Source organism: Streptosporangium sp. NPDC049644, from assembly GCF_040675205.1.
Lineage (GTDB): Bacteria > Actinomycetota > Actinomycetes > Streptosporangiales > Streptosporangiaceae > Streptosporangium > Streptosporangium fukuiense.
Genome location: NZ_JBFAOJ010000004.1, coordinates 83,300 through 140,970 on the forward strand (window position 1 = coordinate 83,300; position 57,671 = coordinate 140,970).

The 57,671-nt window shown below is 69.7% G+C and carries 55 protein-coding genes (1 of these 55 cut by a window edge); 12 read left to right on the top strand and 43 right to left on the bottom strand.

Translation table 11 applies throughout. The annotated features are described in order from the left end of the window. Positions 1-192: 192 nt before the first annotated feature. The 4 genes from pyrH to AB0J58_RS03355 all read right to left on the bottom strand — a co-directional run bounded on the left by pyrH (position 193) and on the right by AB0J58_RS03355 (position 3,692). Positions 193-888 carry a UMP kinase gene (gene pyrH, locus AB0J58_RS03340; protein WP_245651402.1) on the bottom strand — a complete coding sequence of 232 codons (696 nt, stop codon included), beginning with the start codon at positions 886-888 and terminating at the stop codon, positions 193-195. Between the two features lie 122 nt (positions 889-1,010). Further along, a complete protein-coding gene (gene tsf / locus AB0J58_RS03345; protein WP_343971777.1) occupies positions 1,011-1,844 on the bottom strand; it encodes a translation elongation factor Ts in 834 nt (277 codons plus the stop codon). 108 nt (positions 1,845-1,952) lie between these two features. Further along, positions 1,953-2,855 (bottom strand): 30S ribosomal protein S2, encoded by a 903-nt coding sequence (gene rpsB / locus AB0J58_RS03350; RefSeq protein ID WP_364209592.1) that lies wholly within the window; start codon positions 2,853-2,855, stop codon positions 1,953-1,955. 228 nt (positions 2,856-3,083) lie between these two features. Beyond that, entirely contained in the window at positions 3,084-3,692 is a 609-nt protein-coding gene (locus AB0J58_RS03355) for a helix-turn-helix domain-containing protein (protein ID WP_364209595.1), read from the bottom strand. 68 nt (positions 3,693-3,760) lie between these two features. Here AB0J58_RS03355 and AB0J58_RS03360 point away from each other — a divergent pair, with 68 nt between their 5' ends. Next, on the top strand, positions 3,761-5,035 hold the full coding sequence (locus tag AB0J58_RS03360) for an MFS transporter (RefSeq protein WP_364209598.1): 1,275 nt from the start codon (positions 3,761-3,763) through the stop codon (positions 5,033-5,035). 22 nt (positions 5,036-5,057) lie between these two features. Here the strand turns inward: AB0J58_RS03360 and AB0J58_RS03365 are convergent, their stop codons facing one another. Continuing rightward, the gene (locus AB0J58_RS03365; RefSeq protein WP_364209601.1) at positions 5,058-6,419 is read right to left on the bottom strand and encodes a CoA transferase; all 1,362 of its coding nucleotides are present in this window, start codon (positions 6,417-6,419) and stop codon (positions 5,058-5,060) included. Positions 6,420-6,505: 86 nt separating this feature from the next. Between AB0J58_RS03365 and AB0J58_RS03370 the strand changes: the two genes are divergently transcribed. Beyond that, positions 6,506-7,114, top strand: a complete 609-nt coding sequence (locus AB0J58_RS03370; protein ID WP_364209604.1) for a M23 family metallopeptidase — start codon at positions 6,506-6,508, stop codon at positions 7,112-7,114. Positions 7,115-7,191: 77 nt separating this feature from the next. Here AB0J58_RS03370 and dprA read toward each other — a convergent pair whose 3' ends face one another. The 12 genes from dprA to rpsP form a co-directional block, all read right to left on the bottom strand. Next, entirely contained in the window at positions 7,192-8,505 is a 1,314-nt protein-coding gene (gene dprA, locus AB0J58_RS03375; RefSeq protein WP_364209607.1) for a DNA-processing protein DprA, read from the bottom strand. Continuing rightward, positions 8,502-10,118, bottom strand: coding sequence for a YifB family Mg chelatase-like AAA ATPase (locus tag AB0J58_RS03380; protein ID WP_364209610.1), 1,617 nt, complete (start codon positions 10,116-10,118; stop codon positions 8,502-8,504). The genes dprA and AB0J58_RS03380 overlap by 4 nt, the downstream gene beginning before the upstream one ends. A gap of 62 nt (positions 10,119-10,180) precedes the next feature. Then, entirely contained in the window at positions 10,181-10,534 is a 354-nt protein-coding gene (locus tag AB0J58_RS03385) for a YraN family protein (protein ID WP_364209613.1), read from the bottom strand. 148 nt (positions 10,535-10,682) lie between these two features. After that, on the bottom strand, positions 10,683-11,006 hold the full coding sequence (locus tag AB0J58_RS03390; protein WP_030511723.1) for a DUF2469 domain-containing protein: 324 nt from the start codon (positions 11,004-11,006) through the stop codon (positions 10,683-10,685). A gap of 39 nt (positions 11,007-11,045) precedes the next feature. After that, positions 11,046-11,732, bottom strand: coding sequence for a ribonuclease HII (locus tag AB0J58_RS03395; protein ID WP_364209616.1), 687 nt, complete (start codon positions 11,730-11,732; stop codon positions 11,046-11,048). A gap of 64 nt (positions 11,733-11,796) precedes the next feature. Continuing rightward, a complete protein-coding gene (gene lepB / locus AB0J58_RS03400) occupies positions 11,797-12,390 on the bottom strand; it encodes a signal peptidase I (RefSeq protein WP_364209619.1) in 594 nt (197 codons plus the stop codon). A gap of 9 nt (positions 12,391-12,399) precedes the next feature. Further along, a complete protein-coding gene (gene lepB / locus AB0J58_RS03405; protein ID WP_343971910.1) occupies positions 12,400-13,266 on the bottom strand; it encodes a signal peptidase I in 867 nt (288 codons plus the stop codon). Between the two features lie 155 nt (positions 13,267-13,421). Further along, entirely contained in the window at positions 13,422-13,775 is a 354-nt protein-coding gene (rplS, locus tag AB0J58_RS03410; RefSeq protein ID WP_350924003.1) for a 50S ribosomal protein L19, read from the bottom strand. A 231-nt stretch (positions 13,776-14,006) separates the two neighbouring features. Further along, on the bottom strand, positions 14,007-14,816 hold the full coding sequence (trmD, locus tag AB0J58_RS03415) for a tRNA (guanosine(37)-N1)-methyltransferase TrmD (protein ID WP_364209623.1): 810 nt from the start codon (positions 14,814-14,816) through the stop codon (positions 14,007-14,009). Between the two features lies 1 nt (position 14,817). Beyond that, positions 14,818-15,333: a ribosome maturation factor RimM gene (rimM, locus tag AB0J58_RS03420; protein ID WP_343971919.1), complete on the bottom strand. Its 516-nt coding sequence runs from the start codon at positions 15,331-15,333 to the stop codon at positions 14,818-14,820. Between the two features lie 93 nt (positions 15,334-15,426). After that, positions 15,427-15,669, bottom strand: a complete 243-nt coding sequence (locus AB0J58_RS03425; RefSeq protein ID WP_030906210.1) for an RNA-binding protein — start codon at positions 15,667-15,669, stop codon at positions 15,427-15,429. A gap of 1 nt (position 15,670) precedes the next feature. Beyond that, complete coding sequence (gene rpsP, locus AB0J58_RS03430) at positions 15,671-16,138, bottom strand: 30S ribosomal protein S16 (protein ID WP_364209626.1); 468 nt, start codon at positions 16,136-16,138, stop codon at positions 15,671-15,673. A 258-nt stretch (positions 16,139-16,396) separates the two neighbouring features. Between rpsP and AB0J58_RS03435 the strand changes: the two genes are divergently transcribed. Continuing rightward, positions 16,397-16,924: a hypothetical protein gene (locus AB0J58_RS03435; protein ID WP_364209629.1), complete on the top strand. Its 528-nt coding sequence runs from the start codon at positions 16,397-16,399 to the stop codon at positions 16,922-16,924. Here the strand turns inward: AB0J58_RS03435 and ffh are convergent. The 5 genes from ffh to AB0J58_RS03460 form a co-directional block, all read right to left on the bottom strand. Further along, positions 16,902-18,461 (bottom strand): signal recognition particle protein, encoded by a 1,560-nt coding sequence (gene ffh, locus AB0J58_RS03440; RefSeq protein ID WP_343971929.1) that lies wholly within the window; start codon positions 18,459-18,461, stop codon positions 16,902-16,904. The genes AB0J58_RS03435 and ffh overlap by 23 nt on opposite strands. An 85-nt stretch (positions 18,462-18,546) precedes the next feature. Further along, on the bottom strand, positions 18,547-19,107 hold the full coding sequence (locus AB0J58_RS03445; RefSeq protein WP_343972073.1) for an ATP/GTP-binding protein: 561 nt from the start codon (positions 19,105-19,107) through the stop codon (positions 18,547-18,549). Positions 19,108-19,120: 13 nt separating this feature from the next. Then, positions 19,121-19,477, bottom strand: coding sequence for a DUF742 domain-containing protein (locus tag AB0J58_RS03450; RefSeq protein WP_343972076.1), 357 nt, complete (start codon positions 19,475-19,477; stop codon positions 19,121-19,123). 126 nt (positions 19,478-19,603) lie between these two features. Continuing rightward, the gene (locus tag AB0J58_RS03455) at positions 19,604-20,017 is read right to left on the bottom strand and encodes a roadblock/LC7 domain-containing protein (protein ID WP_326646986.1); all 414 of its coding nucleotides are present in this window, start codon (positions 20,015-20,017) and stop codon (positions 19,604-19,606) included. 43 nt (positions 20,018-20,060) lie between these two features. Beyond that, positions 20,061-23,243 (bottom strand): nitrate- and nitrite sensing domain-containing protein, encoded by a 3,183-nt coding sequence (locus AB0J58_RS03460; RefSeq protein ID WP_364209632.1) that lies wholly within the window; start codon positions 23,241-23,243, stop codon positions 20,061-20,063. A 509-nt stretch (positions 23,244-23,752) separates the two neighbouring features. On the opposite strand from AB0J58_RS03460, the gene AB0J58_RS03465 reads away from it, so the two are divergent. The 5 genes from AB0J58_RS03465 (at position 23,753) to AB0J58_RS03485 (ending at position 28,183) form a co-directional block, all read left to right on the top strand. Continuing rightward, positions 23,753-24,739 carry an ABC transporter substrate-binding protein gene (locus AB0J58_RS03465; protein WP_364209635.1) on the top strand — a complete coding sequence of 329 codons (987 nt, stop codon included), beginning with the start codon at positions 23,753-23,755 and terminating at the stop codon, positions 24,737-24,739. After that, on the top strand, positions 24,736-25,524 hold the full coding sequence (locus AB0J58_RS03470) for an ABC transporter permease (protein WP_364209638.1): 789 nt from the start codon (positions 24,736-24,738) through the stop codon (positions 25,522-25,524). Before AB0J58_RS03465 ends, AB0J58_RS03470 begins: the two co-directional genes overlap by 4 nt. Then, positions 25,524-26,315 carry an ABC transporter permease gene (locus tag AB0J58_RS03475; protein WP_343971941.1) on the top strand — a complete coding sequence of 264 codons (792 nt, stop codon included), beginning with the start codon at positions 25,524-25,526 and terminating at the stop codon, positions 26,313-26,315. Before AB0J58_RS03470 ends, AB0J58_RS03475 begins: the two co-directional genes overlap by 1 nt. A 9-nt stretch (positions 26,316-26,324) precedes the next feature. Beyond that, on the top strand, positions 26,325-27,107 hold the full coding sequence (locus AB0J58_RS03480; RefSeq protein ID WP_364209641.1) for an ABC transporter ATP-binding protein: 783 nt from the start codon (positions 26,325-26,327) through the stop codon (positions 27,105-27,107). 71 nt (positions 27,108-27,178) lie between these two features. Then, positions 27,179-28,183, top strand: a complete 1,005-nt coding sequence (locus AB0J58_RS03485) for a methyltransferase (RefSeq protein ID WP_364209644.1) — start codon at positions 27,179-27,181, stop codon at positions 28,181-28,183. 537 nt (positions 28,184-28,720) lie between these two features. On the opposite strand, the gene AB0J58_RS03490 is transcribed toward AB0J58_RS03485, so the two are convergent. The 6 genes from AB0J58_RS03490 to AB0J58_RS03515 form a co-directional block, all read right to left on the bottom strand. After that, positions 28,721-29,260, bottom strand: coding sequence for an ATP/GTP-binding protein (locus AB0J58_RS03490; RefSeq protein ID WP_343971950.1), 540 nt, complete (start codon positions 29,258-29,260; stop codon positions 28,721-28,723). Between the two features lie 7 nt (positions 29,261-29,267). Beyond that, complete coding sequence (locus AB0J58_RS03495) at positions 29,268-29,669, bottom strand: DUF742 domain-containing protein (RefSeq protein WP_084195143.1); 402 nt, start codon at positions 29,667-29,669, stop codon at positions 29,268-29,270. 9 nt (positions 29,670-29,678) lie between these two features. After that, positions 29,679-30,101: a roadblock/LC7 domain-containing protein gene (locus AB0J58_RS03500; RefSeq protein ID WP_030906232.1), complete on the bottom strand. Its 423-nt coding sequence runs from the start codon at positions 30,099-30,101 to the stop codon at positions 29,679-29,681. Next, a complete protein-coding gene (locus AB0J58_RS03505) occupies positions 30,098-33,001 on the bottom strand; it encodes a nitrate- and nitrite sensing domain-containing protein (RefSeq protein WP_364209647.1) in 2,904 nt (967 codons plus the stop codon). Before AB0J58_RS03505 ends, AB0J58_RS03500 begins: the two co-directional genes overlap by 4 nt. 197 nt (positions 33,002-33,198) lie before the next feature. Next, entirely contained in the window at positions 33,199-34,605 is a 1,407-nt protein-coding gene (locus AB0J58_RS03510; protein ID WP_364209650.1) for an aminobutyraldehyde dehydrogenase, read from the bottom strand. A 34-nt stretch (positions 34,606-34,639) separates the two neighbouring features. After that, entirely contained in the window at positions 34,640-35,911 is a 1,272-nt protein-coding gene (locus AB0J58_RS03515; RefSeq protein ID WP_364209653.1) for a glycosyltransferase, read from the bottom strand. 125 nt (positions 35,912-36,036) lie between these two features. Between AB0J58_RS03515 and AB0J58_RS03520 the strand changes: the two genes are divergently transcribed. Then, positions 36,037-36,645 carry a TetR family transcriptional regulator gene (locus tag AB0J58_RS03520; protein WP_364209656.1) on the top strand — a complete coding sequence of 203 codons (609 nt, stop codon included), beginning with the start codon at positions 36,037-36,039 and terminating at the stop codon, positions 36,643-36,645. Here the strand turns inward: AB0J58_RS03520 and AB0J58_RS03525 are convergent. From AB0J58_RS03525 to AB0J58_RS03540, 4 genes are read right to left on the bottom strand one after another with little or no spacing between them, the layout of a single operon-like run. After that, positions 36,639-37,670, bottom strand: a complete 1,032-nt coding sequence (locus AB0J58_RS03525; protein ID WP_364209659.1) for an ABC transporter ATP-binding protein — start codon at positions 37,668-37,670, stop codon at positions 36,639-36,641. The two genes, AB0J58_RS03520 and AB0J58_RS03525, sit on opposite strands and share 7 nt — an antisense overlap. Beyond that, positions 37,670-38,443 (bottom strand): ABC transporter permease, encoded by a 774-nt coding sequence (locus tag AB0J58_RS03530; protein WP_364209662.1) that lies wholly within the window; start codon positions 38,441-38,443, stop codon positions 37,670-37,672. The genes AB0J58_RS03525 and AB0J58_RS03530 overlap by 1 nt, the downstream gene beginning before the upstream one ends. Continuing rightward, a complete protein-coding gene (locus AB0J58_RS03535; protein WP_364209665.1) occupies positions 38,436-39,287 on the bottom strand; it encodes an ABC transporter permease in 852 nt (283 codons plus the stop codon). Before AB0J58_RS03535 ends, AB0J58_RS03530 begins: the two co-directional genes overlap by 8 nt. A gap of 26 nt (positions 39,288-39,313) precedes the next feature. Continuing rightward, complete coding sequence (locus tag AB0J58_RS03540; RefSeq protein WP_364209668.1) at positions 39,314-40,438, bottom strand: spermidine/putrescine ABC transporter substrate-binding protein; 1,125 nt, start codon at positions 40,436-40,438, stop codon at positions 39,314-39,316. Positions 40,439-40,751: 313 nt separating this feature from the next. Between AB0J58_RS03540 and AB0J58_RS03545 the strand changes: the two genes are divergently transcribed. Next, entirely contained in the window at positions 40,752-41,717 is a 966-nt protein-coding gene (locus AB0J58_RS03545; RefSeq protein WP_364209671.1) for a hypothetical protein, read from the top strand. Between the two features lie 26 nt (positions 41,718-41,743). Beyond that, complete coding sequence (locus AB0J58_RS03550) at positions 41,744-42,703, top strand: SIS domain-containing protein (RefSeq protein ID WP_364209673.1); 960 nt, start codon at positions 41,744-41,746, stop codon at positions 42,701-42,703. Between the two features lie 12 nt (positions 42,704-42,715). Here the strand turns inward: AB0J58_RS03550 and AB0J58_RS03555 are convergent, their stop codons facing one another. Beyond that, positions 42,716-43,126 (bottom strand): DUF742 domain-containing protein, encoded by a 411-nt coding sequence (locus tag AB0J58_RS03555; RefSeq protein WP_364209676.1) that lies wholly within the window; start codon positions 43,124-43,126, stop codon positions 42,716-42,718. Positions 43,127-43,128: 2 nt separating this feature from the next. Next, positions 43,129-45,756, bottom strand: coding sequence for a nitrate- and nitrite sensing domain-containing protein (locus AB0J58_RS03560; RefSeq protein ID WP_364209679.1), 2,628 nt, complete (start codon positions 45,754-45,756; stop codon positions 43,129-43,131). A 442-nt stretch (positions 45,757-46,198) separates the two neighbouring features. On the opposite strand from AB0J58_RS03560, the gene AB0J58_RS03565 reads away from it, so the two are divergent. Then, the gene (locus AB0J58_RS03565; protein ID WP_364209682.1) at positions 46,199-47,221 is read left to right on the top strand and encodes an ABC transporter substrate-binding protein; all 1,023 of its coding nucleotides are present in this window, start codon (positions 46,199-46,201) and stop codon (positions 47,219-47,221) included. Positions 47,222-47,269: 48 nt separating this feature from the next. Here AB0J58_RS03565 and AB0J58_RS03570 read toward each other — a convergent pair whose 3' ends face one another. The 9 genes from AB0J58_RS03570 to hutI all read right to left on the bottom strand — a co-directional run. Next, complete coding sequence (locus AB0J58_RS03570) at positions 47,270-47,827, bottom strand: ATP/GTP-binding protein (RefSeq protein WP_343972082.1); 558 nt, start codon at positions 47,825-47,827, stop codon at positions 47,270-47,272. A gap of 10 nt (positions 47,828-47,837) precedes the next feature. Next, positions 47,838-48,200, bottom strand: a complete 363-nt coding sequence (locus AB0J58_RS03575; RefSeq protein ID WP_364209685.1) for a DUF742 domain-containing protein — start codon at positions 48,198-48,200, stop codon at positions 47,838-47,840. Between the two features lie 36 nt (positions 48,201-48,236). Further along, positions 48,237-48,653 carry a roadblock/LC7 domain-containing protein gene (locus tag AB0J58_RS03580; RefSeq protein ID WP_364209828.1) on the bottom strand — a complete coding sequence of 139 codons (417 nt, stop codon included), beginning with the start codon at positions 48,651-48,653 and terminating at the stop codon, positions 48,237-48,239. A gap of 5 nt (positions 48,654-48,658) precedes the next feature. Next, a complete protein-coding gene (locus tag AB0J58_RS03585; protein ID WP_364209688.1) occupies positions 48,659-51,607 on the bottom strand; it encodes a nitrate- and nitrite sensing domain-containing protein in 2,949 nt (982 codons plus the stop codon). 127 nt (positions 51,608-51,734) lie between these two features. Next, on the bottom strand, positions 51,735-54,011 hold the full coding sequence (locus AB0J58_RS03590) for a [protein-PII] uridylyltransferase (protein WP_364209691.1): 2,277 nt from the start codon (positions 54,009-54,011) through the stop codon (positions 51,735-51,737). Positions 54,012-54,014: 3 nt separating this feature from the next. Further along, entirely contained in the window at positions 54,015-54,353 is a 339-nt protein-coding gene (locus tag AB0J58_RS03595) for a P-II family nitrogen regulator (protein WP_030906290.1), read from the bottom strand. Further along, on the bottom strand, positions 54,350-55,669 hold the full coding sequence (locus AB0J58_RS03600; RefSeq protein ID WP_343972011.1) for an ammonium transporter: 1,320 nt from the start codon (positions 55,667-55,669) through the stop codon (positions 54,350-54,352). The genes AB0J58_RS03595 and AB0J58_RS03600 overlap by 4 nt, the downstream gene beginning before the upstream one ends. A gap of 488 nt (positions 55,670-56,157) precedes the next feature. Beyond that, entirely contained in the window at positions 56,158-57,096 is a 939-nt protein-coding gene (locus tag AB0J58_RS03605) for a sigma-70 family RNA polymerase sigma factor (protein ID WP_343972014.1), read from the bottom strand. Between the two features lie 210 nt (positions 57,097-57,306). Next, positions 57,307-57,671 carry the 3' portion of an imidazolonepropionase gene (hutI, locus tag AB0J58_RS03610; protein WP_364209694.1) on the bottom strand. Its footprint extends 808 nt past the window's final position, so the window shows 365 of its 1,173 coding nt (coding positions 809-1,173); the start codon falls outside the window, past its right edge; its stop codon occupies positions 57,307-57,309.

The window sequence follows — 57,671 nt, forward strand, 5'->3', positions numbered from 1 at the left end:
GTCGGGCTCGCTCCCTGTCTCCTGGTCGCTCCCCACTCCTCACTCACTTCGCGGCACGCTCCTACCTCACGTACCACTCCGCTCGCTACGTCGGGCTCGCTCCCTGTCTCCTGGTCGCTCCCCACTCCTCACTCACTTCGCGGCACGCTCCTACCTCACGTACCACTCCGCTCGCTACGTCGGGGGTGCTCCCTAACGTGCCGGACTTACCAGCGTGCCGATCTTCTCACCGCGCACGGCCCGCAGGATGTTGCCCTCACCCATGAGGTCGAAGACCACGATGGGAAGATTGTTGTCCATGCACAGGCTGATGGCGGTGGCGTCCATGACCCCCAGGCCGCGGGTCAGCACCTCACCATATTCGAGATGGTCGAACCGGACGGCATCGGGGTTCTTACGAGGGTCGGCGTCGTAGACGCCGTCCACCTGGGTGCCCTTGAGTAGAGCCTCGGCACCGATCTCCAGCGCTCGCTGCGCGGCGCAGGTGTCGGTGGAGAAGAACGGCGAACCGAGCCCCGCACCGAAGATGACCACTCGCCCCTTCTCCAGGTGGCGGATGGCGCGGCGGGGCAGGAACGGCTCGGCGACCTGCTGCATGGTGATGGCGGTCTGGACGCGGGTGTCGACACCCCGCTTCTCCAGGAAGTCCTGGAGGGCCAGGCAGTTGATGACCGTACCGAGCATGCCCATGTAGTCGGCCCTCGCCCGGTCCATACCGCGCTCGGAGAGGGCGGCACCCCGGAACATGTTGCCGCCGCCCACGACCACCGAGACCTGGACACCACCTCGGACGGCCTCGGTGATCGAGTCCGCGAGGTGACCCACGACCGCCGGGTCGATGCCCAGCGGCTCGCCGCCGGCGAACGCCTCACCGGACAGCTTCAACATCACCCGCTTCCAGCGAAGCGGATCCGAGTACGAAGAAACCGCCGGCGTGGCGGGTCCTGGATTCTCCTGCACGGCGGCGGCCTCCTCGTTTGGTGCTCTGCGCAAAGAGCGGATGTCTGGAATTAGGCCTGGCCAACCTTGAAGCGGACGAAGGCCTGGACCTTGACACCATTCTCGTCCGCGAACTTCGCGACGGACTTCTTGTTGTCCTTGACGAAGGACTGCTCAAGAAGGGTGAAGTCCTTGTACCAGCCGTTGATGCGGCCGTCGACGATCTTGCCGATGGCCGCCTCGGGCTTGCCCTCCTCGCGGGTCATCTCCTCGAAGAGCGCGCGCTCCTTCTCGATGACGTCGGCCGGCACCTCGGCGGGGCTGAGGTACTTCGGGGCCATCGCGGCGGCGTGCTGCGCGATGTCCTTGGCGACACCGGCGTTCGGGGTGTCGAGCTGCACGAGCACGCCGACCGCCGGGGGAAGCTGGGGGTCGGTCTTGTGCATGTAGGAGCCGATGAAACCGCCCTCGAGCACGGCGAACCGGCGGATCTCGATCTTCTCGCCGAGCGCGGCGTTGGCCTCGTCGAGGTGCGTCTTGACGCTCTTGCCGTCGAGCTCGGACTCGAGCAGCGAGGGCACATCGGTCGGCCTGGAAGCCAGGACGTGCTTGACCACCTGGGCCGCGAGCTCCTGGAAACGCTCGCCCTTGGCGACGAAGTCGGTCTCGCAGTTGAGCTCCAGCAGCGCGGCGGCGGAGTCGCCGTCCTGCTCCAGGGCGACCAGGCCGTTGGAGGCGGTGCGAGCCTCACGCTTGCCGACGTCCTTGGCGCCCTTGAGACGGAGGAGCTCGACCGCGCGGTCGAAGTCGCCCTCGGACTCCTCAAGAGCCTTCTTGCAGTCCATCATGCCGGCGGCGGTCAGCTCACGAAGCCGCTTGACGTCGGCCATGTTCACGGAAGCCATTGTCTTTTCCTCGTGGGAATCGTCGTGGATCGGGTGGGTGCCCCCGACTGAGCGGCACCCACCCGGAAGGGTCTTGCGGGTCGTACGGCCAGGCCGTACGGAGATGACCTAGGCCTGCTTCTCGGCGGTCTCGGCCTCGGCGGCGGGAGCCTCCGCGGTCTCGGCCTCGGTCTCGGTCTCGGCAGCGGCCTCCACGACCTCGGCCTCGGCGGCCGGGGCGCTCTCGGCGCTACCGGCCAGCAGCTCCTGCTCCCACTCGGCCAGCGGCTCGGCGCCACCGGCGACGGCCGGCTTGTCGTCGCCACGGCCCGCACCGGCGCGGGCCATCAGGCCGGCGGCGACGGCGTCGGCGACGACGCGGGTCAGCAGGCCGACGGCGCGGATGGCGTCGTCGTTACCCGGGATCGGGTAGTCGACCTCGTCGGGGTCGCAGTTGGTGTCGAGGATGGCCACGACCGGGATGTGAAGCTTGCGAGCCTCGCTGATCCCGATGTGCTCCTTCTTGGTGTCGACGACCCACACCGCGCTGGGAATCCGGGACATGTCCCGGATGCCGCCGAGGGTGCGCTCAAGCTTCTCCTTCTCGCGACGGCGCATGAGGAGCTCCTTCTTCGTGAGCCCCGAGGCGGCCACGTTGTCGAAGTCGAGCTCCTCCAGCTCCTTCAGGCGCTGGAGCCTCTTGTGCACGGTGGAGAAGTTGGTGAGCATGCCGCCCAGCCAGCGCTGGTTGACATACGGCATGCCGACGCGGGCGGCCTGCTCGGCGATGGCCTCCTGGGCCTGCTTCTTCGTGCCGATGAACATGATCGTGCCGCCGTGCGCGACGGTCTCCTTGACGAAGTCGTAGGCCCTGTCGATGAAGGCCAGCGACTTCTGAAGGTCGATGATGTAGATGCCGTTGCGCTCGGTGAAGATGAAGCGCTTCATCTTCGGGTTCCAGCGACGGGTCTGGTGGCCGAAGTGCACGCCGCTTTCCAGCAGCTGTCGCATGGTGACGACGGGGGTGGACATTGATTGTCCTCCAGATCGGGGCGCCCATCTCTGGGCGCTGTTCTCGGTTGGCCGCGACAACCTGCGGCTGTCGCCCTGATGCCCCGAACCGGATCCAGCCGGGCTCTCACCCGGACCGAGGGATCTCGGCTCTTGACGGGGCACGCGAAGTCGGCCCATGACGAATGGACCACCAAAAATTGTACCCGTAACCGGGCCTCTCCCTGACCTTCGGTCGTCAAGCGCCCCTTACGCGTCACCGGGGAGGCCGTGCGGCCGGCGTCGAGCCCGGGGAAAGAGATTGATCTGCGCCTCGGCGATCCGGGCTCCGGGCGGAGCGTCCGCCCGGTCCCTGACGGTGGTCCTGTAGGGGGCGAGCAGCTCGTCGATCCGCTCGTTCAGCCGCTTCAGCTCATCGGCGTCGACCAGCAGGACGGCGCGGTTGAACAGCGCGGCCTCGCGCCACTCCGGGGACTCCCGCTCCATGTTCTCCATGGCCCGGGTCACCTCGTCCGCGGCCTGGTCCCGCAGGGCCTTGATCAGGAACTCCTTGGCGCTGCGCACGTCCGGGCCGTCGTCCGGATCGGGAGCGACGCTCAGGCCCACGGAACTGGAGCGCCACAGCCGCTCCCTGCCGTCGCCGCGCGCGGGCGCGTCCTCGACGAAGCCGTACTTGGCGAGCATGCGCAGGTGATAGCTGGCCGCGCTCGGTGTGACCCCGATGACCTCCGCGACCTCGGTCGCCGTGCAGGGCCCCTCGGCCTGGAGCCGGTTCAGGATCGCGAGCCGCGCGGGGTGGGCCAGCGCGCGCATCGCCGTGGGATCGGTGAGGGACCTGTGCTTCCGTACCTCGGTCATGTGCAGACCGTACCCAGTCCAAATCTGAAGTATTGCCTTCATAGTTATGAAGGGTTAGCTTCATAACTATGAAGCATTCCCTTCAGGCTTCCTCCGACGCCGCCGCCCCCCAACCGGTCCCGCTCAGGAGACAGCGCGACTACCGGCTGCTGCTCTCCGCCCGTGCCGTCACCGAGACCGGCGCCGAGGTCTCCCGGCTGGCGGTGCCGCTCACCGCCGCCGTCCTGCTCGGCGCCTCCCCCACCCAGATGGGCCTGCTCACCGCCGCGACCTCGCTGCCCTACCTGCTGATCGGGCTCCAGGCGGGTGCCCTCGCCGACCGGCTGAGACGGCACCGGCCGGTCATGGTCGCCTGCGACCTGGTAGCGGCCGTCGCCATGACCACCATCCCGGTGGCCTGGATCACCGGGACGCTGACCGTGCCCTGGCTGATCGCGATGGCGTTCGTGGTCGGCACCTGCTCAGTGATCTTCAGGGCGGTCAACTTCCCGCACCTGGCCACCGTGGTCCACGAGAGCCAGCGAACCGAGGCGCTCGCGGGCTTCCAGTCGGCCTTCGCCGTGGCGAGCGTCAGCGGCCCCGGCCTCGCCGGACTGCTCGTCCAGTTGATCACCGCGCCGTTCGCGATCCTGGTCGACGCCCTGTCCTTCCTGCTCTCGGCGCTTCTGATCCGGAGGGTCACCGCGTCGGAAACCCACACCCCCGCTCCCCCGCGCGGCATGTGGACCGAGATCCGCGAGGGCCTGGGCACCGTGGTCCGGCACCCGGTGCTCCGCGCGCTCTGCGGCAGCGGAACGACGATCAACTTCTTCGGCGGCGTCTACATGGCGCTGTTCGTGATCTACGCGCTCAACGTGCTCGACCTGCCCGGGGGCCTGGTCGGCGCGATCACCGCCTGCTTCGGCATCGGCGGCCTGCTCGGCGCCGCCGTGGTACCACGCCTGACCAGACGATTCGGTGAGAACCGGGTGCTGGTCTGCGCCACCCTGCTCTTTCCCGTCGACTACACGGTCGCGGCGCTCGCCGGCGGCCCGGCGTGGCGCAGCCTCCTGCTCATGTCCACCACCGCGGTGACCTCCGGCATGGCCATCGTGGCCTTCTCCGTCTGCATGGGCGCCATCACCCTGCGCGAGACCCCCACCGAACTGCGCGGCCGGGTCAACGCCACGATGTCCTTCACGACCCAGGGCGTCCTCACCCTCGGCAGTCTGGCCGGTGGCCTGCTCGGCGAGCTGCTGGGGCTCCGCCCGGTGCTGTGGATCTCCGCGGCCGGGGTGCTGACCACACTCGTGTGGATCGGCCTCTCCCCCCTCCGCCACTCCTCCAGCGCTTCCACACGGTGACCGGATGCCCCACGCGGCCGCCTCACCACCAGGCGGGCGGGTGCTCGCCGTTCTCCGGAGGCGGGCTCGCCCAGTACGGCGAGATGCCGCCGACGGTGCCGGGGGGCCGGAGGTAGGTCAGGCGGCCGAAGACGCTGTCCGTCTCCTCGATCAGGTCGGCGACGTCCGGCTCCGGGGTGGCCGCGCCGTCGACCCGGCCGAGACCGTCCAGCCATCGCGCGGTCCCCGCCAGGGAGAGCTCGACCCTCCAGGAACCTCCCTCGGCGGAACGGCGGAGCAGGGCGGCCATCGCCCCGAAAGCGGCCAGGTAGCCGGTGGCGTGGTCGAGGACCTGGGCGGGAAGCGGGTGTGGCCGTGACCCGTCGCCCCCCTCGTGCGCGATGCCGCAGGCCATCTGCACCAGGCTGTCGAACCCGCGCCGGAGCGCCCACGGCCCGTGCCCCCCGTACGCCGAGACGTCCACGCAGACGATCCCCGGCCTGATCGCCGCCAGTTCCCCGGGGCCGAACCCCAGCGACCGGAGGGCCCCCGGCCGGTAGGACTGCACGAACACGTCCGCCCCGGCCACCAGGTCGCGCAGCGCGGCACTCCCGGCCGCCGTCCTCAGGTCGAGGTGACAGGACCGCTTGCCGAACGCGGTGCCGATCACCAGCCCCGGCACCTCGGGAAGGTGCCCGGCGCCCACCCTGAGCACCTGGGCGCCGTGGGCCGCCAGCGTGCGTGTCGCCACCGGCCCCGCGATCACCCTGGTCAGGTCGAGCACCCGCACCCCGTCCAGCGGCCGCCTTCCTCCCCTCCTCGGGGCCCGCACACCGCCGGGGTCGCCGAGCCGGGTCTCACCGAGCCGGGTCAGGCCGACGAGCGGCGCCGCGGTGACCCCCCGGGCCTGGGGGTGCTCGCGCCATTCGGCACGGCTGCGCATGGCCGCGGCGCATCCTCCCGCGGCCGTCACCGACTCCTCGACCTCGACGGCGGCACGGCCGGCGCAGGCGCGCGCGACGGCGTCCCTGCCCGCGTCCGGGGGGAGTCCCAGCGCCGCGAGAGCCGCGTCACGGTGGTGGTCGAAGTTGCAGTGCAACCGGACCCAGCCGTCGGCCGCGCGGTAGTCCCCCGAGAGAGGTGCCCACAGCTCCCCGGCGACTCCGTCGATCCTGAAGTGACGCTCGTCCCTGAAGGCCGCCGCCGCCTCCCGTACGTCCACCGCCACCTCACGCCCGCCTCCCCCGAGCGCCGCGGCCGCCGCGGTGGCGGCTCCGACGGCGACGGCGGCGGCGCCGCCCACCCGGAAGACGGAAGGCAGCACCGGATCATCCCCGGTCACCCGTACCGGCGGCAGCTCGACCCCCACCTCGGCCGCCAGCTCGCGAATACGTTCTTCGACCACGTGATCCCTCCACAGTCTCGGCCGCCTATCCACAGAATCCAGTTCGGCCCATATCCGCCACACCGCTGGTCCGCATGCTCGCAGGCATGAGACCCTTCCCCGCCATGGGGCTGCGAGCCGTGCTCTGCTCGCTGATCCTGGCCATTCCGGCAGCCGGAGCCCACCACGCGACCGCCCTCGCGTCCCCCGGCGGAGAAACCGGCGGAGAAACCGGCCGCGGGGCCGCACTCGGCATGGCCGGGTCGACGCGTCCGCTCTGGGGATGGCCGCTCGCCGGGCGGCCACGGGTGCTCAGGGAGTTCGCGCCACCGGCGCAGCCGTGGCTGGCCGGCCACAGGGGCGCCGACCTCGCCGCGTCACCCGGAGCCGAGGTACGCGCCGCAGGAGCCGGAACGGTCGGCTACGCGGGCCCGCTCGCAGACCGTGGAGTGGTGACCGTGCTCCACTCCGACGGCCTGCGGACGACCTATCTGCCCGTCCGGCCCTCGGTGGGACGCGGTCGGGCGGTGGCCGTCGGCGAGGTGATCGGCGTCCTCCAGGACGTCCCCGGGCACTGCCCCACCGCCTGCCTGCACTGGGGCCTGCTCCGCGACCGCGCCTATCTCGACCCCCTGCTCCTTCTCGGTCACGGCCAGGTCCGCCTGCTCCCCCTGTGGCCCGGCCGGGATCTCGCCGGCCATCCCGCACAGCGGTGATCACCGATGGGCGGGCCGGATGCCAAGGCGGCCACCTCCGGAACCGGGCGGGTGTGTCCGCCCGGCCCGGGAGGTGGCTATCCGCCGAAAGGGCGATCGGCGCGGAGACGCCAGCCCTGGGAGACGCGCTCGACGTAGCCCGCGGCGGCCAGGCCGCCGAGGCAGGAGAGCACGGTCTCCAGGTCGACGCCCGCGGCGACGGCTATCGTCGCCGGCCCCATGCCGATCCGGGTGGGCATGGCCTCGACGACCTTCCTGCTCTCCGGGTCGAGCCGGTCACGGGGGAGCACCGGCCCGCGCGCTTCGGGGGCCAGGTCGATGCCCATCGTTCCGGCGAGCTCGATCACCTCCTCGGCACCGGTGACGCAGACGGCTTTGCCCTGGCGGATCAGCCGATGGCACCCTGCCGAAGCATCCGAGGTCACCGGGCCCGGCACCGCGGCCAGCTGCCGGTTGAGCACGACCGCGTGCCCGGCGGTGTTGAGCGCCCCGCTGCGCACGGCGGCCTCGACGACCACGGTGCTCCGTGACAGGGCCGCGATGAGACGGTTCCTGACCAGGAACCTCGGCCGGGTCGGGTGCGCGCCCATGGGACTTTCGCTGACCAGCACCCCCTGCGCCCGAACGGCCGCGAACAGCTGCTGGTGCGCGCTGGGATAGGCGACGTCGGCGCCACAGGCCAGCACGACGACGGTCGGTGCCTCGCAGGCGAGCGCACCGCGGTGGGCGGCGCCGTCGATGCCGTAGGCGCCGCCGGAGACGACCCCCCATCCCCTCTCGCCCAGTCCCGCCCCGAGCTCCGCCGCCACGTGCGTGCCGTATGGTGTGGCGGCCCGAGAACCGACGACGGCAACGGATCTGAGGCAGGAGAATCGCAGGTCGGCGTCGCCGTGCAGCCAGAGCGCATGGGGCCGGGAGTCTCCCAGGTCATCCAGCTGGCTCGGCCACTCGGCGTCGCCGGGAATCACCAGCCTGGCGCCTATCCGCTCACCCTCGGCCAGATCGCGCTCGGGGTCGGCCGTCCTCAGCCGGGCCGCCCAGGAGGCGACCATCCGGTCGAACCTGGCCGCGAGCCGTCCGTCCCACCCGGCCCTCCCGCCACCGTCCGCCCCTGAGCCGCCGCCCGAGACGCCGTCGGGCACATCGGCCCCTCCCCCGCCTCGGTCCGAGCCCCTGCCGTACCGGCCCGCGTCCTCGTCGCGGGGACCGGGATCCCCAGCCGGGCGGCCGTGGGTGTCGGCGAACCATCGGGTGAGATCCGCGTCCGCGGCGCCCTCCCGGACCAGTGCGACGGCGGCCTGTGGGCCGCGCAGGGCGACGAGCGCGCCCATCGCGGTGTCGCCCGGTTCGGCCAGGCGCATCAGGGTGAGACGCGCGAGCCTGTCGTTCAACGTTCCTCCCCCAGCCACAGCCCGAGGGCGGAGTTGGTCTCGTGCGGCTCCGGCCGGTCCTTGCCGGCGAGATCGGCCAGGGTCCAGGCCAGTTTGATGATCCGGTCAAGACCCCGGGCACTCAGCAGGCCGCTGTCGAGATACCGGAGCAGCGGTGACATCGCCGCGGGCGGCGGCCGGTACTCGGTGTGGAGGGCGCGAGCGGGCATCTCCGCGTTGCAGCGCCACGGCGTGTTCGCGAACCGCTTGGCGGCGCGCTCCCGGGCGAGCAGCACCCGCTCCGCCACCACCCTGCTGGGCTCGATGAAGCGGCGGTCGGCGAGGAGTTCGCGCCGGGTCGACCTGGCCAGGCTGACCTTGACGTCCACCCGGTCGAGCAGCGGGCCGGAGAGCCTGGCGAGATAGCGGCGGCGGGCGGCGGGAGCGCACCCGCACGGATCCTTGGGAGTGGAGGGCCGCGCGCACGGGCACCTGTTGGCCGCCAGCACCAGCGCGAACCTGGCGGGGAAGGTCACCGCCCCCAGCGCCCTGGAGACCGTCACCCGGCCCGATTCGAGCGGCTGCCTGAGCGCGTCGAGAACGGTCGTCGAGAACTCGGGGGCCTCATCGAGAAAGAGCACTCCCCGGTGGGCCAGCGAGACCGCACCGGGACGGATCATCCCGCTGCCCCCGCCGATGACGGACGCGACGGTCGCGGTGTGGTGTGGCGCCACAAACGGCGGGCGGACCAGCAGGGGGCGATCCCTGGGCAGCACTCCGGCGACCGAGTGTATGGCGGTCACCTCCAGGGCCTGATCCCACTCCAGGGCCGGCAGCAGGGTCGGCAACCGCTCGGCGAGCATGGTCTTGCCGGTGCCGGGAGGACCGAGCATCCAGAGGTTGTGGCCACCGGCGGCGCAGACCTCCAGCGCGCGGCGGGCGACGGGTTGCCCGGCGACGTCTCCCAGGTCGGGACCGTCCTCGGCGCCACCGGCGGCGCCGTCTCCCAGGTCTCCCAGGTCGTGCCCGGGGACGGCCTCGCCGGGACGTCCCGACGGGAGCGGGCGCGCGGCCCGGTGACCGGGATCTCCGGCACCGTCCAGGACGCCTCCCGGCGACTCGCCGCTCCGCAGCCCGCTCACCAGCGCGCCCAGGGTGGTCGCGGGGATCACGGTCACGCCCGGCACCAGGCCCGCCTCGGCGGCGTTGCGCGCGGGGACGACGACGGTGCGGGCACCCGCGGCGACGGCCGCCAGCACCGCGGGGAGAACGCCCCTCACCGGCCGCACCGAGCCGTCGAGACCCAGTTCACCCAGGAAGAACGGCTCGGCGACCCTGGCCGCGGGCACGAATCCGGCCGCCGCGAGCAGGGCCATCGCGATCGCCAGGTCGAAGAGGCTGCCCCGCTTGGGCAGGCTGGCGGGAAACAGGCTGACGGTGATCCGGGCGTCGGGCCACGCGTACCGGCTGTTGACCAGGGCGGAGCGGACCCGGTCGCGGGCTTCGCTCAGCGCGGTGTCCAGCATGCCGATCAGGTGCAGACCCGCGACACCGCTGCCGATGTCGGCCTCGATCTCGACGAGACGGCCGGTCACCCCGACCAGGGCGACGCAGCGCGTGCGTGCGACGGCCACTCACCTCACCTCCCACCGGGCGGGACGTGGGGAACGAACGATCCAGGACAGGCCAGGAGACATCAGCACACCCCCCGCTCGTGGCGGATGGCGAAATCCCCGGCGAACCGCTCAAGGGCGACGACGTCGACGCGGATCGCGTCGAACGCCTCCCGGTGCTCGGCGACCCATCTGGCCACGAGCATGCGCAGGCGCGCGATCTTCGCATCGGTGACCGCCTCGAAGGCGGTGCCGTGACGGCGACCGGAGCGGGTCTTCACCTCCACCGCGACGAGCGTGCGCCCCTCCCGGGCGACGACGTCGATCTCCCCGTCCGGGCATCGCCAGTTGCGATCCAGAATCTGCAGGTCGTGTGCGAGCAGATAGTCGACGGCGACCTGTTCGCCGTACCTGCCGAGCTCATCCTTCGCGGCCATGGAACCACCTCCGGTTCCCGACCTTCGCTCAGCTCACCGCGCCCCCGACGAGCCGAACCGGGTTCTGTGGACAACCGGCCGAACACGAGGCGCGCCTGTGGACAGCGTTCTCCCCGGTTCGGCAATGGTCAAAAGGCCGTAGATCCTCTCAGGAGGAGAAGCCCTCCTTTGGCATCTCCAGGTCGGGTTTGGCGAGTTCCTCGACGTTCACGTCCTTGAAGGTCACCACTCGGACGTTCTTGACGAACCTCGCGGGCCGGTACATGTCCCAGACCCAGGCGTCCTGCATCTTCACGTCGAAGAACACGTCGCCGTTCTCGGCGGTCCGCACGTCGAGATCGACGGAGTTGGTGAGATAGAAGCGCCGCTCGGTCTCCACGACGTATGTGAACAGGCCGACAACGTCGCGGTACTCACGGTAAAGCTGCAGCTCCATCTCGGTTTCGTACTTCTCGAGATCCTCTGCGCTCATACCGGTCCTCCTGTTAAACGCACACCCCGGCCCGCCCGATCAGACGGCACCGGCCCCCAGTTCATTCTCACCCATCACCTCGCCCGCTCCTGACCGTGCCACCGTCGAGAACGAGAAGCGGTGGTCCGGACACGGACCGTAGGCGCTGAGAGCCCTGCGATGATCGACAGTGCCATACCCCTTGTGCACGGCGAATCCGTACCGGGGATGACGTTCGTGCAACGCGACCATCATCTCGTCCCGCGTCACCTTGGCCACGATCGAGGCCGCGGCGATGCAGGCCACGACCTGATCTCCCTTCCACACCCCCAATGACGGCACGGGCAGCCCGGGAACGGGGAACCCGTCGGTGAGAACGTAGCCGGGCTGACGGGGAAGTCGCGCCACGGCCCTGCGCATCCCATCGATGTTGGATCTGTGCAGACCGCGGGTGTCGATCTCACCCGGCGGGATCACCATCACGCTCACCGCCTCCGCAGTCGCCGTGATCCGCTCGTACAGCGCCTCACGGCGGGAGGCCGTCAGCTGCTTGGAGTCACCCAGTCCGTCGATCCGGCCGCCCAGCATCACGGCGGCGACCACCAGAGGCCCGGCACAGGCGCCCCGGCCCGCCTCGTCGACCCCCGCCACGGGACCGAGCCCGCGGCGGTCAAGGGCCCGCTCGTAGCCGTACAGCCCTAGATCGCGCCGGACCACGCTGGGCCTGGGGCGAAACGCAACCGTCATGACACCTCGGGTGACACAGCGACCATGACCAGAGAGTACGCCCCCTCCGGTGCATTCGGTACCGCTATCTCACCTTGAGAAAGCTTTCCGGCCTCGAAAGGATCGTGGCCCGGGAGAACGGCCAGTAGATCGCCACCGCACGGCCGACGACGTCGTCCTCGGGGATCGTGCCCTCCTCCTTCCGCTCCTCGTGGGCGCGCGAGTCGGCGGAGGCGGTGCGGTGGTCGCCCATGACCCACAGTCTCCCGGCGGGGACCACCTTCTCGAACGCGTCCCCCGAGGGGAAGTCACCGGGGTGCAGGTAGGAGCCCTCTTCGAGCGGCACTCCGTTGACCGTGATCCGCTTCTGGGCGTCACAGCACTTCACCGTGTCGCCGCCGACCGCGATGACCCGCTTGATGGTGTCCTCGTCGTTCCAGCCCTTGAAGACCACGATGTCGCCGCGCTCGGCGTCACCGTGCAGCTTGTTGACGACCACCCGGTCACCCACCTGAAGGGTGTTCTCCATCGACTCCGACGGGATCCAGAACGACTGGAAGACGAAGGCCTGTAACAGCAGCGCCACCACCACCCCGCACACCAGCAGGAACAGCGACTCGCGCAGGTTGCCGCCCTTGCCGGACTTCTTGTTCTTGTCAGCCTCGGGTTCCGCGGTCATGAGGTTCGGCTACCGCCTCGAAAGCCGGCGACGACGCCACAGCACCAGCGGCACGGCGCCTGCGAAGCCCGCGAGGAACGGGGTCGCGCCTCCCACGGCCGCGGCGGCCTTGAGGGCCGGCTGACCGAAGGTGTCGGGAATGGGAATGGTCGTGGCCCTGGAGAACGGCCACACGATCACGAAGGCCCGGCCGATCACCTTGTCCACCGAGATCGTCCCGCCGCCGGGATCGCCCAGGTGGGAGCGGGAGTCGAGGGAGACCATCCGGTGGTCGCCCATCACCCACAGGCGGCCCTCGGGGACCTTGGCCTCGAAGAACTTCTGGGACGGCACGTCACCCGGATAGAGGTAGTCCTCGTCGAGGGGGACCCCGTTGACCGTCACCCGGCCCTGGGCGTCGCAGCACTTCACCGTGTCGCCACCGACGCCGATGACCCGCTTGATGTAGTCCTTCTCGCCGGGGACCACGCCGAAGGCGGTTCCGACCCAGTGGAAGAACCCCGCGACCGGGTTGGACGGCTCCTCGAGGTCGATCTCGGGATCCCAGGAGTCGACCCCGGAGAACACCACCACGTCGCCGCGTTCGATGTCCCGGACGCGGTAGACGAGCTTGTTGACCAGGACCCGGTCGTTCGTGAGGAGGGTGTTCTCCATCGACTCCGAAGGAATGTAGAACGCCTGGATCACGAAGGTCTTGATTATGAGAGCGAGCACCACCGCCACCACGATCAGGACAGGCAGCTCCTTCCAGAAGGAGCCCTTCTTCTTGTCCTTGTCGCTCTTGGCGTTCTTCTGGGTGTCTTCGGCGACCACGTCCACCTCGTCCTCGACAGGTCGACGCGAGACTGCGCCGTACTCCCGGTCTTCGCTAGTCATCGCTGACGAGCCTAGATGATGGGCGGCACCAAGTGGTCGAGTGACGGGGTACCGCATAGCCATGCGTATTGCCATAGGAGGTCAAACCTCCTTACATGCGACTGGCCCGCTCCCCGGAAAAGAGGGCGCGGGCCAGGGCGGCGACCGGCGCGCGCCTAGCGGGCCTCGCGCTTCTCGCGGATACGGGCGGCCTTGCCGCGCAGGTCGCGCATGTAGTAGAGCTTGGCCCGGCGGACGTCGCCACGGGTCACGAGGACGATCTTCTCGATGACCGGGCTGTGCACCGGGAAGGTACGCTCGACGCCGACGCTGTAGCTGACCTTGCGAACCGTGAAGGTCTCGCGGGCGCCGCCGCCCTGGCGGCGAAGGACGAAGCCCTTGAAGACCTGGACACGGGACCTGCTGCCCTCAATGACCCGGACGTGGACCTCAAGCGTGTCACCGGGCCGGAAGTTCGGGATGTCGGTGCGGAGCGCGGACTTCTCGAGCTCGCTGATCAGCGTGTGCATGGCAGTGGTACCTCGTTTTTAAACGCACCCGGAGGTCCATCCGGCCGCGACGGGGCGGCGTCGTGATGGACACGCGTGCTGAAGTGGACTGTGTCTCGGGAGCCGGGTCGCTCTTCCGGCGGTGCGCGCCGACCCATGGACGGTCGGCGGCAACGCTTCAGTCTGCCATATTTTCCCGACCGACCGGAAATCAGCCGGTCAGGGCGACCATACCGGCCCACGTACCGACCCTCATGGGGACTCCGCCGGCCAGGGAGCCGGGTCGACGGGTCCGGTCCCGGGCCGGTCGAGCTCGGACAGGAGCTGCCTGTCGTGCTTGTCCAGGCTCTGCGGGGCGAGCGCCGCCAGCAGTTCGGGCCGGTTCCTCGCGGTGCGGCGCAGTGCCTGGTCCCGCCGCCATCGGGCGATCTTTCCGTGATGCCCGGAGAGCAGGATCTCCGGCACCTCGTGCCCCCGCCACTCGGGCGGCTTGGTGTAGACCGGACCTTCGAGGAGGTTCTCCATCGCACCGGGCGCGAAGGAGTCGTCCACTGCCGAGTGGACGTTGCCGAGTACGCCCGGCAGCAGCCGCCCGATGGCCTCGATCATCACCAGCACGGCCACCTCGCCTCCGGCGAGCACGTAGTCGCCGATGCTGACCTCGTCCACGCGCATGCGCGCGCCGTACTCGGCCATCACCCTGGAGTCGATGCCCTCGTAGCGGGCCGGGGTGAACAGCAGCCAGGGCTCGGCGGCGTACTCCATCGCCAGCTTCTGGGTGAAGGGCACACCGCTGGGGGTCGGCACGATCATCCGCGGCGGGGCCGCGGGATCCGCGGCGAGGACCTCGTCGAGGGCCTCCCCCCAGGGTTCGGGCTTCATGACCATGCCGGGGCCGCCCCCGTAGGGAGTGTCGTCCACGGTGCGGTGCACGTCGTGGGCGTGGTCGCGGAGCTGGTGGAGACGGACGTCGAGGATGCCGCGCTCGCGGGCCTTGCCGATGAGGGAGACGTCGAGGGGGGCGAAGTACTCGGGGAAGATCGAGATGACGTCGACGCGCATGTCAGACGATCTCGTCCGGATCGAGCAGTCCCGCCGGAGCGTCCACGACGAGGATGCCCTTCTCAAGGTCGATCACCGGGACCAGCGCCTTGACGAACGGCACGTAGACCTCCGCCTTCCCACGCCGTACGACGAGCAGGTCCTGGCCGTGATGGAGCACGTCGGAGACCTCGCCCACCCGCTCGCCGTCGGTCTTGACCACGGCGAGGCCGATGAGCTGGTGATCGTAGAACTCGTCGGGATCGTCGGACGGCGGGATGTCCGCCGAGTCGATGACGAGCATGGTGCCGCGGAGCTCCTCGGCGTGGTCCCGGTCGCTCACGCCCTCGAACCTGACCAGCAGGATGCCCGAATGCCAGCGGCGGGACTCGACGACCAGCGGGCCGGCCGAGGCGGGGTCGGTGGCCAGGGCCGTGCCCGGGGCGAAGCGCCTGTCAGGCTCGTCGGTGCGTACTTCCACGGACACGTCTCCGCGGAGTCCGTGCGGGCGGCCGATCCGCCCTACGACGAGCTGCACGCCCGCCTCCTCACATAGTGGTGCCGGTGGAAAGCAGACGGGCCACCCGCGCTGGGCGGGTGGCCCGTTCGCTCGATTGGACGCGTCCGGCGGCTAGCGGGCCTCGTTCAGGTCGAGCAGATCGACCCGGACGTACTTGCCGTCGCCGAGGGCGTTCACGACCGTGCGAAGCGCCTTGGCCGTACGGCCGCCGCGGCCGATGACCTTACCGAGGTCCTCGGGATGCACCCGGACCTCAAGCACACGCCCGCTGCGGATGCGGCGAGCGTGCACCTGGACGTCGTCGGGATATTCGACGATGCCCTTCACCAGGTGCTCGAGGGCCTCCTCAAGCACCTCAGGCCTCGCCTTCCGGCTTCTCCTCGGCGGCCGCGGTGGGCTCAGCCGGGGCCTCGGCGGGGGCCTCTTCAGCCTTGGGAGCCGCCTTGCGGGCCGACTTCTTCGGCGTGGTGGCGGCTTCCAGAGACAGCGCCTCCTTGGCTGCGGCCTCGTAGACGGCGTGACGATCGGCCTTGGGCTCGGCGACCAGGAGCGGAGCCGGAGCCGACTCGCCCTTGAACTTCTGCCAGTCGCCGGTGAGCTTGAGGAGCTTGAGGACGGGCTCGGTCGGCTGCGCGCCGACACCCAGCCAGTAGGCCGCCCGCTCGGAGTCGACCTCGATGCGCGAGGGGTTCTCCTTCGGGTGGTAGAGGCCGATCTCCTCGATCGCCCGGCCGTCACGCTTGGTGCGGCTGTCGGCGATGACGATGCGGTACTGCGGGTTGCGGATCATGCCGAGCCGCTTGAGCTTGATCTTGACTGCCACTGGTGTGGTCTCTCCTGCGTTAGAGCGTGGGTGAGCGGTGTCTCATCGAGTGGGGCACGAGGAGAGGACCGGTCGAGGGACAGGCATGGCACGCGGGAGTGAGAGGGCAACCACGTGTCACGATGTTCCAACATGTCATTGTGCCAGACGCGCGGGGGTGCCCGGCCAATCCACGGCCATCCCCTGCGGCGGCCGGAGGGCAAATCTCGGTAATCCACGTGTGTCCGGGCCCCCGGCGGGTCCGGCCTGCTGCGCTAAATGGCCGCCGTGGCAACCACCCTCAGATCTCTGCTGCTGACCGCGACCGGATCCATCACCGTGCTGGGAGCGGTGCTGACCATCAGGGCGATCCCTGCCGGTCAGGCCGACGCGCCGCCGGCGTCCGCCCCGTCCCCCGCCGTGATCCCGGGAGGAGGAACGTCCCTGCCTCCTCAGGCCCCGCTCCTGCCCGGGGCTCCGGCGCGGCCGGGAGCACCCGCCCCGCCGGAGACACTCGAACCCCTGGGGACCGCCTCACGGTTCGGAGCCCCCGTCCTGCCCGAGGCGCCGATCCTGCCGGGAGCCGCCCAGGCGCCGGAGATCCCCGCACCCCCGGGAGCACCCGCGCGGCCCGCCTATCCGCCGTACGGTCCGTCGGCCGGGATGCCGTGGTGGGAGCGCTACTTCGGACGTACCCCGAGCAGTTCGAGCACGGCCACCAGGATGAACCCCGAGACGATGATCACCCAGATCCATCTGGCACGCGCGTGGAAGGGTCCGTCGCTCATTTCTGACCGGGGAGCTTGAACTTCGAGGGGTCGAAGCCCGGCGGCAGCTCCAGGCCGGGAGGCAGCTGCTGCCGGGAGCCGAGCTTGCCAAGGAGGCCGTTCCCCGCCGGGGTCGCGGGCTCGCCGGACTTGTCGGGGGCGGCCTTGCCGAGGGCCGCCTTACGCGGGTCACCGCTGACCCTGCGTCCCTTGGCCGCCTTCTTCTGCGCGGCCTTGGCCCCCTTGCGACCGCCGGGCATGCCGGGGATGCCCATGCCGCCGGCCATCCGCTTCATCATCTTCTGAGCGTCGAAGAAGCGGGTGACCAGGCCGCTCACCTCGGTCACCGTCACCCCGGACCCCTTCGCGATACGGGCACGGCGTGAGCCGTCGATCATCTTCGGATTGTGACGCTCGGCGGGGGTCATGGAGCGGATGATGGCGGCGATCCGGTCGAGGTCGCGGTCGTCCACCTGGTTCAGCTGATCACGCATCTGCCCCATGCCGGGCATCATGCCGAGCAGGTTCTTGATGGGGCCCATCTTCTGGACCATCATCATCTGCTCGAGGAAGTCCTCCAGGGTGAAGCCCTCGCCCGAGGTGAGCTTGCTCGCCATCTTGGCGGCCTCGGCCTCGTCGAAGGTCTTCTGGGCCTGCTCGATCAGGGTGAGGATGTCACCCATGTCGAGGATGCGGGAGGCCATCCGGTCCGGGTGGAAGGCGTCGAAGTCCTCGAGCTTCTCACCGGTGGACGCGAACATGATCGGCCTGCCGGTGATGTGGCGGACCGACAGCGCGGCGCCGCCGCGGGCGTCGCCGTCGAGCTTGGTCAGCACGACGCCGTCGAAGCCGACGCCCTCCATGAACGCCTGGGCCGTGCCGACGGCGTCCTGGCCGATCATCGCGTCGACGACGAAGAGGACCTCGTCGGGCGAGACCGCGTCGCGGATGTCCGCCGCCTGCCTCATCAGCTCCTGGTCGATGCCCAGGCGGCCCGCGGTGTCGATGATGACGATGTCGTGCTGCTGCCGCTTGGCGTGGTCGATCGACTGGCGGGCCACCGCGACCGGGTCGCCGACGCCGTTTCCCGGCTCGGGCGCGTAGACCGCGACGCCCGCGCGCTCGGCCACGACCGAGAGCTGCTGTACCGCGTTGGGCCGCTGGAGGTCGGCGGCGACCAGCAGCGGCGTGTGGTTCTGCTCACGCAGCCAGCGGGCGAGCTTGCCGGCCAGGGTCGTCTTGCCCGCACCCTGCAGACCCGCGAGCATCACGACGGTCGGCGGGTTCTTGGCATAGCGGAGCCGCCGGGTCTCACCGCCGAGGATCTCGATGAGCTCGTCATTGACGATCTTGACGACCTGCTGCGCCGGGTTCAGCGCCTGGGAGACCTCGGCGCCGCGGGCGCGCTCCTTGACCTGGGCGACGAACGCCTTGACCACGGGCAGCGCGACATCGGCCTCGAGGAGCGCGATGCGGATCTCGCGGCAGGTCGCGTCGATGTCGGCCTCGGAGAGCCGACCCTTGGATCGAAGGGAGGAGAAGACCGATGTCAGCCGGTCGGAAAGCGTCTCGAACACGTGATTGGCCAGCCTCTGCGCTACAGGTCTGCGACTCGACCTCCCAGCCTATCCGCTGGGAGGTGCGACTGACGCCCTCCCGGGGTCAGCGGCCCCAGCCGGGAACGGCCATTCGCATGGTGAGCGCGTGCTCCACAAGCGTGATGAGCGTGGCCTTCACCGCGTCGCGCGAGCGGGCGTCGGTCCTGGAGATGGGGATGTGAGGCGCCAGCGTCAGCGCCTCGCGTACCTCCTCCTCGCCGTGCAGGTAGTTGCCGTCCCACCCGTTGACCGCGACGACGAAGGGGAGCTTCGCCTCCTCGAAGTAGTCGATCGCCGGGAAGCTGTCGGCCAGCCGCCGGGTGTCGACGAGCACGATCGCACCGATCGCGCCCTTCACGAGGTCGTCCCACATGAACCAGAACCGGTGCTGACCCGGCGTACCGAACAGGTACAGGATCAGGTCGCGGTCCAGCGAGACCCGGCCGAAGTCCATCGCGACCGTGGTGGTGGTCTTGTTCGGGGTGAGGCCGAGATCGTCGATCCCGGCGCTGGCGTCGGTCATCACCGCCTCCGTGGTCAGCGGCAGGATTTCCGACACCGCCCCCACGAACGTGGTCTTACCGACACCGAATCCCCCGGCGACGACGATTTTCGTCGATGACAGGCCGCCGCCGCGGCTAGAGCCTGCGAAGTCCACTGAGCACCCTTTCCAGCAGGTTGAGATCCGGCTTGCCCGCGTCCAGCTGAGGCTGATGCAGCTGGATCAGACCCTCGGCGGCCATGTCGGCTACCAGGATCCGGGTCACGCCGAGCGGGATGCGGAGCATCGCGGAGATCTCAGCGACCGAACGCACTTGCCGGCACAGGGCACTGATCGCCTGATACTCCGGAGTGCGGGTGGATAAATCGTGATGTATGGAGGTCGCCGAGGAGACCAGGGCCTCCAGGGCGAGTTGGGTCCGGGGGGCGGTACGCCCCCCGGTCACGGCATACGGACGGACGAGGGAGCTCTGCTCCGACGGCGCCGGCTGCATGAGATGCGAGGGCCCCACCTGTTGCCGGTGGGGGTCGTCCATCGAATGGTAGGGAAACCCGCCGTGCGGGTCGCCCTCACCGGTCCAGCCGCGGCCTGCCACGACAGCCTCCTAGCGTCATCGCCGTCACCGTGAGTGGGAAGACTGCAGTTCCGCGCGGACGGCCGGGGTCAGCACCTGGCCTGCCCGCTCGACGAGCATCGTCATCTGGTAGGCCACCAGTCCCATGTCACAGTCGGCGGCGGCCAGCACCGCCAGACAGGAACCGTCACTGATGGACATGATGAGGAGCAGCCCTCGTTGCATCTCCACCACGGTCTGGGTGACCGCACCGCCTTCGAAAACCCGCGAGGCGCCCTGGGTCAGGCTGATCAGGCCGGCCGCGACCGCGGCCAGCTGGTCCGCCCTGTCCCTGGGAAACCCGTCGGAATACGCCAACGGCAGACCGTCCGCCGACACGACGACTGTGTGCGCCACACCTGGGACGTTGTTCACAAAGTCAGTGATCAGCCAATTGACCCCCCGGGCGGCCTGGCTCATTTCGCGCACGTGTCATCCTCCTTGGCGACCATGATGAGCTCGCTCACCGGTCCTCCTTGTTTCCTTCAACGTCCCGTCCGAAGTCGGGATACGGCCGTCCGTCCGCGGCTCCGCCCCTGGCGGCCGCGCGGCCCTGCCGTACGCCCTGCTGGAAGCTGGCCAGCCTGTTGCGCACCGCCTCCGGGGAGACTGTCGGCCGGAGCGCGGGAGTTTGGGGAGCCGCGCCCAGGTCGGGCGCGGCCGTGCCGGGCACCAGGTTCGCCTTGGGCACCCGCTTGGGCAGCCCGGAACCGGTGATCCCGCCGAGTGAGGGCTCGCTGGCGGCCTTGGCCGCCTGCCAGCCCACGTCGGCGGGTGACGACCAACCGTTCCCCTGCGGGGGGGCGGCGGCCTGCTGTGAGAGCTGGACGGTCTCCTGAACGGCCTGGGACGGCTGGGCCGCCTCGACCTCCTCGCCCCGTTCCTCGGCGGCCTGGACCGGCTCGACCTTCTTGAACCAGTCGGACTCGACGGCCGCGAAGATCGGCAGGAACTCCTCCTTCGCCTCTTCCATGGGCGAGGAGGCGGGGATCACCGGCAGCGGGCCGGTGTTGTCCGCCGCGTCGAACGGGCGCCGCCCGAACGGGCCGGAGTTGCCGCTGGACGGCCAGCCTCCGGAGTCGCCGCCGCGGAACGAGGAGCTCGACCAGACGTCGGAGCCGCCGTCCCTGTTCTGCCCGCCGGGCCAGACGGGGGCGTCACCGCGCGCGGGCGCGCCCGGTCCCCCCGACCACGTTCCGGCGTCGTTCCTGGACGGGGTGCCCTGACCCTGGTGCCACGCGACGGGGTCGGGCTGGGAGGCGTCCGGCCAGCCGTGACCGGGGGCGGCGCCGGGCGGCGGAAGCTGTCCCGGCCATGGGGTGTCGACGGGTGCCTGCCCGAACTGGCCGCCGCCGAAGGGAGGCTGCGAGGCCTCGAAGGAGTTGAACTGCTGCCCCAGGTCGAAGGAGGCGAACGAGTTCTGGTGGGCGGCCTCGAACGAGGCGAAGGACGGCATCTGGGGAGCCGCGGGGCTGGCCAGCACGGGCGGGCGGTCCATGGAGGCCATGGACCCGGCCCAGTCTCCGCTCTGCGGCATGGCACCGGGACCGCCTCCCGGGCGGGCGGTGACGGCGAGCAGGTTCTCCGGGAGCAGGACCATGGCGGTCAGGCCGCCGCTGTCCTGCTGCCTGAGCTGGACTCGGATGCCGTGCCGCAGGGCAAGGCGGCCGACCACGAACAGGCCCATCCGGCGGGAGACCGAGACGTCCACCACCGGCGGGTTGGCCAGTCGCCAGTTGGCCTGGGCGAGTTCCTCGGCGGTCATGCCGATGCCGATGTCGGTCACCGAGACCATCACGCCGCCGCCGTCGATGCGGTTGCTGGAGACGATGACCTTGGTCTCCCGGGGGGAGAAGGAGATCGCGTTCTCCACCAGCTCCGCGATCAGGTGGACGACGTCGTTGACGGAGGTTCCGGCCACGGCCACGCCCGCGGACAGCTGCAGGTCGACCCGCTCGTAGTTCTCGACCTCCGACAGCGAGGCGCGGACCACGTCGATGAGCGGGACCGGCTGGCTCCACCGGCGGGCGGGCTCCTGACCGGCGAGGACCAGGAGGTTCTCCGAGTTGCGGCGCATGCGGGTGGCGAGGTGGTCGAGGCGGAAGAGGCTGCCGAGCCGGCCCTCGTCCTGCTCGCCCTGCTCCAGGCTCTCGATGAGGGAGAGCTGGCGCTCCACCAGGGTCTGGCTGCGCCGGGAGAGGTTGACGAACATCGAGTTGACGTTGCTCCGCAGCGTGGCCTCCTGGCCCGCCAGTCGCACGGCCTCGCGGTGGACCTCGTCGAAGGCCCGGGCCACCTCACCGATCTCGTCGTCGGAGGCGACACCGATCGGGGTGATGTCCGTGGTCGAGACCTCGCCGCTCTCACGCATGCTCTGGACGGTCTCGGGGAGACGCTGGCCGGCGATGGACAGCGCCTCGGTACGGAGCCTGCGCAGCGGCCTGACCAGCGACCGCGCCATGACCGCGGTGACGATCAGGACGAAGATGAGCAGCAGCACGCTCAACCCGGCGGCGATCAGCGCCCCGCGCTGCTCCGACTCCTGCAGGACCCGGCTCTGCGTGATGAGGGTCTCGGCGACCTGCTCCTCCACCGCGCGCATGCGCTCGATGATGTCGCTGGAGGCGTCGAACCACGTCGTCTGGTCACCGAGTCCGGTCCTGGAGACGTCGACGTTCCTCAGTGGCTGGCCGTTGAGGGCCAGGAAGATGGCGCGGGCGCGCAGTGCCGCCGCGCGGTCCTTCTTCTGGCTGCTGACCGTGTCGTCGTAGAGCTGGCGCTGGGCGACCGAGGCCTCGGAGCGGAAGGTCGCGAGCTCGCTGTCGAACTGCGCCCGGGCGGCCAGCATGGCGTTGAGGCCTTCCGCGCTGAACCCCCTGACGGCGAGGGCGACGGCGAGGTTCGCTCGCTCCCTGGAGGCCTGCTCCTTGGCCCTGGCCAGCGCGGCGAACGCGGACGCGCTGGCGGTGATCTCCTGGTCCGCGACGCCCTGAATGATCTCGTCGTGCAGGGCGAGCAGGTCCGTGATGGTACGGGAGTACGCGGCGATCGTGGGCTGGGCCGGTAGCTGGGTGGCCGTCGCCGCGTCACGCAGGCTCTTGAGCTCGTCGATGCGGCTGCGGATCTGCGTGAGCTCGTTCCTGCTCCGAGCCCCGAACGACTCGATGACGCCGCTGTCGTTGATGACGCCGTTGATGCGGGCGCGCACCTCGCCGGCGACGCCATCGACGCTTTCGTACTGCTTGCGCAGATTCGACTTGCCGGTGCTCAGCCGGCCCTGTGCCACGTACCGGGCCGACAGGTCACGCTCGATCTGCAGCTCGTCGACCAGGCTGCTCAGGCCCGCGGTGAGTTCGGCGGTGGTACGCACGCGCTCGTACTCGGCGGCGCTGCTGATCGAGGTGGTGACCCGCAGGCCGCCCAGCACGATCGCGGCGGCCGTGGGGATGACGATGAGCGCGATCAGTCGCGATCTCACCCGCCAGTTCTTGAGCGCGAGCTTGCCGCCGTTCCTCGCAGACCTCTCGGAGCCGGAATCGTCCTGGTCCTGGCCCGGGCCGCTCCGCGGCTGCCCCCCCTGGTTGTCGAATCCCAGGGCAGGTGCCAGCCCGGATTCGCGTTCGCTGGGGATTGACGCTGTCCTCACTGGCCTCCGCTGCCTCTCCTCGGATCGTCTGCTTGGAGGGGATCGCGTCACGCAATGATGTGCGAGTGACGCCGACGCATCCATGGGGTAGGGGTTATTGGAGCACAGCCGGATGAGTTCGGCCAACAGCACATAACTCACATTTCCCACCGAACGGGTACACCGCGCCCGTAATCGGGCGATGACTCTCCGCCCCGTAACCACAAACTTCCACAAAGTTGCGAAACAGATTTATTGACATCTTTGCTTATGCCCGCTATGCGGATCTATCTGTTGATTGTTACGGGTGTGGCAACTGAGTGGCGTATGCCTGCTTTGTAGCTTCGGGGCGATAGGGGCGAAAGGGGTGGTATTTGTAATTTGACTGATCTACTCCGCTACTCTGATCCGCGGTCGGCAAACCCCCCCTTGACCAACATGCCTCCCGGGACCCCCTCCATGTCGCCCGATGAGTCACAGCGAGTTCCGGCAGGGGCGGTCAAATGCAGCTAATGCAGCTAAGGAGACCCATGAGGTTCACACTTGCGAGCCGGACCGTCATCGCAGGAGTCGCCGCCGCCCTGGTGCTGAGCGCCTGCGGAGGTTCCGACAAGTCCACTGACACCACCGCCGCGAACGCGGATGGTCTGGAGAAGACTCAGATCAAGATCGGCGCGCTGCCGATCCCCGACTCGGCCGCGCTCTACATCGCCAAGGACAAGGGCTACTTCAAGGACGAGGGGCTCACCGTCACCATCGAACCGGTGGTCGGCGGAGCCCAGGCCCAGCAGTCCCTCATCGGCGGGTCTCTGGACGCCACCCAGACCAACTACGTCTCGGCTTTCCTCGCCGTCGCGGCCGGCAACAAGATGAAGATCATCTCGGACCTCTACCAGGCCGCGCCGAACTCGTTCAACCTCATGGTGCCCAAGGACTCCTCGATCAAGACGCCCGCCGACCTCAAGGGCAAGAAGATCGCGGTCAACAGCAAGAAGAACATCGGCACCCTGGCGGTGACCTCGGTGCTCAAGACGCACGGCCTCACCGAGGCCGACGTGCAGTTCCTGGAGTTCCCCTTCCCCGAGATGGGCGCCCAGCTGGCCAACAAGGTCGTCGACGCGGCCTGGATGACCGAGCCGGCCCTGACCGCGGTGCAGAAGAACCTCGGCGCCCAGAAGCTCGCCGACACGATGGTCGACTCCACGGCGGACTTCCCCATCGCCGGTGTGGTCGTCATGGAGAGCTTCGCCACCGAGAACCCCAAGACCGTCGCCGCCTTCCAGCGGGCGATCGCCAAGGCCCAGCAGATCTCCGCCACCGACCGCAAGGCCGTCGAGCAGATCCTGCCGACCTACACCAAGATCGACGCTGCGACCGCCGCCGTGATCACCCTCGGGTCCTTCCCGACCAGCCTTGACGAGACCCGCCTGCAGCGGGTCGCCGATCTGATGGTCGAGCAGGGTTACCTTAAGAGCCCGATCCAGGCCAAGACCCTCCTTCCCGGCAACCTCGGGTGACACGGCACAACCCGCTCGACAACAGACTGCTCTGCGGCGCCCTCGGCGTCGCAGGGCTGTTCTGCGTCATGGAGGTCGCGGGCCGGACCGGGTTGATCGACCCGCTCGTTTTCCCGCTGGCCTCCACAGTGCTGGGTCGAGCAACCGCACTCGTGACCGACGGCGAGTTCCTCTCCGACGTCGCCTCGACCCTCGGGGCCTGGGCTCTTGGACTGCTGCTCACGGTCGCGCTCGCCGTACCCGCCGGGTTCCTGCTCGGCAGCCTGCCCCGGGTGGAGAGCGCGCTCCGGCCGATCCTTGAGTTCCTGCGCCCGATTCCGTCGATCGCGTTGATCCCGCTGGCGCTCGCCGTGTTCTCCGACAGGTTCGACATGAAGGTCACCCTGATCGTCTACGCGGCGACCTGGCCTGTGCTGATCAACACGATGTACGGCCTCAAGGACGTCGACCCGCTCGCCAAGGAGACGCTCCGCAGCTTCGGGTTCGGGAGGTCGGCCGTGCTGTGGCGCGTCTCCCTGCCGAGCACGGCGCCCTTCATCGCCACCGGTGTCCGGCTGGCGTCGGCGATCGCGCTCATCGTGGCGATCAGCGCGGAACTGCTCGGCGGCGGCGCCCAGGGCATCGGCAGTTACGTCCTGGAGAGCGGCGGCAGCGCGGACGCGGTGGAGTACATCATCGCCGCCGCCATCTGGGCCGGGATCATCGGCGTGATCACCAACGGCCTGTTCGTGCTCGCGGAACGGCGGATCTTCCGCTGGCACACCGCCCGTACGGAGGTGGTCTGATGAACGGCCTGCTGCGCGGCGTGGTCCGGCTGTGGCCGGTGCCCGTCGTGCTGTTGCTGTGGGAGCTGATCACCCGCGGCATCGAGATGCTGAGCTTCCCGCCGCCGTCGCAGATCGCGACCAGCATGTACACGATGTGGCTGACCGGCCCCGCGGAGCGGCTCTGGCTGACCGACGCGGCGCTGACGAACATCCCGGTGAGCATCGGCCGGCTGCTGGCCGGGTGGGTGCTGGCCGGGGTCGTCGGGATCGTCCTCGGGGTCGCCCTGGGCCGCTCCCCGCTGCTCTTCCGTTTCATCGACCCCCTGGTGCAGTTCGCCCGCGCCATCCCGCCGCCCATGCTGCTCACGTTCTTCATGGCGCTGCTGGCCATCGGCCCCCGGATGCAGATCAGCTTCATCGCGTTCGGCATCGTCTGGCCGATCCTGATCAACGCCTCCGAGGGGGCGCGGCAGGTCGACCGCCAGCACCTGGACACCGCCAGGGTCTTCGGGCTGTCGAGCGGTGAGCGGCTGTTCCGGATCATCCTGCCCTCGGCCATGCCGAAGATCTTCGCCGGACTCCGGGTCAGCCTGTCACTGGCGCTGATCCTCATGGTGCTCTCCGAACTGGTCGGCAGCACCGACGGGATCGGCTTCCAGCTTCTGGACGCCCAGAGGTCATACGACTTCTCCGGCGTGTGGGGAACCATCGTGGTGCTCGGCATCCTGGGATACGTGTTCAACTCGGCGTTCCTGGCGGCCGAGCGACGTGTCCTGTCCTGGCACCGCTCCGCCAAGCAGACGACCTGAGGACCTGCTGTGCTTGAGATCACGAATCTGTCCCACACCTACGGCAGCGGGCCGAGCGCCCACAACGCGCTGGGCGGCATCGACCTGAAGGTCGCCCAGGGTGAACTGGTGTGCATCGTCGGCCCCTCCGGATGCGGCAAGTCCACACTGCTGCGCTCCATCGCGGGGCTGCTACGGCCCAGCGGCGGCCAGGTCACGCTCAACGGCGCCCAGGTCGAGCAGACCCCCGACAACCTGGCCGTGGTCTTCCAGGACTACAGCCGCTCCCTGTTCCCCTGGATGTCGGTGGTCGACAACGTCTCGCTCCCGCTGCGCCGTAAGGGAATGGACAAGCGGCAACGCGGGCAGGCGGCGATGGAGGCCCTGGAGGAGGTCGGCCTGGACGGCGCCGCGGCCAAGTACCCGTGGCAACTTTCCGGGGGCATGCAGCAGAGGGTGTCCATCGCCCGCGCTCTGGCCTACCGCCCGGCCCTGTTGCTGATGGACGAACCCTTCGGCTCCGTGGACGCCCAGACCCGTGAGGACCTGGAGGACCTGACCCTGCGGGTCCGCAACCTGCACAACATGACCATCGTGCTGATCACCCACGACATCGACGAGAGCGTCTACGTCGGTGACCGCGTCGTGGTCCTGTCCAAGGCCCCCGCCGGGATCGTCGGTGACCTGCGCGTGGACCTGCCGGGACCGCGCGACCAGATCACCACCCGCGAGCACCCCGACTTCGTGCACCTGCGCGCCGAGGTCGGCCGCCTGGTGCGCGGCATGCGGAGCCCGTCGCCCTCGAGCTCCTGAAGCCCTCTTCAAAACGTCCGCCGAAGCGTGGTGGTCCTCCCTCGGGACCGCACACCGCAGAGAGGATTTCCATGAGCCACCCACAGGCACCGGTCTGGGATGCGATCGGTGGCGTCTCCCGCTTCGCCGCCCTGGCCACGATGGCCGAACTGGGCTGCGCCGACCACCTGCGAGACGGCGCCCTGAGCGTCGACGAGCTCGCACTGCGCTGCGGCGCCGACGCCTCCGCGCTCGGCAGGGTGCTCCGCCAGCTCGCCGCCATGGGCATGGTCGCGACCACGGTGCCAGGCACCTACGAGCTGACCGAGGCGGGTGCCACCCTCCGCGCCGACCTGCCCGGCTCGCTCCGCCCCGCCATACGGATGATCTCCGAGGAGGGCTTCTGGTACGGCATGGGCATGGTCCCGCGGACCGTGCGCACCGGCAGGTCGGGCTTCGTCGAACGGCACGGGCACCTCTACGGTTATCTGAGGGCCAACCCCGGGGCCGGCGCGCTGTTCAACGACTACATGACGGTCAGGGCCCAGCCGTTCGCGGACGCCGTGGCCTCCCGCTACGACTTCTCCGGGGTGCGGACCCTGGTGGACGTGGCCGGCGGCAAGGGGCACATCCTGGCCGCCGTCCTGAAGGCCCACTCAGATCTGGACGGCGTGCTGTTCGACCAGAAACAGGTGGTCAGCACGGCCAGGGACTTCTTCGCCGAGGCCGGTCTTGAAGGCCGGTGCAAATTCGTGGAAGGCGACTTCTTCGTCTCGGTGCCCGGCGGGGCGGACGCCTACCTGCTGAGCAGTGTGATCCACAACTGGTCCGACGAGGACTCGGTGCGGATTCTGGGCAATGTCAGGGAGGCCGTCTCCGACGACGGCCGAGTGCTCCTGGTCGAGGCCGTGGTGCCGGACGGCGACAGGCCGCACATCAGTAAGGACATCGACATGCGAATGCTCGCCCTTTTCGGCGAGGGCATGGAACGCAGCACCTCCGAGTACGCCGAACTCCTGGGCAAGTCCGGTTTCCGGCTCAGCCGGCAGGTGGAACTGCCCGGTGGCACCTCGATTGTCGAGGCCCTGCCTATCTAGAGGTCTATTCAGGAGCCTGTTCAGGACCGGCGTAAAGGCCGGTATCGGGCTCGCGAAACAGCGGCGGCCGACGACGTGAGGCTAACGTCACCGGCCGCCGCTGTTTCATCCGCTTTCCGCACAGAAAAGAAACGACCATCGTGAAATCGATGGTCGTCCGCGCGATTGAGCTCAACGGGCGGCCCGCGGACCGGACCGTGAAACCGCGTGTTCACCGGGTCCCCGGCGCGTCCGCGGTCCGGGATTCATCGGCCGTCACCTCCGGCGGATCAGACGGTCCGGGGTCGGCCTTATGGAACGTCTCCGGTGTGGCCGGCCGTCCGGTGTCGTTTCAGGTGCGGGACACCCGGATCCCGAGGACGGAGAACGAGTCGGCCGGCGAAGGCGTGGGGAGCGGGGATTCCGGAACCGGGGCCTCGGCCGGGAGCGCGGGCCCCGCCGGCCCGCGGCGAGCGAGGGCGGCTCCGGGGACCTCTGTCACGGGAGAAAAGAACGCGGGTCTCGCCCCTTCGAAGGGGCGAGACCCGCGTCAGGAGATCAGACCCTGAGGGTGAGGACGTGCTCGACCAGGGTGATCAAGGTCGATTTCACCGCGTCCCTGGACCGGGCGTCGGTCCGGACGACGGGGATGTGCGGGGAGATCGTCAGAGCCTCCCGCACCTCCTCCTCTCCGTGGATGTGCGATCCGCCGAACCCGTTGAGGGCCACGACGAACGGTAGTCCGGCCTCCTCGAAGTAGTCGATCGCCGGGAAGCTGTCGGCCAGCCGCCGGGTGTCGACGAGCACGATCGCACCGATCGCGCCCTTCACGAGGTCGTCCCACATGAACCAGAACCGGTGCTGACCCGGCGTACCGAACAGGTACAGGATCAGGTCGCGGTCCAGCGAGACCCGGCCGAAGTCCATGGCGACCGTGGTGGTTCGCTTTGTCGGGATGTGCGAGAGGTCGTCGACGTCCGCGCTGGCCTCTGTCATCACCGCCTCCGTGGTCAGCGGCATGATCTCGGAGACCGCGCCGACAAAGGTCGTCTTGCCGACACCGAACCCGCCGGCGACGACGATCTTCGTCGACGTCATCCCGGCGTCAGAGCCTGCGAAGCCCACTGAGCACCCTTTCAAGCAAATTGAGATCCGGCTTACCCGCATCCAGCGACGGCTGATGGATCTGCACCAGGCCCTCGGCCGCCATGTCCGCGATCAGTACCCGGGTCACGCCGAGTGGCATGCGCAACAGGGCAGAGAGCTCGGCGACCGAGCGCACCTGCCGGGACAGCGAAATGATCGCCTGATATTCCGTGGAGAGCGTGGCGGGATCCACTCCCGCCAACGTCGCCGAGGAGACCAGTGCCTCAAGAGCTAGCTGCATCCGGGGGGCGGTCCTGCCCCCGGTCACAGCGTACGGGCGAATCAACCGGTCTCGCCCGCTCTTGGCCTGAGACGTGTTCTGGGGTTCCTCCCCCGGTCCACGCCAACCTGGTGCGTCCATATCACCCCCCTATCGCTGAACCGACTGCAGTTCGGCCCGTAGCGCAGGCGTAAGCGCCTGCCCGGCACGCTCTGCGAGCAGTGTCATCTGGTAGGCCACCAGGCCCATGTCACAGTCCGGCGAGGCCAGTACGGCCAGCGCGGAACCATCGCTGATCGACATGGTCAGCAGGAGGCCCCGCTGCATCTCGATCACTGTCTGTGCCACAGGGCCGCCTTCGAAGACCCGTGAGGCACCCTGGGTGAGGCTGATCAGACCGGCCGTGATCGCGGCGAGCTGGTCCGCCCGGTCCTTGGGGAATCCCTGGGAGTAGGCCAGCGGGAGCCCATCCGCGGAGACGATCACCGCGTGCGCCACTCCGGGCATCTCCTTGACGAACTCGGTGATCAGCCAGTTGAAGCCGCGGGCGGCCTGGCTGAGTTGGTTGTTCACTGCTGGTTCTCTCCCTCGACGGCCTTGGCACGCTCGCTCATCTCAGCGCGTCCCTGCCGTACGCCTTGCTGGAAACTGGACAGGCGGCTGCGCACCCGATCCGCCGACATCGGCGGCATCGGGGGGGCCGGCGCAGCCGGTGCCGCCGAGGCGGCTCCGGGAACGAGGTTCGCCTTGGGCACCCGCTTGGGAAGGCCCGATCCGGTCACGCCGCCTTCCACCGGCTTCTTGGCGACCTCCGCGGCCGCCCAGCCCTGGTCCGAGGGGGTGCTCCACGGTTGCCTGTCGGCCGCGGGCGCAGCCGGTCTGGGCGGCTGTGCCTGCTGCTGCGGCGGCTGCCCCGGCTGCTGCTGGGGCTGCGGCGTGGAATGCGAGATCTGCGGGAAGTTCTGGGTCTCCAGTCCCTGCGGGCCCCGCCTGACCCGCTGCTCCAGCAGCCGGGGCCTGGCCTCGGCGACCGGCTCGGGATCGGGCTCCGCCTCCTGTTCCGGCTCGGGTGCGACGGAGGTGCTGCTGCGGAACCAGTCGGACCCCACCGCCGCGAAGATCGGCAGGAACTCCTCCGGCTCCGGTTCCGTCGGCGAGACCTCGACCGCGGGAAGGGCCTGGGTGTTCTCCACCGGCTCCAGCCGCTGCGGTGCCCACAGATCGGACGAGGAGGTCTCGGGCCAGGCCGAGGGGAACGACGGCGCCGGGGTCGACGCCAGCGGCGACGACCACAGGTCCTCCACCGCGGAGGCGGGCACCACCGGCCCCGACCAGAGATCTCCGGACATCGGTGCCGGCACCTGGGGAGGCGTCTGGGACGGCATCTGAGGAGGCGTCTGGGCGGGCTGCCCGAGGCCGACCGGCGGTCGGCCACCGCGCCCGGCGCCGGTCCCGAACGGGTCCGCGTTCGGAGTGGAGCCGAACGGGTCGGGATTCACCGAGGAGAACGAGTTCGCGGGACCGCCGAAGGAACCGGACGGCATGCCGCCCTGTCCGGCCATCGCCATCTCGGGCACCCCCGTGCCCTGGGCCACCACCTGCACCGGCAGGAGCACGACGGCGCTCAGGCCGCCGGTCTCCGGGCGCCTGAGCTGGACCCTGATCCCGTGGCGCATGGCCAGGCGGCCGACCACGAACAGGCCCATCCGGCGGGAGACCGACAGGTCCACCGCGGGAGGCTCGGCCAGCCGGCGGTTGGCCTCGGCCAGTTCCTCGTCGCTCATGCCGATGCCCGCGTCGGTGACCGCCAGGATGACGGCGCCCATCTCGTTGCCGTTGCTGGTCACCGTGATCTTGGTGTCCTGCGGCGAGAAGAAGATCGCGTTCTCGACGAGCTCCGCGACCAGGTGGACGATGTCGTTGACGGCCTGGCCGATGATCGAGATGCCCGACTCGACCCGGAGGTTCACCCGCTCGTAGTTCTCCACCTCCGACAGCGAGGCGCGGACGACGTCGCTGAGCGGAACCGGTTCACTCCACCGGCGGCTCTGCTCCTGACCGGCGAGGACCAGGAGGTTCTCGGAGTTCCGGCGCATGCGGGTGGCCAGGTGGTCCAGCTTGAAGAGGCTGCCGAGGCGGCCCTCGTCCTGCTCGCCCTGCTCCAGGTCGTCGATGAGGTCGATCTGGCGTTCCACCAGCGACTGGGTGCGCCTGGAGAGGTTGACGAACATCGCGTTGATGTTGCTTCGCAGCCGGGCCTCGTCACCCGCCAGCCGGATGGCCTCGCGGTGGACCTCGTCGAAGGCCCTGGCCACTTCCCCGATCTCGTCTCGGGAGGCCACCCCGATGGAGGGCACCTCGATGTTCGGGGCGTGGTCCCCGGACTCCCGCAGCACCCGGACGGTCTCGGGCAGCCGGGTGTCGGCCACCTCGAGCGCCTCGCTGCGCAGCTTGCGCAGCGGCCGGACCAGCGTGCCGGCCACCCAGGCGGTGATGAGCAGGATCAGGACCAGCAGGACCAGGATCGAGACACCGGAGATCGCGGCGCTGCGCTGCTCGGCGCTCTCCATCTCCTGGCTGCGGGCGACCACCGCGGCCGACAGGCCGCGCTCGACGGTCCGCATGTTGTCCACGATCGCGGAGGAGGCGGCGTACCAGGTGTCGGCGCTCCTGAGCCAGCCGCCGCCGATCCGCTCCAGCGGCTTGTTCTCCCGCATGAGGGACATGACGAGAGCCCGCATGGAGTCGGCCTGGTCGATCTTGGGGCCGTTGACCACGTCGCGGAAGCGCTTGATGTCGGCGGCCGAGGCGGTCGCCCGGAAGGCGTTCTCCTCGCTCTGCTGGCTCCGGTACGCGCCCAGCAGGTCGGCGGGGTCGTCGAAGTCGAACTTGCCGTCCAGGAAGCTGACCAGGAGGGTGCCCCGCTGTCTGGCGACCTGCTCCTTGGCCCGGGTCAGCGCGCCCAGCGCGAGCGCGTCACCGATGAGGCGCTCGTCGCCGCCGCTACGGCCCAGGTCGTCGTGGAGGGTGATGAAGTCGGAGATCATCCGCGAGTACATGCCGAGGGCCGCCCGGGGCAGCACGCTGCCGTCGGTCATCAGCCTGCGCAGGCCGGGAAGACCGTCGAGCCAGCGGCGGATCTGGGCGACCTCGGTGCGGACGCGGGCCGCCTGCGACTCGTCGAGGGCCTCCATCGCGGTCAGCGTCTGCTTGCTGCTCCGGTCGACCACCCCGCGCTGTTCCCTGACCTTGGTGAGCCGGGAACGCGTGGCGCCGGCGGCGTACCAGGCGGTGAGGTCGCGCTCCTCGGCCATCTCGTGGGCGAGCGTGCCGAGCGACTCGACCAGTGAGGCGACCTCGGTCATCCGGCGGTACTCACCGGCCGTGGCGAGGGCGGTGGTCAGCTGAAGTCCGGTGAGCAGGACGGCCGCGGCGGTCGGGAGCAGGATCAGCGCGACCAGACGGGGACGCACGCGCCAGTTCGCCGGCAGGAGTCGACTGCCCACCCCTGACGCGCGGTGGCTCCGGCGGTCTTGTGTCATCACTGGCCTACGTAACCCCTCGCCGGATTTGGAAGCGGCGAAAGCAATTTGAGCACATCCTTTATGTCACTTCGAATGGAGTAAATGCCGACAAATCCCCGCAAAAAGGACATACGGCTACAAAGTTTTCAGGCCGGCCGGAAGGAATCCTTCACCTCCGGAGCCTGGTGCTTGATCATCAGGTGGCGGGTCACAGAGTATTCCCCAACCGCCTCCTGACTCATGTCCTTGCCGAAGCCGCTCCCCTTGACCCCGCCGTGCGGCGCCTCAGAGGCGATGGGCAGATGGTCGTTCACCCAGGTCACGCCCACGTCGAGCCGATGCGACACGCGCAGTGCCCTGGCCACGTCCCTGGACCAGACCGATGAGGCCAGCCCGTAGACGGTGTCGTTGGCCAGCCGGACCGCCTCGTCCTCTCCGTCGAAGGGCAGGGCGATCAGTACCGGACCGAAAAGTTCACCCTGAACGATCTCGCTGTCCTGGGTCGCGCCGGAAACCAGGGTGGGCGGGTAGTAGAACCCGGGCCCTTCGAGCGGGGCGCCGCCGCAGAGCACGGAGGCGCCCGCGGCGACGGAACGCTCCACGAAGCCGTGCACGCGGTCGCGGTGTCCCTCGGAGATCAGCGGGCCGATGTCGGTGGCCGGATCCCAGGGGTCGCCCACACTGATCCGCGCCAGCGTCGCGTGCAGCGCCTCGACCGCCTCGTCGTACACCTCCCGGGAGATGTAGACGCGAGTCGCGGCCGTGCAGTCCTGGCCGGTGTTGTAGGTGGCGCCCATCGCGACGCCCCTGGCCATCTCGGACAGGTCCGCGTCACCGAAGACCAGCGCCGGAGCCTTGCCGCCGAGCTCCAGGTGGACCCGCTTCAGGGAGCCCGTGGCGCCGCGCATGACCGCGCGGCCGGTCGCGGTGGAGCCCGTGACGCTCACCATGTCGACGCCGGGGTCGGTGACGAGGGCCTCGCCCACCTCGGCACCGCCCAGCACCACCTGGAGCAGCCCTTCGGGCGCGCCGGCACGGGCGAACAGCTCGGCCATCCGCAACGTGGTGCCCGGCGTCTGCGGTGCGGGCTTGATGACCACCGCGTTCCCCGCGGCGAGCGCGGGGCCGATCTTCCACACCGCCATGACCAGGGGGAAGTTCCACGGGGCGATCGATCCGACGACACCGACCGGACGACGCACCAGCAGCGAGGTGTAGCCGGAGCTGAGCACCCCCGCACCGGTGCCGTCCAGCGAGCGGGCCGCCCCGGCGAAGAAGCGGAGGTTGTCCGCCGCGAACGGCAGCTCGCCGTCGCGGAAGACCGCCGCGGGCTTGCCCGTCTCGATGACCTCCAGCCGGGTGAGCTCCTCGGCGTCGGCCTCGACGAGATCGGCGAAGCGCAGCAGCACCCTGGCCCGCTCGGCCGGCGTCGCGGCGCTCCACTCCCGGAACGCCACGCGGGCCCGCCGCACGGCGGCGGCCACCTCCTCGACCGGGGTGTCGGCGATCTCCCCCAGGAGCTCGCCGGTCGCCGGATTGATCAACTTGCCCATGGAACTTCCCTCGTCGTGGTGGTGCGGAGAGCCGTCAGGCCCCGGCCTGCTCGATCAGGTCGGCCGCCCTGCGCAGGCCGTCCCGCCCGCGGATCTCCTCGCCCGCGGCTGCCAGGCGCTCGCGGAGCGCGCCGTCGCCCAGGAGCCTGTCCAGCGCGCCGGTCAGCTCCTCGTCGGAGAAGGTGTAGGTGGACAGGCGCACACCGTAGCCGAGTTCGTGGACGCGCTGCGCGTTGTCGTACTGGTCCCAGAACAGGGGCAGCAGGATCATCGGCTTGCCGAAGTGCAGCGCCTCGGTGGTGGTGTTGTTGCCGCCGTGCGTGATGACCAGGTCGACCATAGGAATGATCTTGGTCTGCGGGACGAACTCGGCGCCCCACATGTTGTCGGCCAGCTTGATCTCCTCGTGCAGCGGACCCATCGAGACGATGAAGCGGTACGGGGTGGTGGCCAGCACGTCGATGGTCCGCTGCATGAGCGCGACGTCCGCCGAGCCGAGCGAGCCCAGCGAGAAGTAGACCAGCGAGCCGTCCCGGCCGGCCAGCGACGCGGGGAGCTCGAAGCCGCCGTCCGTCTCGCGCACCGAGGAGTCCAGGCGGTGCCAGGAGTCGCCCAGCGGCCGGGCGTCGACGTAGTCGGCGATCTCGGGGAAGACATAGAGGTTGAGGTCACCCTCGTGGATGAAGTCCAGGTCCGGCAGCGGGTCGGCGCCCTGCTCGACGACCCACTCGTTGAAGGCGGTCCAGATCTCGCGGTGGGTGCGGTCGTACTCGGCGTTGAAGGCACCCCACTGCGACCGGTCGTCGGCGGGCAGCCCGGAGAAGACCGGGGCGACGCCCTCGCCGCGCACCTCCAGCGGGTTGCAGGAGACGATCCGGACGAACGGCTTGCCCGCCGTCAGCAGCGCCGGGAAGGTGATGACGTTGTCCTCGACGATGACGTCCGGCCGGACGCGCTCGATAATCTTCTTCAACTGCGGCTCGCAGTACTTGGCGCCGTCGATAAGCGCCTCCCAGATCGGCTTGGTGACCGTCTCCAGCTGCTCCAGAGTCGACTTCCGGTATTCCGGCGCGGTGTCCCTGATGAAGTCCTTCCAGAACTGTCCGGCGTCCTGCTCCTCTTCGGTCGGCGGCGCGAGATCGACCAGGTCCTCCTCGAATCCGAGGGCCTCCAATTTCCCCTTCCAGGAGGCCTCAGCTGCGAAAACGACTCTATGCCCACGCTTACGAAGAATGTCACCGATGCCGATGCAGTTGTTCGTCGGCCCGTAGGCGCTCTCCGGCATGAACAGGATCGTGAGGGACATCACGCCTCCTTACGTCTAGAGGTTGCGGCTTTTGAAGAATGGTGAAATTCTCGGCTAGCAAAAAACCTGGAAAACGGTCACTATGGACCCCGGCACAGAGCGTGGTTTTCAATGAGCGGGGGAATATGACGCGCAAGGGACGGGCGGACCGGCGCCTGGATCTCATCGCGGCCGCACATCGGGCGATCATCCGGCACGGCACCGAGGGAGTGCACCTCAACCATGTCGCGGAGGAGGCCGGACTCACCTCCGGTGCCGTCCTGTACCACTACCCGCGTCTCAGCGAACTGCTGGTCGACGCCCACCACGCCGGGATGGAGCGCTTCTACGAGCAGCGGCTCAAGCGGATCAAAGGCATGCGTGACCCCGCGGAGAAGCTTGTCGTGACCGTCCGCTCGGGGCTGCCGCACGGCCCGGACGACCCGGACGTCCGGCTGCTCAACGAACTCGGCGGAGCCGCGCCCCGCAACAGGATGTACGCCCTGCTGCTGACCACCCTCTACGATCGCCAGGTCTCGCTCTACCAAAGCATCCTGGACACCGGGGCCGCGTTGGAGACCTTCAGGCTGTCGGGCGACTCCCTGCTCATCGCCCGCAACCTGGTCGCGCTCGAGGATGCTTACGGCTATCGCATAACGGCCCGCCACCCGGTGATCGGCCCGCAGGAGGCGGCGGAACTCATCCTCGACTACGCCAGGACCGCGACGAACCACCCGCTCAACTCGTCTCATTGAGGGATCAGCACTCCGTCCCCCTCCGCCCAGCCGAGCGCCACCCTGGACCCCGTCTGGACCTGGGTGGCCCCCTGGGTGGCCACCAGCACGGGCTGCCGGCGCCCGCCCACCTGTACCGACACGTGCGAGATGCCGCCGTAGAAGCTCACGTCGACCACCTCGCCGCTCAGCACGCCCTTGCCCTGGTCGTCCAGCCTGATCCGCTCCGGCCGTACGGCGAGCAACGCGGACGTGCCGTCGGGCAGGCCCGAGTTCCCGGGGAGGATGCCGAGCTCCTCGGCGGCCAGGCCGACCGAGCAGGCCCTGCCCTCGAAGATGTTGTTGGCCCCCACGAAGCCGGCGACGAACGGCGTGCGCGGGTGCTCGTACAGCTCCACCGGGGCGTCCACCTGCTCGACCCCGCCGGCGTTGAAGACCGCGATCCTGTCGGCCAGCGACATGGCCTCCTCCTGGTCGTGGGTGACCACGACGAAGGTGATGCCGACCTCGTTCTGCAGCCGCTTGAGCTCCAGCTGCATCTCCGCGCGCACCTTCTTGTCCAGCGCGGACAGCGGCTCGTCCAGCAGCAGCAGGCGCGGCCGCTTGACGATCGCGCGGGCCAGCGCGACCCGCTGGCGCTGGCCGCCGGAGAGCTGCTGCGGTTTGCGCCCGGCCATGGCCGCCAGCCCGACCTTCTCCAGGACCTCGTCGACCCGGCTGCGGATCTCCGCCCTGCCCAGCTTCTCCCGCTCCAGGCCGTACGCGACGTTCTTGGCCACGGTCATGTGCGGGAAGAGCGCGTACGACTGGAACATCAGGTTGACCGGGCGGCGGTGGGCCGCCCGGCCGAGCAGGTCGTCGCCGTCGAGCGTGACGGTGCCCTCGTCGGGCGACTCGAAGCCCGCCAGGATCCGCAGCAGTGTCGTCTTACCGCAGCCGCTGGGGCCGAGCAACGCGAAGAACTCGCCCTGCCGGATCTCCAGGGAGACGTCCGACAGCGCCGTGACGTCACCGAACCGACGGCTGACACCCGTGATCTTCAGCATTAGGACAGCGACTCCGTCAGTCGGGTCATCCGCTGGGTCACGATCACCGCGGTGAAGCTCACGAGCAGCAGCAGCGTGGCCAGGGCGTTGATCTCGGGGGTGACCCCGAAGCGGACCATTGAGTAGATGACGATGGGCAGGGTCGGCGTGGTGGGCGCCGCCGTGAAGAACGCGATGACGAACTCGTCGATCGAGAGGGTGAACGCGAGCAGCGCGCCGGCCAGAATGCCCGGCGCCAGCTGCGGCAGGGTGATCCGGACGAACGTGGTGAACGGCGTCGCGCCCAGGTCCCTGGACGCCTCCTCCAGGGAGGTGTCGGCGTGGGTGAGCCGGGTGCGGACCACCGCGGTCACGAACGCCATGCCGAACACCGTGTGCGCCAGCAGCACCGAGTGCAGCCCGAGCGTCGACTTGATCGTGGCGTAGAACACCAGCAGGCCGATGCCCAGCACCAGGTCCGGCAGGACGGCCGGCAGCACGCCGAGCGCGTCGAGCGCCCGCGATCTGGTGTGGCGGGCCAGGCCCACGGCCAGCAGGGTGCCGAGCACCGTGGCCAGCACCGTGGAGCCCACCGCGACGATCAGCGTGTTGACCAGGCCCTCACGGATCGCGGCGTTCTCGGCGAGCGCGCCGTACCACTTCAGGCTGAAGCCCTCGTAGACGTAGGGGGACTCACCGGAGTTGAAGGACATCACGACGAGCACGACGATCGGCGCGTAGAGGAAGACGTAGGTCACCCAGAAGGGGACGTACAGCAGTCGGGATCTACGCACGTCGGGCACTCCATGCCTGCGCCAGCAGCAGGACGATCAGCACGGCGATCAGCGCCAGTGCGAGGGTGGACCCGAACGGCCAGTCACGTGCCTTGAGGAACTGGTCCCTGATCAGGTTGCCGACCATGATGGAACGGCCACCGCCGAGCAGCTCGGGGATGATGAAGTTGCCGAAGCTCGGTACGAACACGAACAGGCAACCGGTGAGCACGCCCGGCAGGGTCAGCGGCAGCGTCACCGAGGCGAACGTGCGGACGGGTCCGGCGCCGAGGTTGGCCGACGCCTCGCGGAGCTGCGGGTCCAGCTTCTCGATCGCCGCGTACAGCGGCAGGACCATCAGCGGCAGGTAGGAGTACACCAGGCCGGTGACGATGGTGCCCTGGTTGTAGAGCAGCTCCAACGGCTTGTCGATCAGTCCCAGGTCCATCAGGGTGCTGTTGACCAGCCCGGGACCGCTCAGCAGGACGATCCAGGCGTAGATGCGCACCAGGAAGTTGGTCCAGAACGGCAGCACGACCGCGACCAGCGCGATCGTCTTCCACTTCCGCGGCAGCTGGGCGATCAGGTAGGCCGTCGGGTAGCCGACCAGCAGGGCGATCAGCGTGGCGATCGCGGCCAGCTTCAGCGAGCCGATCAGCACGTCGAGATAGAGGGGGTCGAGCAGCCGGGTGAAGTTCTCGCCCGTCGGCTCGTAGACCACGCCGCCGAAGCGGCCCCTGCGGAACACCGTGAAGCTGATGAGCAACGCCAGCGGGATCAGCAGCAGGACGATCAGGTATGTCAGTCCGGGCCCCAGGAAGACGAGCCTGCCCAGGGCACGCGATCGGCGCGCCCGTGATCGCACGGACGCGCCGGAAGCGGTGGAGCGTGTCACTGCTGGGCCGCGACCTCGGTCGCGAGCCTGGTGAACTTCAGCGAGTCCTCGCCCAGGTCGATGATCGACTCACCCTTGAGCAGGTCGGACGGGCTCATCTGCAGCGGCGCGTTGGCGGCCTTGAGCTCGGCGTTCATCGCGTCCATCGCGGCCTTGTTCGGGACCTTGTAGAGGATGTTCTCCGCGGCCCAGCCGTGCACCTTCGGGTCCAGGATGTAGTTGATGAAGGCGTGCGCCGCCTCCTTGTTCTTGGAGGACTTCAGCACGACCATGGTGTCCACCCACAGGTCGCTGCCCTCCTTGGGCACCACGAACTTGATGTTCTTCTCGGTGGTCGGGCACCAGCCGTCCCACGCCTCGACCATCACGGCCTCGCCGGTCTTGAGCCTCTCGCCGAAGGTGGTGTCGTCGTAGGCGAGCAGCTTCGGCTTGGCCTTCAGCAGCGCCTCCTTGACCTTGGCGATCTCCTCGTCGCTCCTGGTGTTGACCGAGTAGCCGAGCGCCTTGATGGCGGGCAGGGCCAGCCAGCGCTCGGTGGTCATCATGGTGACCTTCTTGACCGCTTCCTCCGGCGGGTTGAGGAGATCGTTCCAACTCGTCGGGGCGGTCTTCACCAGGTCGGTCCGGTAGCAGATACCGGTGGTGCCCCAGGTGTAGGGGACCGAGAAGACGTTGCCCTTGTCGTAGGAGAGCTCCTTGGCCTCGGGGTAGAGGTTCGCCAGGTTCGGGATGAGCTCGGGGTGCAGCGGCTCGAGCAGGCCGGCCTCGTTGAGGGCCTGGGCGTACTGACCGGAGACGAAGGCCACGTCGAGACCGGTGTCGGCGCCGCCGGTGAGCTTCGCCATGATCACTTCATTGGTGTCGTGCAGGGTGACCTTGAGCTCGGTCTTGAGCTTCTCCTTGACCTCGGTGGCCAGCTCCTTGGGCGTGTAGCCGTCCCAGACGGAGATGGTGAGGCTCTGCTTGGACAGGTCGGCGTTCGGGTTGAGCTGCGCCGCCGAGGCGCTGGCGGCGGGCGCGGCGGTGTCCGCGGCCTCCCCGCCACATGCCGAGACTGCGAGCGCGAGGCCGGCGGCCAGGGCGACAGCCGGAAGATTACGGGGGTACCGAGTGCGGGACACGGCCGCTACTCCTTCAGAATTCAGTGTAAGTGGGGTAGACCGGCCGTTGGGGACACGGCAGACCAAAGCAGGAGTGTTGCAGTCAACATTATCTTGAGCAAGACTTCCCACGACATCACCCCCGGAAAGTTGGGTCCGTTTGTTAAATCCAGCTTCAATCTGGAACCGGCTCGACACGGTTCCCCGAGCCGGCGACGGACGGAGCAGCGCGCTCCTCGATGCTCTGACCAGCGTGGATCCATCCCCCTTCAGCGTGCGCCGGTTCCATCCGCTTCCCTCCCCGGCCGCCACAGTTATCTCAACCGACACTCAATTGTCATGGATCGACGGAGCCGCCGGGACGGTTGAGCGCGGCTTCGACGTCGACCAGACCAACCACTCCGTGGTCGTCGGCGAACGGGTTGTCGTCAAGTGGCTCACCCCGCCCATACCACTCCCGGCGCCCGCGCCCGACATGTTCGCGCACCTGACCTCGGTCGGCTTCACCGCGACCGCCACGCCCTACGCGGCCCTCTCCCGGCGCGCGGACGACGGCTCCGAGACGCTGCTCGCCCTCGTCACCGCCTACCTTCCCGAGGCGAGGGACGGCTGGGAGTGGTGCGTGGACGAGGCCGTCTCCTTCGGCACCTCCTTCGCCGCCGACCTGGGCGCCCTCTCGGCCGACCTGCACGCGGCGATGGCGACCCCGTCGGCGACCTTCCCCGACCCGGTACGCACGGCGCAGGGCCCCTGGTCGCTGCGGGCCGGCGAGGCGCTGGAGGAGGCGCTGGCGCTGACCGACGGCGAGGACGGCGAGTGGCTCGCGGCCCACGCCGACGCGCTCCGCGCCGACCTGGCTCCGCTGGCCGCCGCGGGCGCCACCCCGCTGATCCGCATCCACGGCGACCTGCACGTCGGCCAGCTGCTCCGCTGGCGGGGCGGGTACGCGGTGATCGACTTCGACGGCAACCCGACCGTCGCGGACGCCGCCCCCTTCCAGCCCGCCGCCCGCGACCTCGCCCAGCTCACCACGAGCCTCGAACACGTCGGCCAGGTCGCGGTCAGGCGCCGCGACGCCGATCCGGCGATGATCGCCGAGTGGGCCGTCGCGGCCCGCGCCACCCTGGAGTCGGCCTACTCGGACCGTCTGGCCGAACTGGGCCACGCCGAGCTTTTGGACCGTTCCCTGCTGCGCCCGTTCGAGATCGAACAGGAGTGCCGCGAGCTGGTCTACGCCGCCCGGCACCTCCCCCGCTGGCGCTACGCCCCGATGGGCGTACTGCGGTCCCGTTACCGGTGACCGGTGAAACCGATGAAGGAGAGCACGTGATTCCCGAGCTGTACCTCGCCGATCTGGAGGCCAAGCCCGCCGCGCTGACCGGCCTGGCGAGCGCCCTGGAGGCCGACGACCCGTTTTGCGGAATCCCCTCCCGGATCCGGCGGGTGGTCTTCCTCGGCATGGGCAGCTCCCGGTACGCCGCCCGGGTGGCCGCGCTGCGCCTGCGGGCCGCCGGAGTGGACGCGGTGGCCGAGTACGCCTCCGCCGCCCTGAGTCACCCGCCGAGCCCGGACACCCTGGTGGTCGCCATCTCCGCCACCGGTGGCAGCAGGGAGACCCTCGACGCGGTCGCCCGCGTACGTGGTCGCTCCTTCGTCCTCGCACTGACCAACGCGCCGGGCTCGCCGGTCGCCGAGGGCGCCGACCTGGTGGTCCCGATGCTGGCCGGCGAGGAGCGCGGCGGTGTGGCCTGCCGGACCTTCCAGCACACCCTCGCCCTGCTCCTGGCGCTCGGAAACCGCCTCACCGCCTCCGGCGGGGACTCACCCGCGCTGCTCCGCCGTACGGCCGAGGCCACCGCCGACCTGCTGGAGCGCCGCGACGAGTGGCTGGAGCCGGCGGCGGCACTGCTCGACGGCCCGCACGGCGTCTACACGATCGCCCCCGCCGAGCACCTGTCCTCCGCCGAGCAGTCCGCCCTGATGTTCCGGGAGGGACCGCGCAGGGCGGCCGACGCGTGCGAGACCGGCGACTGGGCCCACGTGGACGTCTACCTCACCAAGACCCTGGACTACCGCGCCATCCTGTTCCCCGGCTCTCGCTACGACGAGCAGGCCATGGACTGGATCCGGCAGCGCGGCTCCACGGTCCTGGCCGTCGGCGGCGACCTTCCCGGCGCCAAGGCCGCCGTCCGCTACCGCCACGACGACGACCCCGACGTGGCACTCCTGACCGAGACCCTGGTGGCCGAGCTGGTCGCCGCCAGGTGGTGGCTCGCCCAGAGCTGACCCCGGCGGGCCTCAGATCTGGTCGAGGCCGCTGAGGACGCGTTCGAGGAGGTCGGGACCGGGACCCGCCGCGTCGACCTTGGGGCGGTGGATCCGCACCAGGCCCTCGGACTCCATGTCGGAGACCAGGACGCGGGTCACCCCGAGAGGGACGCCGAGCAGGGCGGAGATCTCCGCGACCGAGCGGATCCGGCGGCACAGATCGCTGATGAGGCGGTACTCCCGGATGTAGGACAGGCCGAGCTGGGCCGGGGTCGAGGTCGAGACCATCGCCTCCATGGCGAGCTTGGCGCTCGGCACGATCCGCCCTCCGGTCACGGCGTACATCCGGACCAGCGAGCTCTCCTCCTCGACCGGTTCGCCGTACTCCGGCTCGTACCCGAAGCGCCCGTCCCGCCCACCGTCGGAGTCGTCGGCCCGCACGGCTATCGGTCCCGGTTCGGGAGCTCGTTGCGCGCCCTGAGCACGCCCTGCTGGAAGCTCGACATCCGGTCACGGAGCCGCTCGGCCGAGACCGGGGCCGCGCCCGGTCCCGATCCCGGTCCCGGGTTCGGCCGAGACCGGGCGAGCGGCGCCACCGAGCCGGGCACCAGGTTCGCCCTGGGGGTGCGTTTGGGCAGGCCGGCGTCGGTCGTACCGCCGTGTGCGGGCGCGCTCGCCGCCTGGGCGGCCTGCCAGCCCCCGTCACCGGGAGAGGACCACGGCTCGGGCTCGTCGCGAGGGCTTTCCGGGACGGGGTCGCCCGTGGCCGCGCCGGGATCCCTGGAGGCGGCGATCCTGAACCAGGCGGACTCGACCGAGGCGAAGATCGGCAGGAAGTCGTCCTGCTTCGCCGGCGGCCCTGTCTCGTCCGCCCGGGCCGGACGGAGGAGGGGGCCGAGCGGGTCGGGGCGCGGCTCCGGGAACTCCCCCCGCGGGCGGGACCGTTCCGGGGGCGGGCTCCAAACGCTCGGCGCGCCCGCGTCCGCCCGCCCGTCCCACGCGGGTGCGGGCCACGTCTGCGCGGTGGGCGCCGCGAGCAGGGGAACCCTCGGGGGCGGGCCCTCGGCACCGGGCGGCCCCGCGCCGGGGGCCTGCGGGAACGACGGACCGGCGAGGGGCGCGACGCCCTTGGGGAAGGCCGCGGGGAGCCGCGGGTAACCGACCTGCTGGGGCGCTGGGGGCGGCGTGACGAGGAGTGTCTCCGGGAGGAGGATCATCGCGGTCAGGCCGGACCCCTGGGGGCGGAGCTGGACGCGGATGCCGTGCTTGAGCGCGAGGCGGCCGACCACGAACAGACCCATGTGGCGGGCGACCGAGGCGTCGGCGGCCTGCGGGTTGGCCAGCCGCCAGTTGGCCTGGGAGAGCTCGTCGAGCGTCATGCCGATGCCCTGGTCGGTCACCGAGACCATCACGCCTCCCCCCTCGATCCGGCTGCCGGACACCGTGACCCTGGTGCTCGTCTGCGAGAACGAGACGGCGTTCTCCACCAACTCGGCCAGCAGGTGGACCACGTCGCTCACCGCGGGGCCCGCGACGGCGACCTCCACCCGGACCCGGTTCGTCACCCGCTCGTAGTTCTCCACCTCCGACAGCGACGCCCTGACCACGTCCATCAGCTCGACAGGCTGCCTCCAGCGCCGCGCCACCTCCTGCCCGGCGAGGACGAGCAGGTTCTCGCTGTTGCGGCGCATGCGGGTGGCGAGGTGGTCGAGCTTGAACAGATCCGCCAGCCGCTGGTCGTCGCGCTCGCCGCGCTCCAGCCGCTCGACCAGGCTGAGCTGGCGTTCCACCAGGCTCTGGCTCCGCCGGGAGAGGTTGACGAACATCGCGTTCACCGTGTTGCGCAGCTTGGCCTCGTCGCCGGCCAGCCGCACCGCCTCCCTGAGCACCTCGTCGAACGCCCTGGCGACCTCGCCGATCTCGTCCCGGGAGAGCACCCCGATCGGCGGCACGTCCGCGACGACCTCCCCCTCACGCGACTCGCGGACCCGCTGGACGTAGGCGGGCAGCCGCTCCCCGGCGACCTCCAGCGCCTCCCCGCGCAGCCGCCGCAGCGGGCTGACCAGCGAGCGCGCCACCCAGATGGTGATCACCAGCACGAGCGCCAGCAGGGTGACGACGGCCATGGCGACCATCAGGGCGTGGCTCTGCTCGGCGTCACCGAGCTGCTGGCTGCGTACCACGATGTCCCGGGCGTGCCGTTCCTCGACTCCGCGCATGTGGTCGACGACGACGGTGGCCGCGTCGTACCACTCCTTGGCGTCGTCCTTCTCCGCCAGGTCCAGCCCCTTCAGCGAGGTGCCGGAGGCCGCGCGGAGCAGGACCAGCTCGCGGAGGAACTCCGCGCGGTCGGCGGTGCGGCCGTTGACCGCCTCGTCGAAGAGGCGGCGGTCCCGGCTTCCGGCCTCGGCGGCGAAGGTCCTCCTCTCGTTGCGCTCGGTGGAGAGCGCGCCGAGGAACCACTCCATCTGCTCCTGCTCGAACCGCCCCGCCACCAGCACCACGGTCAGCAGCGCCCGCTGGAACGAGACCGCCTCCTTGGCGCGGGCGAGCGCGTCCAGGGTCAGGGCCTGGCCGAACAGGACGTCGTCGGCCGTGCCCTTGCCGAGCTCGTCGTGGAGGGAGATCAGATCGGCGATGACCAGGCTGTAGGCGGCGATGACCGCGTCGGGCAGCAGCGTCGACCCCAGGGCCTGGGTACGCAGCGGGGGGAGGTCGTCCAGGCGGGTGATCGCGGTCTCGACCTCGTCCCGGGTACGGCCGCTCACCTCCCCGCCGAGCAGGGCGCCGCTCTCGCGAACGCGTGTCACGGCACCGTCGACCAGGTCCATCCGGGCCCGCACGTTCTCCACCCCGCTCGCGGGGCGGCCGAGGGCGATGAACCAGGCGGTGTGGTCACGTTCCTCGGCCAGTTCGTGGGTGAGCGCGCCGACGTGGCCGGAGAGCCGGGCGAGGTCGTTGATCCGCCGGTAGTCGTCCGAGGCGCTTATCGAGGCGAGCACCTGGACCCCGCCGAGCAGCACCGCGGCGATCGTGGGCACCAGGATGAGCGCGACAAGGCGCCGACGCACCCGCCAGTTCCGCGGGCGTAGGCCGCTGCCCGCGTCTTGGATCCTCTGTGTGCTCACCGAACGCTGCCTCTCGGTGGATGAACCCCTGGTCGAATTTCCCGCGGTTCCCGGCAATTCGAGCACATCTCAACCTATGGGGCCAAGCGAACACAGCTCAATAAATGCGTATTCCTGGTGAAGCGGTGACCAGAACCTGGAGCTCCAGCTGCGACTGGAACACCTGTTTCAGTGGTCCGAATACCCCTGTCGCACATTTACCGGTCCGCACAATCGTTTGCATCGTTCCATTCGGCGGCTCAGGAGGGCCGGACGGAATCACGCCGCCCCTGGAAGATCACAACATTGTGGGTCATCACAGTCACCCCATATCGTGACCTCCTACGTCCGCAGTCCACCACGTCCTCGGTTCACCGGATCCGAGCGACGGGCCCTGGAGGAGAACGTGGCCACACCCGGCGACGCCGCGAGCCAGGTTCGCAGGCCGCGCCCACCCGCCCGCCTTCCGGCAGTCGGCCGCCTCTCGACGCTCGCCCGCGCCGCGGTGCTCGGTGCGGTCACCGCGCTGGTCCTGCCGCTCACCTCGTGCGCGGGCGAGCAGCCGTCCGCGCCGGCCGCCGACAACAGGCCGGTGCGGATCGCCGTCAACGGCTGGGCGGGCTACGAGGCCGGCGCCGCGGTCCTCGGGCGGCTGCTGACCACGGAGCTCGGCTACCCGGTGCAGACGGTCGAGCTCAACGAGGCCCAGTCCTGGGAGGGCCTCGAAAAGGGCACGGTGGACGTGATCGTGGAGAACTGGGGACGGGAGGCGGAGAAGCAGATCTACATCGAGGAGAAAAAGGTCGCGGTCTCCGCGGGAAGAAACGGCAGCAGGGGTGTCATCGGCTGGTACGTCCCGCAGTGGATGGTGGACGAGTATCCGGACATCACCGACTGGCGACAGCTCAACAAGTACGCCCATCTCTTCAAAACTGACAAGTCTGGCAATTTAGGCCAACTGCTCGACGGGGACGCCTCATATGTCACGCACGACGAGGCCCTGGTGCGCAATCTCGACCTCGACTACAAGGTCGTCTACGCGGGCAGCGAGAAAGCACTGATCGAGGCCGCCAGACGGGCGACCCGCGACCGCACCCCGCTGCTGATGTACTTCTACGAACCGCAGTGGCTCTTCACCCAGGTCAAGCTGGCGAAGGTCAACCTTCCGCCGTACGCGATCGGCTGCGACGCCGACCCCGCCAAGGTGAGGTGCGACTACCCGCCCTACCTGCTCGACAAGATCGTGAGCAGGCGGTTCGCCGACACCGGCGGTGGGGCCTACGAGTTGGTGAGGAACTTCACCTGGACCAACGACCAGCAGAACGCGGTGGCGAACGACATGACGGAGAACGGCCTGGACGCCGGCCGGGCGGCCCAGAAGTGGATCGACGCTAACAAGATCATCTGGAAGGAGTGGCTCCCCGACTGACGCCTCCACCCGGGCGGAGGTCACGGGCCCACCCGGATGCGACGAGGGCTACACGGAGGTGCCGTAGGCCGCGCGGACCCGCAGAACGTGCTCGACCAGAGTGATCAGCGTGCCCTTGACGGAGTCCCGGGAACGGGCGTCGGTCCGCACGACCGGGATGTGCGGGGCCAGTGTCAGGGCCTCGCGCACCTCGTCCTCGTTGTGCGGGAACTCTCCGTTCCAGCCGTTGATGCCGACCAGGAAGGGGAGCTTGGCCTCCTCGAAGTAGTCGATCGCCGGAAAGCCGTCGGCCAGCCGCCGGGTGTCGATCAGGACCACCGCGCCGATCGCGCCGCGGACCAGGTCGTCCCACATGAACCAGAACCGGTGCTGGCCCGGTGTGCCGAACAGGTACAGGATCAGGTCACGGTCCAGCGAAAGACGGCCGAAGTCCATCGCGACCGTGGTGGTGGTCTTGTTCGGAGTCAACCCCAGGTCGTCGATCCCGGCGCTGGCGTCGGTCATCACCGCCTCCGTGGTCAGCGGCAGGATTTCCGACACCGCCCCCACGAACGTGGTCTTGCCGACACCGAACCCGCCCGCGACAACGATTTTCGTTGACGTCAGGCCACCCTGGCTAGAGCCTGCGAAGTCCACTGAGAACCCTTTCGAGCATGTTGAGATCCGGTTGTCCCTCGTTAAGACGCGGCTGATGAATGCGGACGAAGCCCTCGTCGACCATATCCGCCACCAGAACGCGGGCCACGCCGAGCGGGACCTTCAGCAGAGCCGAGATCTCAGCCACAGAGCGGTACGAGCGACAGAGCCTGATGATCGCATCCTGCTCGGGGGTGAGCAGAGCCAGGTCCTCCTCCATGATGAAGGAAGAGGAGACCAACGTCTCCATGGCCAGCTGGAAACGGGGCTCCGACCTGCCACCGGTGACGGTGTACGGGCGGAACAGCGGCTCGTCGTCCTCGCTCCCGTCAATCCCCCGCACTGGCCCCTCCCCTGGAAGAACCCGACACGGCCCCGGTCACCACCGGCCCCGGAGGGACTGTAGCTCGGCGCGGAGCGCGGGGGTGAGCACCTGACCGGCCCGCTCGACGAGCATCGTCATCTGGTAGGCCACCAGGCCCATGTCGCAGTCGGAAGAGGCCAGCACGGCGAGCGCGGAACCGTCGCTGATCGCCATGACCAGCAACAGCCCGCGCTCCATCTCGACCACGGTCTGGGTGACCGGGCCTCCGTCGAACACCCGGGAGGCCCCCACGGTCAGGCTGAGCAGGCCCGCGGCGACCGCGGCGAGCTGGTCGGCCCTGTCGACCGGAAATCCCTCCGAACCGGCGATCCTCAGTCCGTCGGCGGAGACGCACACCGCATGCGCGACACCGGGCGTGCCGCGGACGAACTCGGTGATCAGCCAGTCGAACCTGCGCGCCTCATGACTCAGGGTCGTCACGAGCCATCCTCCTTGTCGGTAAGGCTCCTGGTAGTGGCTTCGGCTACTTCGGCGCGACCTCGTCGCACCCCCTGCTGGAAACTCGTCAGACGGTTGCGCACCCTGTCCGGGGACACGGACGGCGTCGGACCGGACGGCATCGGGCTGGACGGCGTGGGAGCGGCCGTGCCCGGTACGAGATTCGCCCGGGGAGTGCGCTTGGGCAGACCCGCGGCGGTGATCCCGCCGAGACTGGGGTCGCTCACCGCCTGGGCGGCCCGCCAGCCGGCGTCGGACGGGGTGTTCCAGCCGTCCGGGTCGCCCGCCGTCGCGGATCGCTCCGCCTCCGCTTCCACCGAGGGTGAGACCGCCTCGTGAGCCGCCTGGTGGACCGGTGCCCCCACCGGTGGGGTGGACCGCTCGCCGGACGTGCTCTCCGGTGCGAAGGACGCGGGCCCCCCTCCTCCCGCCGGACCGTCCACCCGGCGGAACCAGAGCGACTCGACCGAGGCGAAGATGGGCAGGTACTCCTCCTGCTCTGCTTCGAGCGGGGAGACGCCCACCGTGGGCATCGCCCCCGCCGCCGGGTTCTCGTACCCGTACTCGTACGAGGACTCACCCCATGAGGAGAGTCCCTGGGCGGGGACACTCCCGCTGCCTTTCAGCCCGCCGACCTGGCGCTTGGGCAGCGGCGCGCCACCTGCCGGAGCACCGGACGAATCCGCCTGACCGGTGGAGGCCCGCTGTTCCGCGGCGAGGTGGTCACCGGGCGACGAGGCGGAGCCGAACGAGGACGCGTCCGGGATGGACACCTGCCCGAACGAGTCATGACCGAAGGAACTCTGCCCGAACGACCCCTGCCCGAACGAGGAATGCTCGAACGAGGACTGGCCCTGCCCGTACGAGGGTTGCCGGACGGGCGGGCGACCGGTTGGCGTCTGGGCGGAGAGGTCCCCCGAGGCGGCCTGCTCCGCTCCCCAGGAGGGAGTCCGCGCCGGCTGGTCCTCCTGAGTGACGAGCTCCGGCGGGAGCAGCACCATGGCGACGAGGCCGCCGCCCTCCTGCGGGCGCAGCTGCACTCGGATGCCGTGCCGCAGGGCCAGGCGGCCGACCACGAACAGGCCCATGCGCCGCGACACCGAGACATCGACGACGGGCGGCTCCGCCAGCCTGCGGTTCGCCTCGACCAGCTCCTCGTGGGTCATGCCGATACCCGGGTCACTGACCGCGAGCAGCGCGCCGCCGCCCTCGATCGCGCTGCTGGAGACCACGACCCGGCTGGCCCGGGGGGAGAACTGGATGGCGTTCTCCACCAGCTCGGCGACCAGGTGCACGACGTCGTTGGCGGCACTGCCCGCGACCGAGATCGTACGGTGCACCCTGACCTGGACCCGCTCGTAGTCCTCGACCTCCGACAGGGAGGCGCGCACGACGTCGACGAGCTTGGCCGGCCTGCTGCGCCTGCGGGGCGGCTCGTGACCGGCGAGGACCAGGAGGTTCTCGGAGTTGCGCCGCATCCGGGTGGCCAGGTGGTCGAGCCTGAACAGGTCGGCCAGGCGGCCGCCGTCCTCCTCGCCCTTCTCCAGCCCGTCGATCAGCGAGATCTGCCGCTCCACCAGGGTCTGCGTGCGACGCGACAGGTTGACGAACATCGCGCTGACGTTGGAGCGGAGCTCGGACTCCTCGGCGGCCAGGCGCACGGCCTGCCGGTGGACCTCGTCGAAGGCCTTGGCCACCTCGCCGATCTCGTCGGTGCTCTCGATCGGGATGGGGGCGATCTCGGGCGTCCTGGTGTCGCCGGAGACCCTCAGCCGCTGCACCACCTCGGGAAGCCTGAAGCCCGCGACCTCCAGCGCCTCGGCGCGCAGGCGGCGCAGCGGCGTCACCATCGAGCGGGCGATCACCACCGTGAGGCCGAGTACCAGCAGGAGCAGCAGCAGGATCAGGACGGACGTGACGATCGCATTGCGCTGTTCGTCGTCCTCCAGCATCCGGGCCCTGGCGACCACGTCACCGGCGACCTTGGTCTCGACCTTCCGCATCAGGTCGAGGACCGCGGTGTTGTCCGAGAACCACTGCTTGACGTCGTTGGAACCCGACAGCAGCCGTCCGGTGTACCGGGGGTCACTGGCGAGCACGATCGCCCTGGCCTTGGTCAGTTCGGCCCGGTGCACCCTCTCGTCGATCATGGCGCCGGCGAGGAGCCGGCTGTTGGCCGGGCTCGCCTCGACGCTGAAGTCCGCCTCGAACTCGCTCATACGGGAACGGGAGGCGATGAACTTCTCGATCTCCTGCGGGTTGATCAGCGAGGGAGCGTAGTAACCGGCCAGCAGGCGGGCGCGCTGCCTGGAGACCTCCTCCTTGGCGTACGCCAGGGCGCTGAGCGCGCGGGTGTTGCCGGCGATCTCCGAATCGTCGCCGGCCAGCGTGAGCTCCTCGTGGAGCTTGAGCAGTGGGGCGATCATGTGACTGTAACGTTCCACCCGGGTCGTACCCGGCAGGCGGCGCAGCTCGGGAAGGCCTTCCAGCTGGTAGGCGACGCTCTTGGCCGCCTCGACGGCTCGGGGGCCGTAGGAGTCGTCGATCGCCCGGACCTCCAGCTGCACCTTCCTGACCAGTGCGTCGACCACCTTCCGCTGGGCTTCCTCGCTCTTCTTCAACCCCTTGTCCGAAGGCTGGAACGACCCCCAGGCGCCCCTGTCACGTTCCAATCCAAGCGCCTGCGCCAGATCCCGGAGGCCGCCGGAGTACTCCGCCGCGGCGGCGGTCCGCTGGTGCCCGGCGACGCTGTCGACGGAGGCCACCACGCGCGTGCCCGCGAGCACGACACCCACCGTGGTCGGCACCAGGATCAGAGCCGTCAGGCGCGAACGGACACGCCAGTTCTTCAGGCCGAACCGAGCGGCAAGCCGCTTGCCACGGTCGGGTGCCGGAGCACTCCCGCTGTCGGATGTCGCCCTCGCCACAGCTCTCGCTACCCCTCAATCACGACACAGATGAACAACATCAGACCACAAGGTCACGTGAAAGAATCGACAAAAACGACATATCGCCTTTAATTGTTACTAAGGCGACAAGGGCGATCATCCGCGGCTACCGCAGGGCAGCCAGCACCTGGTCTCGTATCTGAGCTCGCTGGACCTCGTCGGTCAGCGGACGGCCGGCTCTGTCGACCACGTAGAAGACGTCCACCGCCTCTGCGCCGAGAGTCTCCACACGGGCAGCCCGTACGTCAAGGCCACATTCCCCAAATGCTCTACCGATCCGCCACAAAAGGCCCGGACGGTCATGGGCGCGCACCTCGATGACCGTCGCGGTGTTCGACGCGTCGTCCACCAGGTTCACCCTGGGCGGCGCCACCGGCACCCGTGCCGGACGCATCGACCTGCTCCTCCTGGCGAGGCGCTGCTCGATGTCCAGGCGGCCGGCCAGGACCAGCCGCAGATCGGCCTCCAGCGTCGCGGGATCGGGCGGCGAGCCGTACTCGGGAACGACCGAGAACTCGATCACGGCGGTCGTCCCCGCCGAGGCGGCCGACGCGGCGCGGACCACCATCCGGTGCGCGGCCAGCACCCCGGCCGCACGCCAGAGCAGCCCGGCGCGGTCCGGCGCGACCACGGTGACCGCTCCCCCGTTGATCCGCACGGCTCCTCCGCCGTGTCGGGCCAGGGACGCCTGCTCCACCGAAAGCGAGGGCGCGGGCCGCAGCGGGGTGCCGGAGAGCGCCGAACGGACCCGGCGCACCAGATCGGTGACCAGTGAGGCCTTCCACGAGTTCCAGGCGGCGGGCCCGGTGGCGTGGCCGTCGGCCACGGCGAGGGCCGCCAGCAGTTCGAGGACCTCGCGCGTACCGACGGCCTCGGCCACCCGGGAAATGGTCACCGGGTCGTCCAGGTCACGGCGGGTGGCCGTCTCGGGCAGCAGGAGGTGGTGGCGGACCACGGTCTCCAGGGTGTCGACGTCCGCCGGAGGCAGGCCCATCCGGGCCCCGATGTCGCGGGCGACGACGGCGCCGGTGGTGGAGTGGTCGCCGGGGTAGCCCTTACCGATGTCGTGCAGAAGCGCCGATATCAGCAGCAGGTCGGGCCGGGAGACCTCCCGGGTGAACGAGGCGGCCCCGGCGGCGGCCTCGATCAGGTGCCGGTCGACCGTGTAGCGGTGCACCGGGTTGCGCTGCGGGCGGTGCCGCACCCGCTCCCAGTCGGGCAGCAGGCGGACCAGCATCCCCGCCTGGTCCAGTTCCTCCCAGACCGGCACGGCCGCACGCCCGGCGCCCAGCAGGGCCACCAGGGCATCACGTGCCTCGTCCGGCCAGGGCACGGGGAGCGGCGGCGACTGGGCCGCCAGCGTGCTGACCGTGGCGGGCGCCAGCGGCAACCCCGCCTCGGCCGCCGCGGCGGCGGCGCGCAGCACGAGGATCGGGTCCTTGCGGGGGTTGACCCCGCGGGCCAACACGACCTCCCCACCGTGCTCGACGACGCCGTCGGCGAGCGGGCGGCGGCCACGGGGGGTGGGGCCGGTCAGCAGCCGGTCGACGGTGCGCCAGGTGGCGTCGAAGGCGTGCCCGATGGTCCTGGCGGCCTCGGCGAGCCTGCGCATCAGCGCCTCGGCGTCGAGCAGGCCGAGGATCCCGGCGACCGCGTCCTGTTCCTGGAGCACCAGCCGGTCGGCGCCTCGGGCGGTCACCAGGTGCAGCCCGTGCCGGATGTCGAGCAGCAGCTCGTAGGCCTCGCGGACTCGCGGACCGGGAGCCGAGGCGACCCAGGCCGCCGCCACGGCCTGCATCGCCTGCACGTCACGGATGCCGCCGCGGGAGTCCTTGAGGTCGGGTTCGAGCAGGAACGCCAGCTCCCCGCTCGCCTCCGCCCGCTTGTCCGCGGCGTCGCGCAGCTCGCCCAGCCGGCGCCGGGAGTCGGCCCGCCACTCGGCGAGCACGACCTCGCGCGCCGACCGCGTCAGCTCCTGGTCTCCCGCCACGTGCCGGGCCTGGATCAACCCGAGGACCGCCTTGAGGTCCTCCCTGGCCACCCTCGCCGCCTCGTCCACGGTCCGCACCGAGTGGTCGAGGCCGATTCCGGAGTCCCAGATCGGATACCAGATGCGGTCGGCGATACGCGCCACATCATCTCGCCCGTCGTGGAGCAGGACCAGGTCGAGGTCACTGCCCGGCGCGAGCTCCGAGCGGCCCAGGCTCCCGACCGCGACGAGCGCGACTCCGCTGAGGGCGCCGCGCTCGTCGTTTCTCGTCGTTCCCCCGTTGTGCCCGTACGGCGTGCCGCAGGCGGTCCTGACCAGGTCCGTCAGCCAGCGGTCGATGTCCGCGGCCCGTTCCTTACGAGCCGCGGCGTACGAGCGAGTGTCGCCTCTCACCGGTTAGAGCGCCTCAGGTCCGCGTTCCCCGGTGCGGACGCGGATCACCGTGTCCACCGGAACGGACCAGACCTTGCCGTCGCCGATCTTGCCGGTCTGCGCGGCCTTGACGATGACGTCGATGACGTCCTCGGCGTCGTCCTCCTCGGTGAGCACTTCGAGGCGGACCTTGGGCACCAGGTCGACCTGGTACTCGGCGCCCCGGTAGACCTCGGTGTGGCCGCGCTGGCGGCCGTAGCCGCTGGCCTCGCTGACCGTCATGCCCTTGACCCCGAACTGCTCCAGGGCCGCCTTCACGTCGTCGAGTTTGAACGGTTTGATGATCGCGGTGATGAGTCTCATGCGTCCACCTTCTTAGACGCCGGGGTGGAAACCGGACCGTTGACGGCCGCGACACCCGAGGAGTGGATGGTGCCGAGGTCGTAACCGGTCTCGGCGTGGGTGGTGATGTCGACGCCGGCGATCTCCTGCTCCTGGGTGATGCGGAAGCCCATCGTCTTGTCGATGATCTTCGCGATGATCCAGGAGATGACGAAGGAGTAGGCGCCGACCGCGACGGGACCGAGCACCTGCACGCCGAGCTGGGAGATCGGACCGCCGTAGAAGAGGCCCTTCTCCTGACCGTCGGCGAACGGGTAGGCGGCGACGAAGCCCAGCGCCACCGCGCCCACGACACCGCCGACCATGTGAACGCCGACCACGTCGAGGGAGTCGTCGTAGCCGAGCTTGTACTTCAGGCCGACCGCGTAGGCACAGGCGACACCGGCCAGCGCGCCGATCACGAACGCCGCCCAGGGGTCGACGAAACCACAGGCCGGAGTGATGGCGACCAGACCGGAGACCGCACCGGAGGCGACACCGAGGGTGGTGGAGTGGCCGTCGCGGAGCTTCTCGACCAGGATCCAGGCTCCGGCCGCGACCGCGGTGGCGATCTGGGTGTTCATGAACGCCAGGCCGGTCGTGCCGTCGACGGCGAGCTCGGAGCCCGCGTTGAAGCCGAACCAGCCGAACCAGAGCAGGCCCGCGCCGAGGAGGACGAGCGTGAGGTTGTGCGGCCGCATCGGGTCCTTGCGCCAGCCGACACGCTTGCCGATCACGAGCGCGACCGCCAGGGCCGCGGCGCCGGCGTTGATGTGGACGACGGTGCCTCCGGCGAAGTCCTCGATGCCGAGGGTGCTCAGCCAGCCACCGCCCCACACCCAGTGGGCCACGGGGAAGTAGACGACCGTCGCCCAGACGAGGGCGAAGACCACCCAGGCGCCGAACTTGACCCGGTCGGCGAGCGCGCCGCTGATCAGCGCGACCGTAATGATGGCGAAAGTCATCTGGAACGTCGAGAAGACCAGACTCGGCATACCGGTGCCGTCATCCTTGGTCGCCGTCTCGACCAGGCCGCTCAACCCGATGTTGTCGAGCCCGCCAATGATCTTGTTGAGGAATCCGGAGCCGTCTCCGACGGCGTCGAAGGCCAGCGAGTGACCGTAGAGAACCCAGGCGATCGTCACGACGATGATGCTGACCCACGACATCATCATCATGTTGAGAACGCTCTTCGCCCTGGTCATGCCCCCGTAGAAGAAAGCGAGACCTGGCGTCATGAGCAGGACGAGTGCGGTGCTCGCGAGCATCCAGGCTGTGGAGCCGCTATCGATCTCCATGCGAAGCGACCCTCCTTCCAATTGGCGTTTTGCCGGTTTCACATGCAGTGGACGCTTCCAGGGCTCCGTCGACCGGCCGCGCACTGACGTTGCGCCACAGCGTGTTCTTCCGCCGTTTCAAGGCGCGACCCTGTGTGTTTCACATCTGTGAATCTCGGCCACACGATGTTTCCGCCGGGTTTCGGACCGGGCATGTCTCGACTTACCAATGACCCAAAAGATGCCCAGGTGGGCAACCGCCCGGGCCTTCGGAGGGCCGCCGCTGACCACGCGCATGACCGCCGCCACGCCCGCCACGTCCCCTCATCGGGGCGAATACACGAACGAGCCGATCGCTCCCACCGCGATCCCCAGCCCCGTCCACACTGTGCGGCCTTATGCCGCCGTCCACGCCGTGCGGCCCCCGCCGCAGCGGGCACAACGCCAGAGCGCACCCAAAAAAACGATCCGGCACGCCCCCCGCGGGGGCGTGCCGGATCGCAGACGGCTCAGGCCGCGGTGGCCATCTTCCGCAGCCGGGCCAGGGCGTCGCGCTCGATGCGTCGGGCGCGGTCCCTGCCGATGCCGTAGCGCTCGCCGACCTCGGTCAGCGTGTGCTCACGGCCGTCCATCAGGCCGTAACGCCAGCGGAGCATCTCGCGGGTCTGTCCCTCCAGCCCCGTCAGCCACTCCTCCAGCCGCTCGCGCTCAAGGACGTCCATCGCCTGCTGCTCGGGATCGGCCCACGTGTCGTCGGCGATCATGTCGCCGAGTTCGGTCTCGTCCTCGTCGCCCACGCCCAACTGCAGGGAGACGGGGTCGGAGGCCCAGCGGCGGAGCTCGCGGACCCGCTCGATGGGCAGTTCGAGCACCGCCGCCAGGTCGGCGTCGGTCGGCTCGGCGTCGAACTCGGCCAGCATGTCCCGGCGAACCCGCATCAGCCTGGTCATCTGCTCACCCGCGTGGGTGGGCAGGCGGACCGGCCGGGCCTGCTCGTGAATGGCACGCCCCACGGACTGCCGGATCCACCAGGTGGCATAGGTCGAGAACTTGTAACCGCGCCGGTAGTCGAACTTCTCGACCGCGCGGACCAACCCCAGGTTTCCCTCCTGAACCAGATCGATCAGCGGCATTCCCCGCCCTGAATATTTGCGCGCGACGGCCACCACAAGACGTAGATTGGCCTGGATGAATTCATCTTTGGCCCTCCGCCCGGAAACGGCCAAACGCTCAAGCTCCTCATCGGCGGCGTCCGCGATCCGCGGCTCCGTCAACCCGCCGTCCAGCAACTGCTCAGCGAAGAGACCCGCCTCGATCCGCTTGGCGAGTTCCACCTCTTCCTCCGCGGTGAGCAGGGGCACCCTGCCGATCTCTGCCAGGTAGGTTCCGAGCAGATCCCTGTCAGAGACGTGCTGATCCTGCGTCCGATTCCCCGTCGGCCTTGCCATCCGATGGCACCTCGCTCCGGCTGCTTATGACGTGTCCGCTCGCTCGCTCAACGCCCCATGCGCGCGGACACGTCGCTTGACTTTTCAACGGCTGGATCAGGGCAAAGATTCCCTCAAGAAGTACGCCTGGAGAATGGTTTCGAACTCCTCCTCAGGGAGGATGCCTCCCGGCGCCACGACAAGGCCCGCGGCTGCCCCCGGCGAAGAGGGCTAAACCAGACGGCGCCCCTCCTTCCACACCTGTGTCACCAGCGGCACCCCCGGCCGGTAGGCGAGATGGACGTACGTCGGGGCGTCCAGGATCACCAGATCCCCCCTGGTCCCCACCCGCAGCGTGCCGACGTCCCCGCGGCGCAACGCCCTGGCCCCGCCGTACGTGGCCGCCCTGATCGCCTCCAGCGGCGTCATCCGCATCTCGCGGACCGCCAGCGCCACGCAGAAGGGCATCGAGGAGGTGAAGGAGGAGCCCGGGTTGCAGTCGGTGGCCAGCGCGACCGTCACCCCGGCGTCCAGCAGGCGGCGGGCGTCCGGGTAGGGCGAGCGGGTGGAGAACTCCGCACCGGGCAGCAGGGTGG

What these genes read in the sequence shown, in the direction of transcription:
- AB0J58_RS03395 (WP_364209616.1), bottom strand. Translation starts at nt 11,732, where the DNA reads ATGACGGTTGCGTTTCGCCCCAGGCCCAGCGTGGTCCGGCGCGATCTA.
- AB0J58_RS03600 (WP_343972011.1), bottom strand. Translation starts at nt 55,669, where the DNA reads ATGGAGATCGATAGCGGCTCCACAGCCTGGATGCTCGCGAGCACCGCA.
- AB0J58_RS03385 (WP_364209613.1), bottom strand. Translation starts at nt 10,534, where the DNA reads ATGGCCGCGAAGGATGAGCTCGGCAGGTACGGCGAACAGGTCGCCGTC.
- AB0J58_RS03490 (WP_343971950.1), bottom strand. Translation starts at nt 29,260, where the DNA reads ATGACGTCGACGAAGATCGTCGTCGCCGGCGGGTTCGGTGTCGGCAAG.
- AB0J58_RS03510 (WP_364209650.1), bottom strand. Translation starts at nt 34,605, where the DNA reads ATGGGCAAGTTGATCAATCCGGCGACCGGCGAGCTCCTGGGGGAGATC.
- AB0J58_RS03520 (WP_364209656.1), top strand. Translation starts at nt 36,037, where the DNA reads ATGACGCGCAAGGGACGGGCGGACCGGCGCCTGGATCTCATCGCGGCC.
- AB0J58_RS03485 (WP_364209644.1), top strand. Translation starts at nt 27,179, where the DNA reads ATGAGCCACCCACAGGCACCGGTCTGGGATGCGATCGGTGGCGTCTCC.
- AB0J58_RS03605 (WP_343972014.1), bottom strand. Translation starts at nt 57,096, where the DNA reads ATGGCAAGGCCGACGGGGAATCGGACGCAGGATCAGCACGTCTCTGAC.
- AB0J58_RS03525 (WP_364209659.1), bottom strand. Translation starts at nt 37,670, where the DNA reads ATGCTGAAGATCACGGGTGTCAGCCGTCGGTTCGGTGACGTCACGGCG.
- lepB (WP_364209619.1), bottom strand. Translation starts at nt 12,390, where the DNA reads ATGACCGCGGAACCCGAGGCTGACAAGAACAAGAAGTCCGGCAAGGGC.
- AB0J58_RS03515 (WP_364209653.1), bottom strand. Translation starts at nt 35,911, where the DNA reads ATGTCCCTCACGATCCTGTTCATGCCGGAGAGCGCCTACGGGCCGACG.
- trmD (WP_364209623.1), bottom strand. Translation starts at nt 14,816, where the DNA reads ATGCGCGTCGACGTCATCTCGATCTTCCCCGAGTACTTCGCCCCCCTC.
- AB0J58_RS03455 (WP_326646986.1), bottom strand. Translation starts at nt 20,017, where the DNA reads ATGAGCCAGGCCGCCCGGGGGGTCAATTGGCTGATCACTGACTTTGTG.
- AB0J58_RS03355 (WP_364209595.1), bottom strand. Translation starts at nt 3,692, where the DNA reads ATGACCGAGGTACGGAAGCACAGGTCCCTCACCGATCCCACGGCGATG.
- AB0J58_RS03475 (WP_343971941.1), top strand. Translation starts at nt 25,524, where the DNA reads ATGAACGGCCTGCTGCGCGGCGTGGTCCGGCTGTGGCCGGTGCCCGTC.
- pyrH (WP_245651402.1), bottom strand. Translation starts at nt 888, where the DNA reads ATGTTGAAGCTGTCCGGTGAGGCGTTCGCCGGCGGCGAGCCGCTGGGC.
- AB0J58_RS03450 (WP_343972076.1), bottom strand. Translation starts at nt 19,477, where the DNA reads ATGCAGCCGGCGCCGTCGGAGCAGAGCTCCCTCGTCCGTCCGTATGCC.
- tsf (WP_343971777.1), bottom strand. Translation starts at nt 1,844, where the DNA reads ATGGCTTCCGTGAACATGGCCGACGTCAAGCGGCTTCGTGAGCTGACC.
- rplS (WP_350924003.1), bottom strand. Translation starts at nt 13,775, where the DNA reads ATGCACACGCTGATCAGCGAGCTCGAGAAGTCCGCGCTCCGCACCGAC.
- AB0J58_RS03495 (WP_084195143.1), bottom strand. Translation starts at nt 29,669, where the DNA reads ATGGACGCACCAGGTTGGCGTGGACCGGGGGAGGAACCCCAGAACACG.
- AB0J58_RS03465 (WP_364209635.1), top strand. Translation starts at nt 23,753, where the DNA reads ATGAGGTTCACACTTGCGAGCCGGACCGTCATCGCAGGAGTCGCCGCC.
- AB0J58_RS03360 (WP_364209598.1), top strand. Translation starts at nt 3,761, where the DNA reads ATGAAGCATTCCCTTCAGGCTTCCTCCGACGCCGCCGCCCCCCAACCG.
- rpsB (WP_364209592.1), bottom strand. Translation starts at nt 2,855, where the DNA reads ATGTCCACCCCCGTCGTCACCATGCGACAGCTGCTGGAAAGCGGCGTG.
- AB0J58_RS03435 (WP_364209629.1), top strand. Translation starts at nt 16,397, where the DNA reads ATGGCCGCCGTGGCAACCACCCTCAGATCTCTGCTGCTGACCGCGACC.
- AB0J58_RS03370 (WP_364209604.1), top strand. Translation starts at nt 6,506, where the DNA reads ATGAGACCCTTCCCCGCCATGGGGCTGCGAGCCGTGCTCTGCTCGCTG.
- lepB (WP_343971910.1), bottom strand. Translation starts at nt 13,266, where the DNA reads ATGACTAGCGAAGACCGGGAGTACGGCGCAGTCTCGCGTCGACCTGTC.
- AB0J58_RS03595 (WP_030906290.1), bottom strand. Translation starts at nt 54,353, where the DNA reads ATGAGACTCATCACCGCGATCATCAAACCGTTCAAACTCGACGACGTG.
- AB0J58_RS03390 (WP_030511723.1), bottom strand. Translation starts at nt 11,006, where the DNA reads ATGAGCGCAGAGGATCTCGAGAAGTACGAAACCGAGATGGAGCTGCAG.